This is a genomic window from Nicoliella spurrieriana (assembly GCF_023380205.1).
GTDB lineage: Bacteria > Bacillota > Bacilli > Lactobacillales > Lactobacillaceae > Nicoliella > Nicoliella spurrieriana.
This window is the reverse complement of sequence record NZ_CP093360.1, coordinates 57672-115342: the sequence shown is the minus strand read 5'-3', so window position 1 is coordinate 115342 and position 57671 is coordinate 57672. Positions and strand designations below refer to the sequence as shown.

Genomic DNA, 57671 nt, shown 5'->3' with positions numbered 1-57671 from the left:
TATTGTTCGAAAATAAAAAGCTATTGTTTGGATCATCGAATACTGACATCCCCCTATCAGCAATCAATGGAGTATCATACGACACTGGAATGATATTCGGTAAGGTTTCGTTCATGAATGGAATGGGTTCAATTACCATCAAGCAAATTCAAAAAACTAACACTGAACCTTTATCAAGTGCCATTAAGCAAGCTGTCAATGCTGCTAAGAATGGAATCACTAATGAAGTTCATTCTGAAATGAAACAAGCTGATGCCCCTATTTCTGCTAATAAGCTACGTGAAATGAAGCAATTAGCTGATGATGGGATCATTAGTAATGAAGAATTCGAAGCTGCTAAGAAGAAATATTTAGGGCTGTAATATGTAAAAAGAGGAAGTTGACTATTATGTTATCCTCCTCTTCTTAATTTGTATTTTATTTACTACTCAAATAATCATCGACTTCATGTCTATCGAAGTACATAATCGTGCCAAACACCATGTGCGTTTTTAGCCCGTCAGCAATCATCTTAGTGACGGTTGCATAACTAGGTTGCATAACTAGTACTTAGGTATTCAGCTAGTGCATTCTTACCCCTAATCCAACGGCTGTAAGCTTTACCATTTTGGTAAGCCTGTTCAACAACTTCTTGAATAATTTCATAGTCATGTCTTTTAATATCTTCTGCACTCTGTTTAGTCAACATTACTTCCATAGCAATATCATCTCCTATGAATTCAAATAATTAAAATAGATTGCTCCCCAGCAAATTTAATTTATATATACACAATATAATTGATTTGGAAGTAAAAGCACTTTAAAATAATAATTAAAGAACATAGGTTTGCATTTTATTTCTTTTTGTTGCTACCTGGCACAAAGGAGATAATTACTATGGAAAGCATTAAGCAGTATAGAACAAGTGATGGGAAGAAGAAGTATTATTTTAGAATTTATTTTGGTATTAAACCCCAAACTGGTAATAAGATGAATACCACAAGACGTGGCTTTAATACTAAAAAAGAGGCTAAAATAGCAATATGCACTGCACCCCTAAGTTTGTACAAAACTTAGGGGTGTTTTTGTATGTTTAAATATAGTTTAGAGGAAAAATTAACGATGATAACTCAATACCTTCACGGTATTGGTTCAACAACAATTGCTAAACAGTTTGGAGTAAAGGGCAGTGCTACAATTCTATATTGGGTCAAAAATTATAAGAAATATGGAATTGATGGCCTGAAAACATCAATAGATAAACAAATATACACTGTTAAAGACCGGATAAATATATTAAACTGGATGAAAATAACTAAATCATCCTATCCGGAAACAGATAATCATTTTAGCATAAGGTCCCCTTCTTTAATTTGGACTTGGCAAATAAATTTTGAGCTATATGGGATTGATGGTTTAGCGACCCGAAGGGACCGAGTGAAAATGGCCAAATGAAAAGTTAAAAAAATTAGAAGAAGAAAACTTAATGCTCAAGATCGAAAATGACTTCTTAAAAAAATTGAACGCCTTAGACGACGAAGAGAACCAAAAGAAACCATAACAATTATCGACGTACTAAGGCTAAAATACCATGCTAGTATGTCACACTAGTGCTTAAAACAATTAAGATTCCTAGAAGTACTTATTACTATCTAAAATCAAAGATAGGTAAACCCGATAAGCATAGTAAAATCACGAAAGTGATTGGAGACATCAAACGAGCCAATAAATCATATGGATATCGACGAGTATGTTTAGAATTAGCTAATCATGGATACCAAGTAAATCACAAGCTGGTTTTAAAAATCATGAAATCTAATCATTGGTTATCAACAGCTTACTCACGTAAGCTACGGAAGTATAATTCATACAAGGGGCAAGTGGGTAAAATCAGTAAGAACTTGATTAACCGTAAATTTAAAACTGATCGTCCTTACCAGAAATTAACCACTGATATTAGTGAATTTAGATATGGAAGTTTAGATACTGACCATCGAATTTATCTATCACCAATTATGGATTTGTATTCAGGAGAAATTATTTCTTTCAATATCAGCGATCACCCTACGGTTGAATGTGTTATGAAACCACTAGAAGATGTAATTGAACGAATTAAAGGACTTAAATACAGAACTACTATCCATAGTGATCAAGGAATTCAATATCAAAGTCATGTTTGGCAACATACTTTGACAACTAATAATATCTTCCAAAGTATGTCCCGAAAGGGAAACTGCTTAGATAATTCGCCAATGGAATCATTCTTTCATATTATGAAAGCAGAAGCAATTGAGACTGCATATGATTCTAAGGAAAATTTAGTATCAGCAATGAAGTTATGGATTGATTATTATAATAATCATCAGATTAAAATAAAACTAGGCGGAAAGTCTCCGATTCAATACCGGGAACTTTCCGCCTAAGAAAAACAATATATTAATGTACAAACTTTAGGGTGCACATCAATATCAAGATTAGAATTACAGCTTGAAAATGGCAATATAAAAAAAGAAAAGCCACTAACGTTTGAACAGGTGTACCGTTAATTTTTAGAATCTTATAAATTAACGGTTAGGCAAGCAACATCAAAAGCTTTTGAAGATAATATTAGAATTTGTGCTTTGAAAAAATTTGGTAATAAACGCATTAAAACGATTACTCTAATGGATCTTCAATCAATTATTAACAAGCTATCTACTAAATATGCTAGATATAAGATTAGAGCAAATAATATTGGAAAGGTGTTTGATCGCGCTTTTCGAAACGGCTATATTGAAGATAACCACTTTACTAGATTAACTTTTCCAAAAGGTAAAGTGAAGATTGATAAGCCAGAATATTTCTATACAAAAGATGAACTAAATGAATTTCTAAACACATCATATCTTAAAAACGAAAAACATTTGGTTTGTCTAACATTTTTTAGATTGCTAGGTTTTTCTGGAATGAGACGTGGTGAAGCATTAGCATTGAAATGAAGTGATATTGATTTTACAAAAAGTGAAGTCAATATCAATAAAACCATGTCGAGAGATGCCATGAATTACCCTACTATCAACCCGCCTAAATCTAAAAGTGGCAATCGAGTTGTGCAAATGAATCGTAGAACGATGCTTTTATTGAAAAAATGGCAACTGAAACAAAGAATCGCCTTATTGTCTGATGGACTTAATGCAAAGAGTAGTAATGCATTTGTATTTTCTACGAATGGTAAAAGTATGTATACTGCCAGAACCGTTAGGTACTGGCAGCAATCTATTTATAAACATAATCCATCTTTAAAACGTATAACGATCCACGGATTTAGACACACCCACGCATCTATGCTTTTTTCAGCAGGAATTTCCGTTAAGGAAGTACAAGTGAGATTGGGTCATGCTAATCCGCAAATCACATTAGGAGTTTATACTCATGTTACTAAGGAGTAAAATGTTAATGCAGTTAAAAAATTAACTAAATTTGCTGATTTCTAAGCAAGGATAGTCAACGTATCATCTGCACCCACAAAATGCCTTGTCATCACCGATATTAAAGCGTTTCTACAAATTAATGTATTCAATAATACACCATGGTGACATTACTACCCGGTTATTCAACTCTAGATTAGCAATCTTTACTGGTGATAATAATAAACTCAATCATATCAGTCCTTTCAAATCCTTACTAAAGTATAGCAAACACTTAAATTAATTCCTAATGATTGAGCTAGAATTTAATCCTTCCAATAGGATAATCCAGAAATCGAATTAATAATGTAGTAAATATATTTGCCAACGTTCGCAAAGTTTCCTTGAATGAGCGCTTTCAATAATTGAACAATGTTATAAAGCCCCCAAAATTGCCATTGCACCCTTAGCTTTAAGGCGTTAAACGCGTTTGCGATTAACGATAAGGCAAACACGAGGGTCGTTGTATAAAATAGCCAATCATGTTGGGTAAACGCAATCGCATTTGTAAAGTAACTAAACCCAAATGAACAAACAATTAATGAAGTAATAATCAAGCCACCCTTCATTCCAGTGGGGGCCTTCCGAGCTTTATATTGATCTGAATTCATCCACACCTTAATCGCCCAGGCCTGAATAATGAATGTCACCGGGTAGGTAAAAATGGCACCCTTATTGCCAAGCAGGTAATCAATGGTCCCGCTTAGAATGACACCGGCTAGCCCGATCCAATTGCCCAGATTATTCATCCGAGCGGTTAATCGATCTGAATATAACGATAGGACAGATGAGCCAACACTAATTAACCCGAATGGCACTAACGGACTGATGCCACCCCAATGGGTTACTTCATCCAGGGTTTCAAATAGGTACCCGGATAAAAACGCACTTAGCAATACAATAATGACCCCTACCAGGTCAAATACCCGCGATTTAGCAATCGCCTTTAACATAATCAACATCTCCTGTTGTTTTTTTAGAGCCGTATTCGGAAGCAACGCTCTTGATTGGTATTATAACGCGATTATTCCCCGTTTCAATCGTTTTGGATAAATAATTAATGGTGATAATTGTTGAAAAAGAAGCAATGACCGCGGGTTAAATCGGCAATTGACGCCATATTTTGCAAAAACGCAAAACACATATGTTTTAACACTTTAATTTAAAATATCGGTAGGTTAACTTAAAAAATTAGATTAAGATTAAAAATAAAGTACCAATTTGAAATTATTTAGTGTACAATTTAGTCAAGGCATGCGAAGGGGAATTTACATATGCCAAAGGGGACTAGTTATCAAACTAGTCCTTTTTTAATGTTAAATTGATAATCAAACATTAATCAAGATATAATGTAAGTAATAAATAATGATTAAAGAAGGTGGTTCAATGCGGAATAAAATTATATCACTAACTCTAATTACCATAATAATTAACCTTGGCTTGTTTGGGAATGAACTTTTCAATTCTAGACGAGCAATTATCGATGTTCATGCTATGATCAATAAAAATATCACCGAACCACAACGAAAACGGATTAATAATTATAATCAGATTTACAACCTCAATGCCAATTTAAGTAACGGTAATTATCAAAATGGCACCACGGTTATTTATGATCCTAGTAACACTAGCGTTCAACACAAACACTTCCCCACTAACGAGACCGATACCAAAAATTCCATTCACCGTATTAATCCCGGGGCTGTGGGTAAAATTATTCATCGCAAGGTTAGTAATTGGCGAGTAATCTATTACCGAGTCAAGTTCAGTGGCTATAAGCAGGCACTATGGATAATTGCAGGTAGCTTAAAGCTACCCAGCGAACTAAGCGCAAATAACCGCCCAGACATACTAATCGCCAATGACTCCATTAATAAATCCACTGGCCTACAATACATCAACTACATTCGATCAAGACATCATCTTAGGCCATTAAAATGGAACGTTCACCTAGCAACACTAGCTAAATTAAGGAATCAGCAGGGCTATACAGATCAAAAGCATTTTAACCACTTCACTGAAAATGGCAAGTGGAAGGTGGATTTACTGTGTAAACAGCTCCACTATAATAACCATGTGCTAGGTGAAAACATTGCTTTTGCTTACGCTATGAACGACACTAAGACCAACTTAATCAATGCCATCAACCTATTTACATACGATGATTCAGTTGGTGAACACTGGGGGCATCGATATAACATTTTGCGCAGCGATATTACGCAGATTGGAATTGCGGAATGTACCCATAAGTCAAGGGCATACACTGCAATGGAGATGGAATAAATTAGATGAAACTACAAATGAAAATAAATGGGCAGCTAGTTCCCAAAATCACCGAAGATTTCGATTTCAACATTCCGAATGAGAATCCAGCACTAACAATTATGACTTATAATTATTTAATTATCGTTGTGACTGAAGATGATGACTACGCAAACGATCTCATCTGCGACATTGTTCCGAACTTAATGAGCTTGAGCCCTACTTATCATTATCGTGATTTTTACACGTTAATGGACGTTGACCTAGTGGATGGTGTCATCTACTTTCAAAGCGATGGTGAAAATTTGATTGAATCGGATATTGAAAAACTAACTTCATTAACTGAGTCTTTTTTAGGATAATTGATTTCTTCCTAACCATTAGTAAATATTATAATTGTAATTAACCGTCGATAGCATTAAAATTAAACCACTAAATAATTATTGAGGTGTTACGATGAAATTAAATAAAATAGCAATGGTGGTTACAATTACCATTCCATTAGCCTTGTTTTCAGCTACTGCTAGCTCTACAAATGCGAGCGCTGCTAAGATCAATAATGCTAAGTACCAGAATTATGCATTAGCTAGCGTCAGAGAAATCAAAGCCGGAACCTATTTTAAGGCTAAAACTAACCAAATCACCGCCTATAAAGCCACCTTTATGGCTGACGAACCGGTTGCATCATTTGGCGGTGCTCAAACGGTTAAATTATCAAGTCGTAAGTTACCAGCTAACCAAAAAGTAGTCGTTAAAATTAGTAAGGAATCAGTTAACAGTTTGCTAAAGAGCAAGCGCAAGTATAAGGCCGCCAAGAACGCCACTTTCTATCATATTAAGAAGGTCGGTTGGGTCAAAGCATCATCATTAAGTAAATAATCTAAATAAAGTGGTTAGGTAATGTCATTTATCTAACCACTTTATTTTGATATCTTTATCGTTGCTTTTGGAATTAATTAGCGGTATATTCATAGTGTAAATATTATTTTACATATTGATTGGAGGCATTCATATGGCTGAAGACGTATTATTTAATCCTGGAAACGCAATTGCTTCAAACATCGATCCTGCTGAAATTATCAGGACTGCTCAATTAACATCTGACAAACGGACTACTAATGAAAAAGTGGTCATGGTAAAGGATGAAAATGGGAAGCACCTGTTGTTCGAAGTTGGCGATAAGGAAAGTGACCCTAAAAAGGGTAAACATTACAAAATTGAACAAGAATTTTAAAATAAGGGCTAGTAATTAAATTACTAGCCCTTATTTTCTCCAATAATCGTTTCAACAACGCGCTCAATCGATGGAATAATCGGTGAATCAGCTTTAATTCCAGTTTGGGCAAAGCGCTCTGCCCACCAATTCCGTCTAATCATTTGAACCTTGATCAATAACTGCTGTCCTGATTCGGTTAAACTAACCTCAAGTGCCTTCCCAGGACGTGGTTGTTTAACTACCCATCCATTTTGATCCAGTTTTTTAATCTGTCGAGCAACCATCCCCTTGTCCAAAACTAATTCACGCGCAATTTGACTCTGGTTAATATGTCGGTGGTCATTAATCGTTAGTAGAATACAAGCAGCAGTTGGATTTAAATCCAGTTGTTCGAATTGTTTTCCGGTATCTTTATAATATTGCCGATGCAAAATTGAAATATCTTGTGCTAAATATCCTAAATCTTTCATAAGAATCCGGTTCCTTCCATCAATCTTTTTCAATAGTGTTGACAATGCAACACATTAGTGACTATAATTGAGTCAATTTATCGGTGTTGCATTGTCAACACCCATTACCTTCAAGAGTAAGTATACCATAACATTGAAATGGGGTTTTTATAATGACAAAGGAATTAACGGGTTCAAAAGCGCTGATCCAAAGTATGGTCAATCAGGGAATTAAGTACGTATTCGGAATTCCAGGTGCTAAGGTGGATCAACTATTTGAGGACTTACAGCATAGTGATAATCCAAATGCACCTCAGTTAATCGTTACTAGACATGAACAAAATGCTGCTTTCATCGCTGCTGGCATTGGTCGTTTAACTGGCGAACCTGGGGTAGTTGCAGTTACTTCGGGCCCTGGGGTTTCCAACCTAGCCACCGCCCTCATTACCGCCACTGCCGAGGGAGATCCAGTAATCGCACTGGGGGGCCAAGTGCAACGGGATGATGTATTGCGTGCGACCCATCAAAGTATCGATAGTGCCCTACTATTGAATCAAGCAACCAAGATTAGCCAGGAGGTTGAAAATCCGAATAATCTCTCAGAAGCGTTTGCAAATGCTTATATGACTACTAAATCGCCTAAAAACGGCGCTGCATTTTTATCATTACCACAGGATATTTTAGGTGAAAAAGTGGATCGTCCCGTAATTAACCGCCTTCCACAAATTACCAATGGTAGTGCTGATCGCACCCGCATCAAACAAATTGCTGAAATGCTCTTAAACGCACAAAGACCGGTTATTCTAGCTGGGATGCGAGCATCAACCGAAGAGGTTAGCGATGCCATTCATAAATTACTGGATCTTTTTTCAATTCCCGTTGTGGAAACCTTCCAGGGCTCTGGGGTCATTTCTCGCGACTTAGAAAGTAACTACTACGGCCGCGTTGGACTATTCGATAACCAAATTGGTGATACCGTTTTAAAGCAGAGCGACTTAGTCCTTGCAATTGGCTATGATCCAATTGAATATGAGGCTCGCAATTGGCATAATGATGGGACTAAAATTATTAATGTCGATACCATTACTCCCGAAATTACTAATGATTACCAACCCCAAGTCATTGTGAATGCTGACGTTGCCCAAACCCTTTATGAATTAGCATCATTCATTCCTGAAGATTCAGTTTTACCAGATGCTGCGAGGGAAAAATTACTGCAATTAAAGGAACATTTTGATCAATCCACAGAAGTTCCTGAACAAAAAGAGGGTGAAGAACTCCATCCATTAGCAATCATTAATGCATTACAAGAATCGGTTAATGATGATACCACAATCACCGTTGATATCGGGAGCCACTATATTTGGATGGCTCGTTTCTTTAGGGTGTATAAACCCCGTCATTTATTATTCAGTAATGGAATGCAAACACTAGGAGTAGCATTACCATGGGCAATCGCTGCTGCTTTAACCCGCTCTGAACAACATGTCATTTCAATTTCAGGTGACGGTGGCTTCCTATTTTCTGGCCAGGAGTTAGAAACTGCTGTGCGTCTAAACCTACCAATCATTCAAATTATTTGGGTTGATGGATACTACGACATGGTGAAGTTCCAAGAAGTTGCTAAGTATGGCCACGATGCTGGGGTTAAGTTTGGTTATGTTGATAATGTTAAGTATGCTGAAAGCTTTGGCGCTAAGGGCTTTAGAGTCAAGACCGTTGAGGAATTTAGTGCTGCTCTGCATCAAGCAAAACAAACTGATGGTCCTTCCATCATCGAAGTTCCAGTTGATTATAAGGATAACATTAAGTTAAAAACCCAGTTAATTCCAAACGAACTAAACTAAGCTTCAAATATAAAAAAGGTAGTAGGTCAATTGGCAATGCCAATTAACCTACTACCTTTTAATTTAAGACTTAATTTTAAAGTTATCATCAGGATTAAAATTATGGATCAAACTGGGCCAAACCCACTTATCAGCATACTTAACCACAATTCCATTAGTGAAGAAAAAGTAAATCGTTGCAAAGTTAACTGCATATAGTTCTCCTGTTAATAAGCTAGTAATAATAATAACGATTACTGGAAACGATAAATCAAGGAATTGAGCCTTGATCGCACTTCCATTCAAAAATTTAAATCGTAAAATATTACTAGTATCATCATTTGGATGCATGAAGATGTTTGCTCGTTGATAAACGGAAACGGAAATCCCAATCATCGTTACCCCAATGATTGAAAAAAGCGAGCGCACAAGGAAGGATTGTTTCCCAATGCCAAGGGATTCAAACATTTGGATAAAGACTTGAATGCCATAACTAAAGAAGACAACGTAAGCAATTTCCTCTATGAATCTAACGATGTTTAACTTCATAACTAGAAATTGATTTAACACCGCATTGAAAACACCAAATGCAAAGATAAACACTGTGGATGCAATCTTAAACTCATTTCCCAAATTAACTGCAGCTGCGGTCCATAATGCTGAACCAGTATTTGAAGCAATCGTTAATCCATTCCCAAGGGCGTTTATGAAGAGTCCTAATAATAATGCTATAATCCTTACCTTCATTGAATTCGTGGGTTGTTTATCGTTCAAGAAATTCCTCCTATGTTTAATTTATATACTTACATTATATATATAATCCATTCATAAAACAAAAGATAAATGGGGATGTTTATAAAATGCTATAATTAAACTAATTTAACTTTAACTAGGAAGTGATTATTATCTCATTTGGCACAATTGCATTTTTAATCTTCATTGGTGTCATTTCAGGGATCATCAACAGTATCATTGGAATGGCATCGTTAATTTCGTATCCAGCTTTAATTTCAGTGGGCATCCCGCCAGTTCTAGCAAATGCTTCTAACACCGTTGCACTAATTTGTAGTGGGATTAGCTCCATTTTAGCTTCATTAAAAGAACTGCGAGGACATTTAAAAGAGGTCCTTCCAATTACTGCAATGACCGCAGTTGGTGGGCTTATCGGATCAATCTTCCTTTTGAATAGTTCAAATGCAGCGTTTTCAAAAATCGTTCCATTTTTAATTTTCTTCGCTGCATGTTCGATTTTAATTCCCAAAAGGCAACCCCGAAATGGCCAAAAAGCTAGTTCCAAAAATACATTATTCTGGGAATACTTAATCTTAGGACTAGTTGGAATCTACGTTGGGTACTTCGGCGCTGGCGCTGGAGTCATCATGATTGCGGTCCTATCTAAAATCAGTGATAGTCCCTATCATGTTTACAACGCTACTCGAAACGCTGCTACACTAGCCGCTAATTTAATCGCTTCAATCATCTTTATTTTTGTCGCTCACGTATATTGGAGTGCGATTATTCCACTAGGGATTGGATTGTTCATCGGTGGATTTATCGGCCCATCAATTGTCCGTTTTATCCCCACTAACGTCATGAGGGTTGGGGTCGGGATTTTTGCATTTTTACTATCATTTTACCTATTTATCAAAGCATTCTTCTAGCATAATTGTTCAAAAGCGCTTTTATTAGGACTAAAATGTTGTAAAATGGTACTTAATTAATTATTAAAGGAAGTGATTCGATTGGATCATCCATTTATTAGAGCTATCTTTAATTTCGTAAACATTCAAGGACTACTACTATTAATTTTTCTATTCATTAATATTGGATTTGAATCCAGAAGTAAGCACCAAGAAGTTCAATCAGATGGATTAAGTAACTTCATTTTAATCTTGGCCCTATGTGAAAGTTTAAACTTCTTGGGAAATGCCATCTTAAGGGATTTCTTCATCGGAACTAAGCAAATTACAATTGTAATTGGGGTTTCAGTTATTGTTATATCATGGATTACAGCAATTTCATTTACAATTTGGAACTTTTTTTACTTACGTAAATTGAGTAAACACGTTAACAATTAAAAAAACAGCGATGATTTTAAAAAATCATCGCTGTTTTTTGCTGTAAAATTATTTAGTTGCTTCTAATGCTTCTTTTAATGCAGTTCCTAATCGCTTCATCCCAACTTCGATGGTTTCATCATCAACATTTGAGAAGTTCAATCTGAAGGTCCCCATCTTAGGCTTATTAGGATAGAATGCATCACCCGGAACAAAGGCAACGTTATGTTCAACACAGGTCTTAAATAATTCCATCGTGTCAACTTCACCAGGTAATTCAATCCAAATGAACATTCCACCTTCTGGGTGACTGTGCTTAGCATCAGCAGGAAATTCCTTCTTAATGTAATCTAACATTAATTCGAAACGGTGCCGGTACAAATCACTAATCTTTTTAATGTGTTCATAGACATCATTTTGTTTAAGGAAGGTTGCAATAATGTGTTGACTGAGGTTATCTGAATGTAAATCAGCACTTTGCTTCATTACAACGAAGTTACTTAAAACATCAACGTTACATACAATCCAACCTAACCGCATTCCAGGAGCTAAGATCTTAGAGAAAGTACTCATATAAACCACCCGGTCTTGAGTATCAAATTTCTTTAATGGTGGTAATTCTTCCCCTTCGTATCTGATGGCTCCGTAAGGGTCATCTTCCATTACTAATAAATCATATTTATTAGCTAATTCAACGAATTTCTTCCGTCGATCAACTGACATTGTTCGACCAGTTGGGTTTTGGAACGTAGGAATGGTGTAAACTAACTTCGCTTCTGGATGAGCTTTTAGCGCTTCTTCGAACTTATCCATTCTCATTCCATTTTCATCCATTTCGACACCAACAATATTTGCCCCGTAACTACGGAACACGTCTAATGTACATAAATATGTAGGTTCTTCGACGATAACGGTATCTCCAGGGTTAACAAACATTTTTGCTAATAAATCAATTGATTGTTCAGAACCAGTAGTGACCCCGACGTGTTCAACTGAAGTATCAACACCACGATCTGTCATTAACTTCACAATTTCTTCTCTTAATACCGTTTCACCGACAGCGTTACTATATTGTAAGGCGGTCTGACCTTCGTTATCGAAGACTGTGTCAGCCGCCTTCTTCATTCCTTCAACTGGGAATAGTTCAGGTGCAGGTAAACCACCGGCAAATGAAATAACTGCTGGATTAGCTGCAGCTTCCAAAATTTCACCAACCACGTCGTTATCGTTATGTGGTACTCGCTTTGAATATTCAAATGTCATAAAAAATCAACTCCTCAAATAAAATTAACTGCTTGAATGTATTATAACAACGACTTAATGAAAATGCCATAGTTTTTTAATGATTATGTTTAATAATTTACATTTAAACTGAAATTACTTGAACAAAATAAAATTAAAATGTGCTTCATTAAGCGTAACTGGCCCTCATGACACCATAGAAAAGGAACATTAAAATAACTAGGTCATTTTTAACTTAGATCAAAAACGTCTTGAATGGCATCGATTCAGTGGAATCCTTGTTAGCACCGCAAGTGAATCGCCATTCGATTGTTATAATAATTTAAAATAAATTATTAATTTTTAATTATTTATTTTAAATTATTCATTCCAACGACGGTGAAGCTTGTTTTCACTATCATCCATTAAACTAGCCGGGTTAATCCCATACTTACTACATATAATTAACAATTGATCAAAAACATCTGCTAACTCTTCATGTAAATTATCATCCTTCTGGGATTTACTTTGCGGGGCCTCGCCGGGATGGTCACGACCGATTTCTTCTGCCCGAATTGCCCTCGCTAATTCACCAACTTCTTCAATTAAAAAATTCATTCTAATTTCAGGCGATAAATCATACCATTTGCGCTTCTTATAAAAATCAACTAACCACTTTGTGTGTTCATTTAGATCAATTATTAACTCCCTCCCATCTAAAGTAGATCTTATCACAAAAATGGAGTCCCTCCGTTAGATGGACTCCATTCACTTAATTTTATTTATCTTGAATTAATCGATTCCAAGCTGGGTTATCAACCGGAAATGCAATAATACGCTTATTAATTAGGTCATAATCAGTCACATTATGATCGATTGAATTAGCACCCCATGAACCAGTTCCCAATGTTAATGAAGGAAGCAATCCATTATTAACTCCACCGATTCCACCAGTAGCACATGGAGTATTCACTAAGATTCGACACGCTTTCATTGCAATCCCATATGCCATTGCAACATCATTATTAGTTGTCCGAATTGCAGCAGTATGGCCCATTCCACCATAATGCAATAGTTGATCGGCAATTTTAAAACCGTCAGCATGATTTTGGGCCCGATAAACTGAAACAACTGGTGAAAGCTTTTCGCCAGATAGTAAGTATTTACTTCCGACCCCAGCTAGTTCAGCTGCAAGCACCTTTGTGTTCTCAGGGACTTCAATTCCAGCTTGCTCAGCAATCTTAATTGCACTTTGTCCCGGAATCGGACCGTTCACCCCACCAGTCTTAGGATTAAACATAGTTTCTTCTAAGCGGGGTTGGTCTTCTTTTTTTACAAAGAAGACTCCAGCAGCCGCAAGTTTGGCCTTAAATTGGTCGTAGATTGCATCATCAATAATGATACTGTTTTCAGTTGCACAGATCATTCCATTATCAAATGTCTTAGAAAAGAGAATGGCTTTTACTGCACTTTCCTGATCAGCACTAGCTTCAACGTAGAGGGGCCCATTGCCTGGACCGACTCCTAATGCTGGCTTCCCAGTTGAGTATGCTGCCTTGACCATTGCAGGACCACCAGTAGCAAGTGTACTAGCGATCCCCGGATGATTAATTAACTTATCAGTAGCTGCAATGCTTGGCTTTTCAATCCATTGAATTGCATTCTTTGGAGCACCGGCACTCACTGCTGCATCAAGCATTACCCTTGCAGCAGCTTCAGAGGACTTCATCGCTTGGGGATGGAAACTAAATACAATCGGATTTTTGGTCTTCATTGCAATGATTGCTTTGAACATGGTTGTAGAAGTTGGGTTCGTAACCGGTGTAATTCCAGCCAATACGCCTAGCGGTTCCGCAACGGTAATTGTTTTCCGCTGATCATCCTTGTCAATGACTCCAACCGTTTGATGTTCCTTAATTTCAGCCCAGATCCGGCCAGTTGCAAATAAATTTTTTGTCCATTTATCTTCAGCAACGCCCCGCTTAGTCTCAGCGTATGCTTGCTCAGCCAAATCACGACTGTGTTTCATTCCAGCATTAACCATCGCTTCAACAATTTGATTTACCTTAAATTGATTAAAACCATCCATTTGGTTAAGCGCGGTCTGTCCATTCTCAACTAAATCATTAATCATTAGGTCTACAGAATCAATCATTAACTTCACTCCCTATTCAAATTCCTACTTACGTTAAATTGTTATCACTTTCACAATTTAACATAAAAAAGAGATTGGTTCAATTATTTTGAGCCAATCTCTTTAGTTTATAAGTGTTGATAATTCAACACTTTATAGGGTGTTAGACGCCAATTGATTTCAATTTGAAACACATTGTGATTAATTGTTCAATTAATAGATAATAAAAAATAAATTATTGATTATTTATTTTTTATTATCTATTATTTATTTTTCATCTTCACTAAATTTTCCAGAATCAATTGCATACCTAAGCATGTCATCAATTACATCCACCATTTTTTGATCATTTAAGAATGCTATTTTTTTAATTTCACGGTAATAACTCTCACGAACCTGAATCGGCTTGCTAGTTTCTTTTTGTCTAGCAAACGGACTATTATGTTGATCATCATTATCCAATTGTGAATTAGCTTGTTTCGCTAATTTATTTAAAAAATCATTACTCATTATTAAAATCTCCAATTCGCTTTAATTCTTCATCCAATGTTGCTTGATACATTTTTAGAGCTCGCTTATCCCAATGGTCCTTGTCGCGAATCCCCTCATCACCAAATACCTTAATGCGTTCTTGTTGATAAATATGATTATGAAAAACTGCATCACTAAATGATTTCTTTGCCTCATTCGAAATTTCAGTGTCAGTCTTAGCATTATTTTTCACTAGGTACAATATTACTCCTATCACATCATACTTAGCATCGTAATCTGCCCGCAATTGTGACATATACTGAGCGGTTTTTAAAATCGACGTGTACGATTGACGTTGCGTCTGTAGTACCAGTGTAATGTAATCACTAGCTAGAATTGCATTATTGGTAAACGTCGAAAGGGTTGGTGGAACATCAAATAAAATGTAGTCATAATGATCACGGAACGGTTCAATTAAATCTCTTAAAATTAATGCCCGGTCATGGCGGTTACGCTTTTCAACTTTCCCAGGCCAAGCACTTAGTGCCCAATCAGATGGAATCATATCCAGATGCTCTGTGATATGAACAATACTTCCCGAAAGATCAAATTTCATTAAACCATCATAAAACGAAGTTTTGGGTCTTTCATGATTATCAAAAGTAGCGTTAATAATTTCAGTCGCATTTGATTGGGGATCCATATCAATTAAGAGTACCTTTTTACCCATTCGACTTAACAGATATGTATCCAGAACCGTCATCGTGGTCTTCCCCACGCCTCCCTTAAAGTTAAAATGAAGCAATACCTTTGCCATTCCAATCCCTCCAATATAAAATTAATTATAAAATATTTATTTTAAATTGTAAATATTTTATTTTTAATAATAAGTTATAAACAGCCTAAAAACAAGTCCCTAACTGAATTAATCAGCTAGGGACTTGTTAAACCCTTACTCTTTATGAAGCTAATTAGTGCACTAATCGATCCCAAATCACAACGCGATTTTGGGCTAGTGATTTAGGAACATCAATGATCCGTTGGTTTGCACTGCCCCTAAATTGCAGCGTCAAGTCCTTTTGTGATTCTAAAAAACGACCATCTACTAAAATATCAATCAAGGACAGTAGCCTTAATTTATCATAGGATTCCTGCATTAATTCTTCCCATGTATAACCACTCCAAGACCAAATATCCTTATGATCCCCAAATTCCTTGCGAATCCGTTTACAAAGTTTTAGACAAACTTGTGTATTTAAAAATGGTTCACCGCCTAGTAATGTTAACCCCTGGACGTACGGTTTACGCATATCTTCAATAATCTGATTTTCCAATTCCTGCGTATATGGTTGACCATAATGAAAGTTTTGCGCTGCTACATTATAACAGCCTGGACAATTAAATAGGCACCCACTCACGTATAAACTACACCGAATACCCTCACCATCTACAAAATTAAATGGTTTGTAATCAGCAATATATTCTAGACTAACTTTATTCGCGAGCCATTCTTTGGGAGTCGGATTGTTTGGCTTTCTCATGTTCTGCGGCATTTCTGATCATTCCTCCTGTCATATTCTTTACACGGGCTGATATTTCTTGGTGTCTTCCGTGAACCATTGGGCGCGCTTGCGGATTTCCTAGGTATCCACAGGTTCTTTTAACTACATCACAGTACTTCGGATCATGATTACCACATTGTGGGCAAACAAACCCCCGGGCAGTTGCATTAAAGTCACCCCTAAACCCACACTTAAAGCACTGGTCAATCGAAGTATTCGTCCCTAGGTAGCCAACGTGATCATATGCCCAATCCCAAACTGCTTCTAAGGCCTTAGGATTTTGTTTTAGATTCGGATATTCGCAGTAATGAATAAATCCTGCCGATGCATAGTGTGGATATGCCTCTTCGAACGTCAATTTATCAAATGGAGTCGGGCTTTTTCTAACATCGTAGTGAAAGCTATTTGTATAGTATTCCTTATCCGTTATTGCAGCCACTTTGCCAAATTTTTTGATATCATCCTGGCAGAAAGTGTCAGTTAATGATTCAGCAGGGGTCGAGTATAAACTATAGTGATAGCCACTTTGCTTTGACCACTTCTGGCAGAGCAGGTTCAGTTGTTTTACAATTTCAACCGTAAATAAATGCGCCTGCTGATTTCGCTCCCAATCAGGACCAAAGAAACTGGCTCCCACCTCATATAGTCCAATGTAGCCAACTGAGACCGTTGCTCGTTCATGGTTAAATAATTCGTCAACACTATCGTCATCACTAAGTTGCTTCCCAAATGCTCCGTATTTATAAAGTAATGGCGCATTCGCTGGTTTAGCTTCCGTACACCGCTTAATTCGATACGCTAATGCTTGGTGAACAATTCGCATTTTATCCTTAAAAATGGTCCAAAATTGTTCTTGATCTCCATTAGCATATAAAGCAATGCGTGGTAGGTTAACGGTAACTACCCCTAGATTCATCCGGCCAGCGTTAACTTCATTTCCATCATCATCCACCCATTTAGGTAGAAACGAGCGGCACCCCATCGGGGCTTTAAAGTTTCCGGTAATCTCTGTCAATTTATCATAATTTAAAATATCGGGATACATCCGCTTAGTCGAGCAATCCACTGCTAATTGCTTAATATCATAATTCGGGTCACCCGGATTTAAATTTAATCCCCGTTTTAAAGCAAATGTCAGTTTAGGGAAAATGGCTGTTCGTTTTTCAACCCCTAAGCCCTTAATCCGAATTCGAAAAATATCTTTTTGAATCTCGCGCTCGAACCAATTCGTCCCTAAGCCAAAACTAACGGTTGTAAACGGCGTTTGCCCCTGGGATGAATATAGCGTATTAATTTCATATTCTAATGCCTGCATTGCATCATAAATATCCTTTTGAGTTCGCTCCCTTGCATACTCAGCATGCTTTTCAGGAGTAACCCATTTCTGAGCTTCTCGGATATGTTTTTGATAGTTTAATTTTGCAAATGGTGCCAACACTTCATCAGCTCGGTCGAAAGAAATGCCACCATACTGTAATGAGGCAACATTAGCGATAATTTGAGCCACTTGGGCGGTAGCAGTCTGAATTGACTTTGGGGATGCGACCTTCGCATTCCCAATTTTAAAGCCGTGATTCAACATTGTTTTAAAGTCAACTAAACAACAATTAGTTTCAGGAGTCGCCGGAGAATAATCTAAATCGTGCCAATGAATATCACCACGAAGATGGGCTTTAGCAACTAACGGCGGTAACATCCTTAAGCCAATTGCCTTGCTAGAGCGGCCAGCTTGTAAATCACGTTGGGTATTAAAAACATTACTGTCCTTATTTGCATTCTCATGAATTACTCTTGAATTTTTATTAAATAGCTTTTTAATATTACGATCAATATCAATTGATTTTTCCCACATCAACTGGTCTTGTTCATAATAACTTTGATATTTTCGTTGTGCATCAATTAAGTGGTTATTGTTCATAATATTGTTAAATGTTTCACGAATAACTGAAGATTTTAATTCATTTTGATTATTAACGTGCTTAAATAACTCTTGATAGAACTGATTTTGTAAATCAGCATTGAGTGACAATTGACCAAATAGATAGTCTAATTTGTATCTAAAAAATGGTGTTTTGTCACCACTATTTTTAATGATCGTAATTTGATTTAAATTTTTAGAATGCATTGCATAACAGGTCCCTTCTGTAAATTACACTATATATAGCACCTTATATAAAGATAAACCATAGATATGGTGTTATCAAGGGCAGCTTTTGTAAAATAAAATAACTCGTTTGCAACCAATTGGCGCTAAAGATTGATATCATTACATTTCAAATTAAAAATCAAATTTTAAAAAAAATCAGAAGCATTATATCACTTACATTAACTAATCTCACAAGTTTGATATTTATTTCACAATTAATTGATTTTTGTCTCATTTCGGTCATAAAAAAACACCCCAAAGTTTTAGATAAACTTTAGGGTGCAGTGGAACTAATGTGTTTATTTTAGATTTAATTCATCGGATTCCTCTAATTTAGGAATTTTAATATGCCGCTTTCTCGCTTCTTCATTTAATGCATTTAGACGAGTTTGTAAATTACGCTGTAACCTAACTGATTTTTCAATTGATCTTTGCGTGTTATGGGTTAATTCAATTAACTCTTCATCTGAATACCCAGATAAATGCTGTTCAACGAAATTGGTTTGTTGGTAAGCATGGACCACCATGCTATAACCCATTTTACCAACACCAGCAATTCCTGAACTAGCGTTTTTGATCGTTGGTTCAGCACTAAAGTGATCAATATGATAAACCATTTGTTGACTAAAGTGTTCGTTCCAATAGTTGATAAGGGGACCAGCAAAGAAGGCAACGACTAACGTCAAAATACCAACCGCACCATGGGCAAAAAACGCAATTACCATAAATGTAATATCCTGAATGTTTCTAACTAATTGATATTTAATATGCAATCGACTAGAAAAAATGGGCGCAATTGCATCATATGGGGCAGCCCCTAATGATGGGGAGGTGTAAATGGATGTTCCAAGTGTAAATAGAAGCAATCCAGCAATCACATCGACAATGACAACGTAAATTCCTGAACCATGTGGAAAAATAAGGCCGTACAAAGAAGAGAACCATTGAATTTCATATCCAACTAACACCATGTTTAAAATGGTTCCAATCCCAATTTGCTTTCGACCAAAAATTAACACCAGAATGAACATTCCAATATTAACCATTAATTGAAATGAACCCAACTCCATGTGTAATGTATTGGAAAATCCAATATTCATCGCAGTGAATGGATCCATCCCTAAATTAGCCTGTTTTAAGAACGCAGCCCCCATTGAAAGAATTGCAATTCCAACAAACGACATTAATGATTTTAAAATAATATTGATAAATTTATTTTTGAGTTGTTTTACGTTGTTATCCTCCAATTGGTTGCTGGCAGCATTAGTATCTGCCAATTAAATCAACTCCTTTAATGTAAGTACAATGTTATTATATAACATTTTAAAATCTTTTTTAAAAAAAGCGCTTTCAAAATTTTTTTATTTTTTAATCTGGTGGGCTAAAACGCTTTCATGAATACGTTTTCATTGTTGTTTCATAGGGTTTTTTAAGCGTTTTTTAGCATTGCATATATTTACCTCAGTACAAAAAAGGTATACAATTAACACTATCAAATAAGAAGTATGTTTTAAAAAGGAGTTTAAAAAATGAATATTCTAGTCGGATTAGTCCCAGCTGCACTCTGGGGATTAATGCCTTTAATTGCTGGTAAAACTGGTGGTCGACCAATTAACCAATTAGTTGGAAATACCTATGGGGCCCTAATTGTTGCAATTGTAATTGCACTGTTCAAACACCCACAACTATCAGGAAGTGCGTTCTTTTGGTGTTTGCTTTCTGGTGCATGTTGGGCATGTGGTCAGCTATCGCAATACTGGTCATTCCCAGAGATCGGAGTATCGAGAGCAATGCCAATTTCTACTGGGGCTCAATTAGTTGGAACATCAGTTGTTGGTGTTTTATTCTTTGGTGAATGGGCAACCGGATTTGATAAGACATTTGGATTCTTTGCATTAATTTTGATCATCATTGGAATCCTATTGACTACTAAAACGGACAAGCAAGATGCCCAACAAGGATTAGATCCAGCCGTATTACGGAGAGGTACATCAGTGCTACTACTTGGTACGATCGGATATGTTGGATTCTCAGCACTACCCCAAATCCCAGTGGTTGATGGATGGAGTGCCTTCTTCCCACAAGCAATTGGAATGGTTTTAGCATCAATTGTTATTTCATTCTTCTATCGTGACAAGAACGAACCTAACCCATTAGTTGATCGTAAATCATTTGCTAACATCTTAGTTGGAATCGACTTTGGGATCGCCACTGCAGTTTACATGTACTCAACAAAAGTTAATGGGATTGCCACTGGATTTACACTTTCACAAATGAGCGTAATTGTTTCAACGCTAAGTGGAATTTTACTATTAGGTGAAAAGAAGAGTAAGAAGGGCCTAATCTACGTTACATTAGGCTTGATTATTGTAGTTATTGGTGGAATCATTACCGGATCACTTGGTAAATAGGCAAATAACATTTTCACATCAGGAAGGATTGAATCAATTCAATCCTTCTTTTTTATGCTTATAACCATATTTAATGTAGTATGATTAATACAGTATTAAAAACATAAATTGGAGGAAATTAAAATGAAAATTGGTGTTTTAGGCGCAGGCAACATGGGTGGCGCAATTTTACAAGGATTGGTCAATAAGGTTGATCCAAGTTCATTGTTCGTTCTAAATCCGGTTAATCCACGAGTGAGCGAACTACAAAAGAAACTAGGATTTCAATTATTTAATGAACCAACTGCATTTAAGAGCCAACAATTAGATGTGGTCATTGCAACCGTTCCTGCTCCAGTGACCGTAACAGTTTTAAAGCAACTAAATGGAATTAACCCAGAAACAGTCATTATTTCAGCTGCGGGCGGGATTAGAATCAAAGAGGTTAAAACCGCCCTTCCAAACAATCCGGTCGTAGCAATTATTCCAAATACACCAGTCGCAATTAACCAAGGAACTATTGCTACTACGTTCGAGCAACAAATTAATGAACAAAGTAAGCAAACTGCTAATCAAGTGTTGTCACTATTAGGAGACGTCATCATTGCTTCCGAACCCAAATTAGGGATCATGGGGACCGTTGGTGGCTGTGGCCCAGCATTTGTTGATGTTTTTATGGATGCAATGGCAGATGCTGCGGTTGAAGAGGGATTGGATCGTAAAACGGCATACCAAGTTATTGCCAGTATGGTAGCAGGATCTGGTAAGTTAGCATTTAATACCGGTAAAACACCTGCAGATCTAAAGGATCAGGTAACATCACCAGGCGGTACCACCATTAAGGGCGTTACGGAATTAGAAGCTAATGGCTTTAGAAATGCCATTATTAAGGCCATTAAGAGCTCTAATGGATCAATGTAATTTATTATTAATTATAAAATTTTTATTATAAATTTTTAATTATTAACAAATCAGTTAAAATCACCAGCCAATTATAAACTTAATTTTTATAATTGGCTTTTTTAGATGATTTAAGCAATTTTAAGGCTAATTGGATATATTTATCGATTTAAGGATTGAGCGTCTATTTAAGCCCTTAATTTGACTCAAAATTAATTGCGAATCAATTATTCGCTTGCCGTTCAATTTGTCATGTTAATTTTTGTAAAAATCAGCCAATCGTTTTTTTAACGCTTGTTCTTCTTCCTCAGTAATTTCACTGTCATTAGATTTATAATCTGATCTCATCCAGTCAGGAAGCGGAAAATCCCTCCCCGATTCATTATTGGCTACTTCTGGTGTAACCATTTTGTCCTTACTAATGCCAAATGCTTCTAGGAAGAATGTTTTCATTGAAGCCATCAAATATCTCTGTTGTTCATTTAGATTTGCCGGGAAGTAGCTAAAAACGTGCTTTAATTTAACAGCCAATTTGGTGCCTAGATTACTGTTGTTTTCGAATCTAGAGATGGGACTGTTTAACAGTCCATTCTTTTTAGCAATGTTTGCCTTTGCATTTAAAATGATCCCCATAATTTTATGGGCTTGCTTTAAATTTTGATGGGTATACTGCAGAATCTGATCAATTACTAGTTCGTGGACTTTTAATTTTCCACAAACAGATTGTTTCCATTTGGCAATTGGAGAATAATTTGTGTTCGCTTGGTTGGTTGTATTAACTGTATTAAATTCTGATTGATTTTTCTGATTCTCTTGACTATGATTAGTTTGCAATTTTTGCGTTTGTGGACTTGCAGATTTTGCATCTACGGCCTGCAAATCCTGCCGGTTAGCGGGATCAATGTTATTGAATTTAGGTAAAAATAATTTATCGGCTCTGCTAAATTGTTTTTTCTTAGTCAAAAAGCCGTTTTGAACCAGCTTATTAAAAATTTGGCCCACTTTTCTAACTGATACTTTTAAATCCTTAGCCATTTGATCTAGGGTGTAAATAACGTAAAAATCATTTAATTTAGAATCATAAAATTGCTGGTTCGTACGTGAAGATTTCATTCGATCGCATAGTAATGAGTATGCAATGATTTCATCATTTGATAAATCAGGATTGTTTATTAAATCGACATCGAGCATAATAAATTGCATTGGCCATTCCTCCAGGAATAGAAAAAGGGTGGACAAGTACTTTCCTGTCCACCCTCTAAAATATGTATTTTAGGTCTAACTAAATAGGCTATTAATGTTGCAATAACAATGTAATTAAGCTATAATAAAGGTAATCGTTGGAAGTAATTTCAATTACTCAGTTTTTATAGTTAGTTACTAAATGTAGCTGCTGTTAATTTAATAGTTTTTTTAATTAGAGTGTTGGGTGATCAGGTAGTTTGGTACTTGTGATCTGTTGACTGGAAAATCTGCTGTGAACATTTTTTCTAGAGACACTCTTTTTCTATATTCTTTTTTATTTTTAATAATTGTTTATTTAAACATCTAGGTATACATTCTTTTTTTATAATTTATAATTTAGCAACCAACCAATTTGGTTGCTTTTTTGATTACAAGAAAAGAATAACCGTAATAATAATAATAGTCAATAGCATATTTTTGTGTATGCGTGCATACATGCATACTAAAATACATGTATATAAAAATACATGTATATAAAAATACATGTATCCAGGTATGCAATAATACACATTGTTTGAAAAATCATTGATATAAGGACATTCAGAAGGATTTTCTTTGCATACATTCATACAAGTATTATATAATACTTGTATGAATGTATATAAAACTACATTCATACAATAATACACGTTAAAAAATTTTTTTAAAAAAATTTCAAGGAGCAGACTTTATGGCAAAAATCGTTACTTTTGGTAATTTTAAGGGTGGAACTGGGAAGACTACAAATAGTTGCATGATCGCATACCACCTTTCAAAAAAGGGCTATAGAACCTTAGTCGTGGATTTAGATCCACAAGCAAATGCAACTGCGCTATATTTGGCCACCAAACAAGCACAAACAAAGGAAGTAGTAAAATTTGATACTACTTTAATGACTGCAATTAGTGATAGTAATATTGAAAGCATCGTAACTAAGATTCGAGATGATTTATATCTATTACCTAGCTTTGCGGATTTTACATCTTATCCCCTATACTTGGAAAAATTATATCCAGGTGCTGATAATCAATATTTACGTGCAGTGCATTTTTCTAAATTATTAGAACCATTAGAAGATCAATTTGATTATATTATTATTGATACGCCACCAACCGTTAGTTTGTATACTGATTCTGCATTGATGGCATCACAATATGTAATTGTGGTTTTACAAACTCAAGAACGATCATATACTGGAGCGGAAGCATATATCGAGTACCTACAGGAATTAATTGATAATTATAAAGCTGATTATGATATTTCAGGAATTCTACCAGTACTATTGAAGAAAAAGTCACAGGTTGATCAATTAATTCTTGATCAAGCGAAGAAACAGTTTGGTAGTGATAATGTTTTTGAAACGATTGTTAAAAACATGGAACGGCTTAAAAGATATGATATTATCGGAATTGTTGATCCAGATAATCCATCTCAAAAACATGATATTCACGATCAAAAGGTTCATTATTTATATGACAAAATTACTGACGAATTTATTAAGCGGGTGAAATAATAATGAGTGATCTACTGAGAAAAAATTTAGAAAATCAAAGTCGGAATAAGATGCCTAAAAATGTTTTTTCCAGAAATGAATTGGGCAGTGATTTTGATAATAAAATTAAAAAAATCGAGAAGACCAGAAAACAAAGGGAAAAATCAACTAGTATTCGGGTGTCAGTGGACACTGCTAATCAACTTAATTCATTGGTAAGCGTCTTGGGGTTAGATAGTGTTACTGAATTGTTAGGGCAATTATCTGAATCCGCAGTTGATAATCTGACTGATGATGAAAAAATTGAATATAAGACGATGAAAAAGATTCTAGATAAGAAGCGGAAATAGTTTTTAATAATGGTAGTTTGTAATTAATTACGATCGCTTTTTATTTTTAACAATTAATAATTAATAATAAATTTTTTATTATTAATTATCCAATTCAATCAATTAATTTATATTTTTTTGATTGAAAATAAGTTACAATGTAAGGTATACGAACTAAAAAGGGGTATTTAGAATGAAACGCTGGATTAAAATACTGATTATTCCGGTTATTTTGGTATTAGTTTTAATCTTTGGAATCATCTGGCGATTGAACCAAAATGGTGAAGAACGAGATCATACTAAAAATTATGGAATTATTACTGGATTGAACTTAGATGCTGCGCGAACTTACTACAAGCCACAAACAATTAAAAAGTTTATCAATACGGTAAGTGATAATCATGGTCGATACTTAATGTTGCATTTGACCGATAATGAAAATTTTGGAATTGAGAATCAATTTTTAGGACAAACCCTTAAAAATGCTAAATATGTTGATGGGGAATACATTAGTAAAAAGACGAATAAACCATTCTTGTCTAAACAACAGTTAACAGATTTAATTGCTTATGGTAAAAAGAAGCACGTATCGGTTTATCCTGAAATTGAATTCCCTGGTCATAGTAAGGCTACAATTGATTTATTAAAGGCGAAAAAGTATCCACACTTGAAGTCGATGATGTCTTATAGTAACGAATTTGATTTCGGTGCTGATGGAGTCACTAAACTATATAAGAGCATCATTGCTGAGTACTTACCATTACTACCTAAGAATAGTTACTTTGGTACTGGTGGGGATGAATTCTCAATTGACGGTCATGATGACGAGGTATCAATCAGGGAATTCGATAATAATATTAATCGCTACTTGAGAGCGCATGGAAAACGGATGATGGTCTGGAACGATAGTATTATGAAATCACAAGTTAATAAATATGATAAGGATATTGTTGTGAACTTCTGGAGTCAATCAAGTGCTGTGTCTGACCCGGCTAACCGTAGATCATTATTAAAGATGAACGCAAGTCTGCCTGAAATAAACCGTGCGGGAATTAAGACGTTCAATGATAATCAAGAATTTACCTATGTAGTTGCTGATAAGGATAGTTTTACCAAATCGAATTTTGATAGTTTTAAACAGGAGCTATCAGGATTTAATCCTGGAATGTGGGATGATTTGGATTCTACCCAACAAGCACCAAATGGGAATAATTTAGGAAGCTTTGTTTCAATTTGGTCAGATGAAAATAACGGGTATACTGGTGAACAAATTCAAGTGAAGTCTAAGCCATGGCTAGAAGCCTACTTTAAACGGGTTAATGAATTTAATTAATAATGAAGGGTAACGCTATTTTGGGGTTACCCTTTTTATTTTGGTAATTAATTTATTATTAAAGAGCTACTGGATTTAACTGATTATTTCATTTTTGGACCAGAAGTCTGTTATAATGAAGTAAATATAATTTTTGTGAGGGATATAATATAATGACACTGAAGTATAATACGGCAATCGTTCACTTTATTCAATTTAGTAAAAATAAGCCCTTGTTTCCAAAGGCATACAAGTTTTTTATTCCTGCTAAATTAAAATCATCTTTATCAATCGGAAGTGTTGCGCTTGTTCAAAATCATTTACAAGATAAGAAATTTTTATCTCCCGTAGTGATTACCGGAAACGTTACTAAGATGAATTCCAGAAAGGAATTTAAATCGCTTTCTAAAAATACTGGTGAAACCCTAAAGTCATTTCTTGAAAATCACCTAGAACAAACGACCATGGATTTTAATAAGTATGTAGAAGAAGATAAGGCCAAATAGTGGTTTGTTAACGATATTACAAACAAGTTAAAAAAACTGATGAATTTGTTTTTTATGGTTTTGTAATGATATAATGTGTTCATATACTTAATAAGGGAGTTTTGATTATGAAAAAACAAATTTTTGCGACAGTCTTAGTTGCTGGAATTTTATCACCATTATTTGCTTTTGGTAATGTTGCTAATGCCAGCACTAAGCCCACTTTGAAACCTAGTGTTTCATATAATTCAGGTAAGATCAGTTTTAAGGGTTCAGCTTCTAATGCTAACGTTAAAAAAGTTGTTATTAAGAAGGGCAGCTCTAAATTTGCTACTGCGACCTTAAAGAGCAAGAAATTTACGGTTTCAAAGACTTACTCTGGTAAAAACAATTTTACTGTTTATGGAACTAGTAAAGCTGGCAAGAAGTTAACTAAGAGCTACACGATTAAAAGCTCCCAATACGTAACTGCTACTCCTACTTATTACAGCATTGACCGTTCACAATCTGGTAAGACCATTGTTAAGTTATATGCTGAAAATGAAAAGAACGTTACTTTCTACACTAAGTTTAATGGCTATGACTACAGTGGATTTGCCGAAAGTGGTCTAGGAACCATTACTTATAACTACCCAGCTAATGATTACACTCTATCTGCTTATGCTGTTGCTAAGAATAAGGAAGCTAGTGCGACCGTTGACCTTCCAGAAGTTACAAATGGTCAGGGTCAAACTAACCCAGAGATCCTTCCATTCTAATAAACTGAATTAGAATTTAAAAAGAACGATTTTTAATCGTTCTTTTTTTGTATCAATAAATTTAAATGGGGTTGATAAAAAGGAAAAATAGATTAAAGATAAAGCCGGCTGTAAAGTGAATCCTTGGATTATTAAAAATCCCGTTATGATTATGCGCCTGAGCAACGCTAGCAGCTAAAATCATTAGGATGTAGAGGAGCGTCAATGATACAATTCCCCAAAAGTATTCACCATCAGTTACAATTAAGCTAATTATAATTCCAAATATGATTAAGGTATCAATTAAACCGACTATAAAATATAATGGTTTTGGTTTATGATTGAACGTAATCATCACTTCCTGACATTCAGTATTCATTGATGTTAGTATATCATAATAATTAAAGGGGTCTTTTTATGGATAAGAATAAACAGTATTTTAAGATGGGACTTGGGACCTTAATGGTCGGAACCGCTTTAATAACCGGTGGCATTTGTGCAACTGATTCCCCCACCGTTTATGGAGCCACCCAAAGTAAGGTCATTACGACCAAAACGGTTGTGAATTTAAAAAAGCAGCTTAAACAAAAGCAAGCGAAACTGGCTAAGGCCACTACAAAGGCGACTAAAGTCAAGTTACGTAAACAAATTAGCACTTTAAAAAAGCGGATTCAAGCAGCTAGTAAGGTTAAAACAACCACCAGTAAAACGACAAAGGCCAAGAAGCAGCAGAAACCAGTTGCCCAAAGTCAAGCGAGTTCACAAGCCAGCTCAACCGTAGCTAGTGCAAGTGTCCAAGCGACTTCAAGTGCGCAAGCTAGCGCTAGTGTTGAATCTAGTGCCTCATCGCAAGCGACCCCTCAGCAACCTGATTATGGATTTCAGTTTGTTAATAGTGATTCAATTAGCCCCCAAGCAACGTTCACTCCTGATAATCCAGACAACTTAAAAGTGGGTGATGGAGCAATTCTGTTAAGCGATAATAACTTAGCGATTTATAATTCATTACCAAGTAGTGATCAACCAGATGCAAGTACCGCCATTAGTAATCCCAAGGTTTATAACGGGACATTAATGTTAATTGATGACATTGAAACTAATCAGGCCGGAATTACGTATGCTAAGGTCACTAGTGTGGCTGATCCCAATAATAAAACGGTTGTCGGCTGGGTGATTATGAGTCAACTAAGGGTGGCAATTTCAGATGCCCAGGATTTAATGCGTGCACCTCAGAATACAGATGCAAGCAGCATTGATGATGTTAAGAGTGGGGCCCTTGCTGCATTAAATGCAATTCGTGCTAAAAATGGCCTCTCTACATTGAGTGAGGATTCTTTGTTAACCACAATTGCAAAAACTAGATCCCAGGACATCGTTACGGACTTTAGCCACGATGATGCCCAGGGCAATTCAATTGCAGAGAAATATTTAACTGCTGCCGGGATCTATGGTGGGGCTGCCGAGTATGATCGTTATGGTGAAAACCTAAGTGCAGATTTAAACACTAGGGACTTTTCTTACTATATGATTGGATACCAATCTGTTTATTCGATGACGTATGCTGATGCTAGTGATTCCAATTGGGGGCACCGGGAAAATATTTTAAACCCTAATTTCACTAATATTGGAATTGGTGTTACCTATGATTCAAATAAAAATTGTTTTTACATTGCATATGAATTTACCGGCGTGAACTAATTCCGCATTAGAATAATATTTTACATTATTTTTACATCGAACATACATTAAATATACAATGTTAGTTTAAGATGGGGTTGTAAAATAAAAAATGATGAGGCGGGATATGCAAATGCGAAAACGAATCCTAAGTTCCAGCGTATTAATTGGTTTAACCCTGTTAGGAATCAGTAGTTCCATTAATGTGAAAGCTGCTAAGACTAGTAATAAAGCAACGTTAGCAATTGATTCTGATCATAAGTCAGATGCCGGTCGTTACTTTATTCAAGACTATCAAACTAACACTAGCACCAATACGACTCCTGAAACGAATGCTTCAATTGATTTATTATCACAAATGAATCAATTATGGCAGCCCGGTTCCGATTGGAACGATGGAAAGCGTTTGAATACTAAAATTTTAGATGAAAATATCGGGTTGGCTGATAAAATTGCTAAGGATCGGACAAAGGCAGAAGCAGATCAATCATGGTTAGATGATAAAAACGACATGGATTATTCAGTACAGGAGGGGCTCGGTAATTTAACTGATTACTTTAGAAAAGTAGCTAATATTACCGGTGGTTATAAACAAGTGCCAACTGATGCTGAGACAAAGGATTATGATACTAATTGGAGTAAGCCGGAGGTAACCGGTGACACTAGTTCTAAATTAGGGAGCGTTGTTAAATTAGCCGATACATTAAAGGATGGTAACTATTCATCCAGTAGTAGTGCCAAGAAGTATTTCAAGTATCCCCGACCGTTTAGATGGGATGGAACCACTGTTACCAATGCACAGGACAATGGGGTTATTATTCCAACCCTAAAGTTATCTGCTAAAGCGGATCCAGTTAATGACTATGGATTTCCCAGTGGTCACACTAATAGTTCATACTTAACCGCATTTGCCCTTGCATATGCATACCCCCAAAAGTTTCAATCATTACTAACCCGGGCATCCGAAGTGGGCAATAACCGAATCGTGGCTGGTCGGCATTCACCACTAGACGTTATTGGTGGGCGGGTGCTTGGGACCGCCCTAGCAGCAGCCATTTTAAATGATCCTGCTAATGCTCAATTGAAGGCTGATGCTTTTAAACAGGCCCAAAGTGTTTTGAAGGATTCTAAGGGGGACAGTAATAGCTATGGAATGGATAATTCAAAGAAGAATTCCACCCAATACAACTATCGATTAACCTATGGATTTTCAAAGATTGCTAATTCAAAGCATTCCTATGTAGTGCCCAAGGGAGCCGAAGTGCTATTAGCCACTCGGTTACCATACTTAAATGCAAACCAAAGAAGAGCGGTCCTAGCAACGACCGAGCTGCCTACTGGGTACCCAATCTTGGATGATGGTGAAGGCTGGGGCCGGTTAAATCTATATAATGCTGCTAATGGTTATGGACAATTAGTAGCAAACACCCGCGTGAACATGGATGCAGCTAAGGGTGGCTTTAATGCTAATGATACCTGGAGCAACGACATTAGTGGAGTTGGAAAATTAACCAAGTTAGGAACCGGTTCACTACAATTAACTGGTCGAAATACTTTCAAGGGTGGCGTTGATTTAAACGCAGGTGCACTAATTGCTGGAAATGCGTCAGCATTGGGTTCTGGCAACGTAACAATTAATGGTGGAACACTTAAGCTAGCATCTAAACGGATAATTGTTAAGGGTAGCTATAAACAAACTAAGAATGCAACTACTACGCTTGCCAAACAGGGCCGCTTGATCGTGAAGCAGGGAGCTACCCTGGGCGGAACCCTTAAATTGAACGGTGGCGAATTTAAGAATGGCCAGAAAATCATTAGCTACGGTCATCATACTGGACAATTTAGTAAGGTTACTGGCCTGAGCCATGGGCTCCACATTGTTTATAATAATCATGATATAAGCATTGCTAAAAAATAATTGGCTCCATTTCTCGTTGCTGTTTATGATAAATTAGCTTAAAATAGTAACAATAATATTAAGTTAATTTGAAGGGATGGTTCTATGAGAAATGGTTTAAAGGATTTAGAATCTAACCAACGATACACATTTGTCGGGAAGTTCACTAGATTGGGGTACGCTGAAGAGTACAATGATGAAGATGGTTATTATTACCAACCAACAATCCTGTTTTTAGATGTTCATGATGATCAGGGTCACTTTATTACTGATCACGCTTGGGTCCATTACACCGAACCGTTCGTTCAACTCAATGAGTTAAAAGACGGAGATCTGGTAGGATTTAGCGCCCAGGTTCGCGCATATAAAAAGGGTGCCGGAATTAATAAAGTGACTGATTACGAGTTGATTGAAATTCAAGATGTGGTTCGAAAGAATAATGTTGATGCTCAGCGAGCTGGCGTGCCAAGTGAGAACAAACCATTAGTGGGTTACGTAATGGAACGGAATCGGGCATTTTATGAAAAGGCACAACGGAATATCGATGAGGAATATGCTCAGGCATATGACCAATGGTTACATCCAGATGACTATAGCAATGCGACTTCATACTCTGATGATGGTGATGACGATCAATCGGGGCTGGATCCGGAATTATTAGCTAAGTTAAAGCAATTTTCAGACGATAATTTAAAGTAAAAAAATAGTACGTCCAATAATCTGGACGTGCTATTTTAATTTGAACTATTTTTTAGGAGCCCTTTTGAATAATTGAACGATAAAGATAATGACCATCATAATCCCGATCAAGGCACCAAACAATCCAATTCCAGGTTGGGCACCCGAAAATGGTGAAATCGGATTTAAGAAGCCCATTACAATTGGTGAAATGGCCGTTCCAACGTTACAGCCCACTAGTAATACTGAATTAGCTAGTGCATTTGAGTTCTTAGGAGCAAGTTTATCAATGATATCGAAAATGTAGGTACCGGCAAGTGGAAAAGCGCCACCAACAATAATTTCACCAATTAATAACATCACCAGGCTTTGGGAGAAGTTCATGATTAACAGGCCTACTGTAAAGAACAATAACCCAATTGGCAATACAAATCGATGGAAGAGCTTAAAGAATTGACCGAATAAAAAGCCCATTGCCATGCTGACCAACGTGAATACTGTAATTACAAAACTCGCATCGGTAGCACTCCCTAGCTTGCCGTCAACAACGATGGCGGGAGTCATAACACTTACGGTTGCAAGCCCCATGGTCATAATTGCACAGAAGACTCCAGCCATGATGACAGGAAAGTTAACCTTTTCAGCTTGTTGCTTACCGTTTTTATCCACTGGATTATCCCATTTGATGGTGGGAACGACCCTCCAGAATAATACTAGAATTATCAGGATAAAGAAGTAGGCAAGAAACGATACCTGCCAACTGAGGTTTAGGAGTTGACCGACTAAGATGTTAACGATACACAGACCAATGGTTTCGAATGAAGTCCGGTTTCCCATCATTTGAGCCTTATCATTACCACTATAGAAAATATTAACGATGGTAATTGCAAGTGAGTTAATTAAACCAATTCCAATTCCAAAAATAATTCTAGTCCCTAGAATGAACCATAGGTTAGGGACAAATGCTGGTAGAATTCCGGAAATTCCCATTAATAAAATTCCGAGACCGATCATTTGCTTCAATCCAAATTTTCTGGCTAGTGGAGCCGACATCAATAGGACAATGAAGGCGGGAATTTGTTGAATTGTTGCTACCATATTCACAAGGGTAGCAGGGTAGTTAGAAAATGCTTTTTGCATTGCGGGTAATGCGGGTGAAATTGCAGTTCCAGTAGTAATGACTAGTGAAACCGCTAGAATAGCAAATCGATGGAGCCATGTTTTTTCATTCCAATTATTTTGATCAGCTGGCATTTATATCACTCCAATTATTTTAATTAGCTTGTTTTTTTATTCACGATTATTATAGCACCATTTAAAGCAAAAGAAAACGCTTACATTAATTATTTGTGATTTTTTTCATTTGTTGCATGCTATAATAATTTTAAAATTATTTGATTAGTGGAGGTGGAATTATGCGAACGAATGATGATGAGATTGCTAATTTTTGCTGTCGACTGGGATTAACCCTTTTAGAAAGTGGAGCTGAAATTAACCGGGTGGAAACCACCGTTGAATTTATTGGGCACAAAGCAGGATTAGCAGATTTACAATGTTATGCTGAATTAGGGGTTATTTTTGTTTATTATGAACGTGGAATTAAAAATCAAATTATGAAGATTAAGGGGCACGATTTTAATTTTCAGAAAGTAGATGAAATTAATAACCTATCTAGGCAGTTCGTCGAAAATAAGATTACATATTCATACTTGCAGCGTGAATACTATCGAATTAGAAGTAAGGTGATTGATTTTACCTTACGTAAAAAAATTTTTGCTGCTGGATTAGTTTCAGTAGCACCGTTATTATTGTTTCACACAAATTGGTTAAACCTCTTCTTTTCCTTTTTTGTGGGGATTTTAGGGTATTTAGCAACGATGGTCATGACAGGACGAACTAAAACTCCCTATCTGAATGTTGCAGTGGGTGGGTTTGTAATTGGACTATTAGCAATGACAATTAATCTATTAGTTAGTGGTACTAATGATGATATGATTATTTTTAGCTCATTAATGCCGATCGTTCCAGGAATTGCATTAACGAATTCGTTTCGAGAAATAATGGCTAAAAACATCTTGTCAGGATTGATTTTAGGAATGGATGCCACGATGGTAGCAATATCAATTAGTGGTGGGGTAATCATTGGTAAGTTAGTGGTTAAAATGTTGATTGGTGGGATATAAGATGGTAATTGGTGTTGAATTTTTGTTTGGATTCTTGTCAACGTGGGGCTTCGGGGTCATTACAAACGTCCCCCGCAGGACATTGATTGCTTCTGGGATCGTTGGAGCACTGGCGTGGTTGGTGTATATCTTTGCAGACGGATGGGGAGCCAACGTGATCGTTGCTAACCTTCTTCCTGGAATCACAGTCGGGTTATTTGCAAACGTTGAATCGATGCTAATTAAGACCCCCGTTAACCTTATTTTTGTGCCAGCCGTGATTTCGTTAGTACCAGGTGCATTATTTTATAAAAGCATGGAACAGTTAACCCTTGGATTGAATATGCTTGCAATGCATGGGTTGTTAAAAACATTGCTGATTGCTTTTTCATTGGGAATCGGGTTTATTATTGGCGAAGTTTGTTTTAGGATTTTAAAGCCATTGATTAGAAGGTTGATTCATTTTAGATTTAATTATAAAAAATAAATTACAAATTATATTAGTTTTTGATTAAAATTATCATTTACTTTTAATTATAGATATTGTAGAATGTTACCAGGTTGAATAATTAATTGGTTTAACAAGCAGACTCCTTTAATAACTTTTAAGTATAAATTCTGTTGTTATTACATAATTATTTAATCTAACTAGGTACATCATTAATTTTCCTCGAATAATGCCACTATCTTTTGGTAGTGGTATTTTAGTGTAGTGAGATCGTGATGATTCGATTTTAAATTAAACAATAAAAATAAGAATTGCAATTCATTAATTGCAATTCTTATTTTTAGTTAATTATTTAACGTAGGCCTTTGAAAAGTCCCAAGCGGTGCTAGCTGAAGGGTTGTAACTTAATCCCTTGATGTTAGTCTTCATTACTACCGGAGCAGTATTTTGGTAGAATGGGATGTTTCCTTGGTCGTTTGCATATACCTTTTCAGCTTGAACCAGGTCGTTCCAACGTTTGTCTGGGTTGTTAGCGTCTTGGTTTTCTGATTTATCAAGGTAAGCATCGAACTTGCTGTTCTTCCATTTACTAAAGTTCAATGAACTATCTGATTTCTTGATACTAAGGGCAGCAACTGGATCAGGGAAGCTAGGATCCCAACCGGAAACACACATATCGAACTTACCGGAGAAGAGTCGAGCAATTCTTTGTTGACGTGGTAAGTTAACGTTAGTTACCTTTAAGCCTGGTAATTTCTGGAAGTTACTTTGTAAGAATTCAGTGGTCGACTTAGCACTATCGGTATCATCGTACGTTAAGGTTAGGTTCAATGACTTCAAGCCCAGTTCTTTCATGCCCGCTTTCCACAACTTCTTAGCTTCTGCTAAGTTGTATTCAGTAGCTGATTTAACGTATGCAACATCAGCGAAGTCCTTACCATTGTGGTACGCAAGGTCATTACCAACAAAGCCCTTAGTAGGAGTTGATCCATCGCCTAAGACATCCTTAACGAATTGTTCACGATTAACGGCCATTGATAGTGCCTTTCTAATCTTAAGGTTCTTAAATGCTGGGACCTTATCTTGATTTAATTCGATAAAGTTTGAGTAAACGGTCTTGTTTTCACGGTAGCCAGGGTCGTTCTTGAAGTGTTCCACTTGTTGCTTACCATTTAAACTAAGTTCGTCTAACTTCCCAGTCTGGAATTCATTCAATCCGGTTTGGTCATCCTTAACAACGTGCATATTAACCCGTTGTAATTTAACTGATGATTTATCCCAGTATTTATCATTTTTAACTAGGCTCCAAGTATCGTTGGTGCCAGTCCAGCCAGTGGCTTTGAATGGTCCGTTGTATACTTGACTAGCACTGTTGGTCCCATATTTCTTTCCATATTTATTAACAACTTTTTCGTTTTGTGGCAAGAAAGCAGGGGCTGTAACTAAGTATTTAAAGTAGCTTTGTGGTTTGGATAGCTTAACCACTAATGTATAGTTGTTTGGTGCTGATACCCCTAATTTAGTAGGTGCCATCTTCTTACTTTGGATGGCTGCATAGTTTTCAACGTGATCATAAAGATATGCATCTTGGGAAGCAGTTTTAGGATTAACGGTTCTTTGGAATCCATAAACAAAGTCCCTGGCAGTAACCGGATCACCATTGCTCCACTTGGAGTGGCGTAACTTAAATGTATAGGTCTTTCCATCCTTAGAAACGCTGTAGCTTTTTGCGACCGCTGGGACAACGCCCTTCCCATCAGGATCCTTTAGCAATCCCTGGTCGACGTTTCCAAGGGCGGTTGCGCTATTAACATCGATACATTTGGATGGGTCTAACGTGATTAAGTTGGCGCTTTGCATCCAGTTGATCGTTTGATTTTTGGCGGTATCACCACCATTTGAAGATTGACTTGAGGATGAGCCACAACCGGCTAACCCAAGGGCCACTAGTAGGGTGGCTGCTCCTGTTTCTAATAGTTGTTTTTTCATAGTAAAATCCTCCTAATATTCTTTATGACCGTGTTTATACACGTTTTTATCTAGTTGTTGAACGGCTTTAACATCCGCTAGCGGATCATGATCTAAGACCAAGAAATCGGCATACTTACCGGGTTCGAGGGTCCCATAATCATCTAATTGCATTAATTCTGCAGAGTGCCTAGAAGTACTGAGTGCATCGAAGTTTGAGAAGCCCTCCTTTTCAACCAGGAGTTCAAATTCCTTTGGCGTTTTGGCAAAATCATTGTAAGGAGTACCAGCATCGGTACCTAAAGTGACGTGAACACCCTTAGCATAAGCATTATGAACGTTATGATATAGATCGGATAAGGCGTTGTTCAATTTATCGAGTTCCCATTTGGGGAGGGTGTTTTGACCATATTCAGCGATACACCATGCTGAAACGATTGTTGGAGTAAGGTATGTATGATGTTTAAGCATCATTTCGACTTCTTCATCATTGACATAGAAGCCGTGCTCAATTGAATCCACTCCAGCTAACAAGGCGTTCATAATCCCGGGATTACCTTCTGCATGGGCAGCAACTACCGCATGCTTGTGATGGGTTTCTTCAACGGCGACCCTTAATTCTTCGACCGTTAATTGGGGCTCATCCATGTAATCACCAGGCGACATTACTCCACCGGTAGCCATTACCTTAGTCGATTGGGCACCATTTTTAAAGTTTTCCCGCACCGCCTTACGCATTTCATCAGGGGAGTCCACCGTTTTACCACCGTCTGGATAGTCCCCATGACCACCAGTCATCGTCATTGCCCGACCAGCTGCCATTACTTCTGGCACCTTTTTCAACTTGCCTTCACGCTGCATCCTAGCGAGCGTCGTATCTAGTCCGTACGTGCTCCCGCATTCTCGAACGTATGTAACACCAGACTTTAACAGGGTCTTCAAATTTTCCACCGCCCGAACGGCAGTTTCAGTTTGATCAGCCTGGGGAGCCCCATCAAATGCGTTTGAATCTAGCGTAACGTGGGTGTGGCAATTAACTAATCCAGGCATTACGTATTGTTGATGTAAATCCATGGTCGTATCGGCATTAGGATGTTTCTGGCCAGTCCCCATGTCCACGAATTTGCCCGTTTCTTCATCCACGAGCATCCATGAATCAGCCGTTACTTTGTTATCCTTACCATTAAATAGGTTAACGTTAACAAAGAGGGTTTTGCTCATATAAAATCAAACCTTTCTAAGAGTAATATTTAAATCACATTCGAATCAAAAAAGCGTCCTTTATTTTCATAATTGAAAATAAAGGACGCTTTTCAAGCGCGGTACCACCTTTTGTTATGTCGAACGAACAAAGTCGTGACGACATCACTCTAACAAACCCGTTGATTTGCAGATTCGATAATGGGAATTCCCAGCGCGGATTACATTGTCACCCGGCAGCTCATAGATGATTTTCATACTCAAAGTTAATAATTCCTTTCACCATTATGGAATCTCTCTTTGATTACTTTTGAGTACTACTGGTTCTAATTAACGCTTTTATTTAATTGATTCGGTCATGTGATTTAATAAATATTATTTTAATTCATTTTTAATAATTGTCAACGTTTATTTTGAAATAAATTAAATATTTTTTAGATAACATTTTTAAATGCTGATTTAACAGTGTTTAAATAAGAATTTTTGATTCAAAAAATTTAATTCAAAAGTAATGCAAATATTTTCTAATTCATTTATAATTATCATTAAAAATAAATTAGAAAATGAGAGGAGCGGTGGTCCAATGACTGAACACACCTTCTATGAATACGTTAAAGCGCACACAACTGACTTTTTTGATTACATACGATTTCGAAGTATTTCGGCACAAAATCAGGAAATTCCTGAAACTGCCGACTGGCTAGTCCAGCAATTTAATGCACTGAATGCACAACAAGCGACTAAATGGAATGATCAGGGGGGCAACCCCGTCGTCTTTGCGGAGTTCAAGGGCCATTCTGATAAAACAATCTTATTTTATAACCATTACGATGTTCAACCCCCAGAACCATTAGCTGAGTGGCGGAGTGATCCGTTTGAACCAACAGTCAATGATGGCAAAATTTATGCCCGTGGAATTTGTGATGATAAGGGTGAATTAATGTCTCGACTGACGGCGATTCAATACTTTCAGACTCACGGTGGCCTGCCGGTAAACGTTAAATTCTTTGTAGAAGGGGGCGAAGAAGTGGGCAGTCCCCACATTGAAGACTACGTTGCTGCCCATCGAGAAGCATTAAGTTCTGATGTTTGTATTTGGGAAGGTGGCGGTAAGGACGAAAATGATCACTTTCAAATTACCTGTGGCCTTAAGGGGATTGTTGATTTCGACTTATCAGTCACCACTGCTGATAAGGATATTCATTCATCGCTGGCTGCTTATGCACCTAACGCTGCTTGGCGATTAGTCCAGGCCCTTGCTTCATTACGTAGCCCTGATGGGAAGGTATTAGTGAAGGGTTTTTATGATGATATTGAACCGTTAGATGATACGACCAGAGCTTTTATATCTAAAATGCAATTCAATGCGGAGAAAGCCGCTAATAACGTGGGCCTAAAGCGGAGCTTAATTACTGATGATCCAGCATATCAACTGGTGAATGGTGCTACCATGACGATTAACGGGATCTCATCTGGTTACGAGGGGGATGGAATTAAGACCATCATCCCGAAGGCGGCTTCTGCTAAGGCGGATTGCAGATTGGCACCGGGGCAGGATCCGGAAAAGGTGTTCGATTTAATTAGCAAGCAATTGGTAGCTAATGGCTTTACTGATGTAAAGCTGCACTATAATATCGGCGAGAAACCCTTCCGGACCAACATGAATGATCCGTTTGTAAAGTTAAATGAACGGGTTGCTAAGTCCGTTTATGGCAATAACGTGGCAGTGATTCCAAATACCCCTGGCGGTGGGCCTGCATATCCATTTTATGACGTATTACACGATCCAATTTTGATGGTTGGCATTCACTATGCCGGTAGTGGTCCCCATGCGCCAAATGAACACATTCGGGTTACTGATTATCAACAAGGAACTGTCTTTATGATGGAATTATTGGATGCCTATGGTAAGGAAGGGGAGGCCGATGCGAAATGAAAATTTTAGTAACCGGTTTTACCCCGTTCGATAATCACGAACGGAACCCATCATTGGATATTTTACACTCACTACCTGATGTTTTAGATGTGGCCGAGATTATTAAACAGCCACTGCCAACTGAGTTTGAACGAGGGGCCCAGTTAGTCACTAGTGCAATCGATAAACACCAACCAGAGTTTGTTTTAAATATTGGCCAATCCGATGGACGAAGTGGCATCACCCCGGAATTAGTGGCAGTTAATTTGGATGATGCTAGAATGCCTGATAACATTGGGGCACAACCTAAAAATCAGGTGATTCATGCTGATGGCGAGACCGAATACTTTAGTAACCTCCCAATTAAAACGATCGTAAGGAATATTCGGGACTTAGGGTTGGCTAGTTTTATTTCTACTTCTGCTGGCAGTTATGTTTGTAACCATGTAATGTATGAGGTTCAGTATCTGATGCATAAAAAATATCCTAATATGAAGTCGGGATTCATTCATGTGCCATCTAACTACTCTGATAATGATAGTACTCCTACAATGGCGCTGGATGATGAAGTGGATGGAATTAAAATTGCCTTGTTAACAATGCTTTACCACTTAGATGACAATATTACATTAGATCATCCTTATGATTAATTATTATCACAGTTGTTCGGAATAACTGCTATAATTAATAAAAGGCCAATTTTAAGGAGGTAATTAAAATGATTAAAAAAACGGCTCGCCATTTGGTTACTGGGATGATCATAACTGCTGGTGCGTTTACCTTATTTGGTGGTTTTAATCATGTAAGTGCGGCAGTATCAAATCGAGTTAGCCAGACTAATTCAGTGCATAGTGGACATCATATTAATCGCCCACCACAAAATAATGGTTACCATGCTGGTAACAATGCCAATAATGAATTTGATAAATTTAGAGTGATTCGAATTGCACGGGCTAAACGAGCAGTGAACCGTGCTAAGTGGTATGCTAATCATGCTAGAAGTAAGCAGAGTATTCGACGTGCTAATCAAAATTTAGTTAAAGCGGAGCAACAATTGAATAATGCTAATCGCTTTTAACGTCAGTTAGGAACTAAAATGAATTATCAATATGTTTATGAGACCCAAATTGGTCCAGTGACCATGTTAAGTGATGATCGATATTTATTGGGCCTTTGGCTTAAGAATCAACGATATTTTGGGGCTGATTATAATTTAGATGCAGCTTTAACCAAATTAACGGTTCCAATTGAGGCTGCAATTAATTGGTTGGATGATTACTTTGCTGGCAATCATCCTGATGTTAAAATGGTGCCACTAAATCCTGTCACGACTAGTTTTCGCAAGCAGGTCTTTAACGAATTACTAATGGTGCCGTATGGACAAACCATTACCTACGCTGCCATTGCTGAAGCGATTCAAAATGATGCATCAAAATCTAAAAATTTGGCTAGGGCGGTCGGTGGAGCTGTTGGACATAATCCAATTGCGCTTATCATCCCTTGTCATCGGGTTATTGGTAGCGATGGCCAAATGACTGGATATGCCGGTGGAATTCCCAATAAACGTTTTCTGCTAAATTTTGAACAAAGCACTTAACCGAAATTAAAAAACATCGTGCCTGATTTTCAAGCACGATGTTTTTTATTAACGCTGATTAATGGAACGATAACTAATCGGTTCTCCAAATAACGCTTTGGCAGTTCCAGTTCGATTGGCAATTAGTACGTATGTTAGTAGGAAGAAGAGTCCATAAATTGCTAAATATAAAAAACTACCGAATCTAGTAACTGGTTGGAACCATTGTTGAATGGTAAAAAAGAAGATGCTCATGATAATGATCAAGAACGAGTTCGTGTATAAAATAGGAACTAATGAACCCAACTTGACTCCATAGAGGGTGTTTATTTTAATGTAACCTAGCAATAAAATTATCAAAAATGCAAAGTCAGTAGCGATAATGGCACCACTAGCACCAAAGAGCTTAAGCATTGGTAGTTGTAAGATTAACTTGACCATGATGCCAGCGGTCATATAAATAACCGCCTTTTTGCTTGCATGGAGCGATTGCAGTAATGTTAATACATTAATTGCTAGCCCTAAGAAGATGCTTTGAATGATATTTTGAACTAAATAATAGGTCCCAACCGAATCATGGGTAAATAGAATCGTATAAATGGGTCCAGAAGCAAAACCGGCAATAATTACAATCGGTAACATAAAGAATAACAGTAGCTTATAGTTTTCTAATAACAGCTTGTTAATCTGAGTCCACTGCTTTTTAGCATGTAATTCTGAAAATAGCGGTAAACTAGTTTCAGAGACGGACGTTACTAATGAAATGATAATGGTAGTGATTTTACTAGGGTTAGCAGATGAGACAGTGTACAGGTAGTTGACGTAGTCAGCTGCAAGATGATTAGCGTTTACTAGTACCTGTTTAAAGAAGACTTGATCAATCAATTGGCTAATTGTAATACATGAACCCACTAGCACGAATGGAATTGATGCATACCACAATCCCAAAATAGTTGAGGTGAAGTTATTTAACTGCCGGGGTTCACTTTTAGCGAGCTGGCGTTGATATTCCCCTCTTTGATGATGACCATAGAAGAAGAGGTATAAATAACTAATTAATGAACCAACAAATGCCCCAAACACACTAAAGTAGACTGCGATAATGTAGTGATAATGAAGGACTTTGATGATAACAAAGGTCGAAATAATAATAAACAAGACCCTAGACAGCTGTTCCCAAAGCTGTGAAATTCCGTATGGCTTCATGTCACTATGGCCCTGAAACCAGCCACGAATCATACTCATTGACGGTAGGATGATGATGGCTGGCACTAACATGCGGATGGATATCACTGCCTGGTGGACTGACTGAACGGGACTATTCCGGGCAATCACCGGTGCTAAAATGTATAGGGCGATTCCACAGATCAGTCCCGCAAGGACCATAATGATAAATGCGAGTTTAGTAACGTAAACTCCGTCTAAATAACGATTCCTGGAGTTCAGTGATGCTACCTGCCTGGCAATTACCGATGGTAATCCTGCAGTTCCAACCGCAATTAACAGTGCATATGGGGTATATGAGGCGTTAAAGACCGCCTGGGCGTTTAATTGATTGCTATAGCTTCCAATCATTATCAACCAGGGAATTAGATAAACGATGCCTAAGACCCTGGAGATAATGCTACCAAAGGAGAGCCAAAACGATCCTGATAACATTTTCTTATTCAAAAAAATCCCTCGACTTCTAATAATTAATTCTTTTTATTATTACACAAAAATTAGTTGTGTAAAAGTTAGTTTTCTTTAATCACGATGATGACTTATTCAGAACAATTAAAACTATTCTAAAACTACATTATATAATAAAATGGTTATAGGTGGTTAGCTAATTTTAAATACTGAAGGGAGCAATCAATAATGAAACGAACTATAATTACCATGGTCTTGAGTGGGTTATTAATGGGTTGGATGTCAATGATTAATCCGGTTATAAAAGCAGATCGTGGGAACGTAGTCAAAACACTACATAAAATCAACATTTATAGTAGTCCTAAATTTAGCAATGCTAAGGTTTTAGGTAGTTACGCTAAACATAAACGGGTTATGTTTAGCAAATTGGTATCAGTTGGTGGGATGACTAGATTTCAATTGGAGAATGGTCACTACATTACTGCCAATAAGCGCTATGTTGAGTTACTTAAATGATTAAATTAAAAATCCTGACCATAGTTCAATGCTATGGCCAGGATTTTTAAGATTGAGGTTAGTAAGTAATTGCTCTCATTTTATCATGACGACGATGAATGTTGATGGCCGAAATCGACATGCTGGTTCTAGTGCCTAACCACGGATCGTTATAATAGATTCGATCCTTGGTGAAACCAGTGACGGTTAAAGCATGGTTAGGAAATCCGTCAACATTAGCAACGTAAATTACAATTGGATGACTATGTTTTTGAAGGTAGTGTTTGAGGTAGTTAGTTGACTTACCAGTAAGATTGACACTAGTTCCAATATAATGGCGAACCAACTTCATAAGGGCGGGTGGATAGATGTACCAACCCGATTTTGAATACGGACTCCCAATGAAGCCCTTATCAGGATTAGAACTACGCGGCATTTTATTAGCCATGAATGTCTTACGATATTTTTTACCGGTGGCATAATTGATCATCATGGTAACGGCGGTAATTTCACACCCGGTTGGTAGTTGTGGGCGTTGCTTAATTAATGGCACGTTATTTAACTTAAATGCCGAATTGGCGAAGGCAGCTTGGTTAATCCAGCCCCTGTCGTTACCGTTATGGAAAATATGGGCATAAGTACCAGTTTTAGTCTTTTCAATAGCACTTACCTGGACCCATTTGCCACGTAAATTGCTAGTATTTGAAAAGGCCTTGATTGATGCTTTTTGGGTATTATAAGCGCCACTTCGATAAGTATTCGTTTTTCGTTGAACGATTTTAGAATAATTTACCCGTTGGGATTTAATGATCTGATTGTACTTATGTCTGATGGGTTTAGGGTGTTTACTAGGTGGATTCCCATTATTGGTTGGCGTTTGCTGGTTAGCTTGCGAGCTAGCATTGTTCTGGTTGGAACTTGCGGTACTTTCAGCTGAACTACTGGGAACATTTGAACTAGCACTACTTGCTGCACTTTGTGACGAGTTCGTTGCGGCTGAACTACCACTATCTTGCGCCGAAGATTGGGTAAGGTTAATCTTACTTTGGTTATTGATAACGGTAGGACTATCAGCATGCGCCACCTTAGCCTGATTAGGGTAGTTAATGGAAATAACTGCTAACGGGGCAATTAAAGCAGTTACTAATAAACTTTTGTTCATATTCATAAAAGATACTTCCCTCTGATTATTAATTAATTACAGATTGAAACAATTATTTTAAATTGTATTAAAACATTAAGAAAATGTAAAGGGTTTGGTAAAATATAATATTTTTATATTAAAAAATTATGGGTAGTGTTAATATGTTAATGAATTCTTAAATTTTACATAACGGAAGAAGGAAATTTAAATGGTAAAGTGGAGAAGGGTTTTGGCTGCATTAGGAGCAGTTTCTATTTTAGCATCATTGGGAATTGGTCTGAATAGTTCCAACTCCGTAAAGGCCAAACAAAGGGTTTATCAAAACCCAAAGCGCTATTATCAAATCGCAAGTAAACAAATTCAACCAGTTGGGAAGGTCGGCTATACCGTCAAACTGGGTTATGAAGGTATTAAAACTGAAATGGTAATGCGTAAAGTTGGCGTTAATATGGGCCCCTTAGGAACTGGTCACTATGAATATAATTATGCAGCTAAAAATGCAGTCAAAAACTTCCAAAAGAAACACCATTTAAAAGCAACTGGCAATGTTGACGTGAACACATGGGTAAAGTTGGGCTTTAAGCGTTCGCAATTTTACAGCATTGATAGATATGTAGCCCCATTGGGTGCTAAGATCACCCAGGGACGGAAAGCACATATTGAAGCCGCAATTAAGCAGGCTTATAAATACTTGGGACGTCCTTATATTTACGGGGCTTCATCGAGTCCTGCCTATGGGAATGATTGTTCAGGATTGGTGGTTCAAGCGCTTTATGCCGGTGGAATTAACCCCGCCCCCGTTAGTGCAATTCAACACGCCCACCCAGGTAACGAATGGAACTCCCGTCGACTATGGGCTTCTAAGAAATTTAAGTTTGTTCCGTTCAATCAACGGAAGCGTGGCGACTTAATCTTCTACTACCAACCAGGAACTAAAACCATTTGGCACGTTGCGCTTTACTTAGGGAAGGATAAGATGATTGAAAGTTGGCCACCACGGGTTCAGGTTTCAAGTATCTATGCTAGATCCACTCACACGGGCTATGTTGCACGGCCATGGGTTGAAAATGAAAAATAAAGCAAAGGGAACTAAATCATGAAAAATTGTAAAATTATTATCATCTATATTTTTAAATAGGATGAATCTAATCATTGTAAACTAAAAAGTCCCAGCCTAGTAAATAACTAGGTTGGGACTTTTTAATTAATTAGTCGTTTTTAACTGCTAAAAAGGACTTGATTCTGTTCATTGACTCCGTTAGATCATCAAAACTAGCTGCGTAACTGATTCTGAAGTATCCTTCACCACCAGGGCCGAATGCTGAACCAGGAACCACACCAACGTGAGCATCTCGCGCCAGTGCCAGGCAAAAATCAACGCTAGTGCCATCAAAGTTATCCGGAACCTTTGCAAAAATGTAAAATGCCCCTTCCGGATTAACAACGCTGATGCCTACCGATGCTAACGCACTAGTTACTAAGTCACGGCGTTGTTTATAAACATCCCTCATTGGAGCTGCATCGTTAATCCCGTTGGTGAATGCCTCGATGGCAGCGGCCTGAATAAATGCTGAAATGTTATAGGTATTAAATAAATGGACTTTTTTAAGTTGCTTCATAAGTGGAGCTGGGGCAAAGATAACCCCTAATCGCCACCCGGTCATTGCATGTGATTTTGATAGTCCGTTAAAGACGATTGTTTGATCGCGCAGGTACTTAGCGAACGAATGGTGTTGACCACCATAGGTAATTTCACTATAGATTTCATCACTAATGACGATGGTGTCATAATTTTTAACGACATCCGCAATGGCCTTTAATTCAGCTTCACTATACGTCCGGCCCGTTGGATTATTGGGACATGTAAGAATTAATCCCTTTGCATTTGGATGGTGTTGCAACGTTTCGGCTAGTTTATCAGCGGTAAGCTTGAAGCCGTCATTGGAAGTATCAATGAAAACGACCTTACCACCAGCCACTTGAACTGCTCCGGCGTACACCGGAAAGGCTGGGGCTGGTATCAAGATTTCATCGCCAGGGTTCAACAGTGCTAGATAAACATCTAAGATGGCCTCGCTAACCCCGATTGTGATAACGATCTCTGACTCAGGTTCATAATGGACATCGTATTTCTTAGCTAGAAAATCAGATGCAGCCCGTCTGGTTTCAATTGCACCTTCTGGGGCTGTGTAGTGGGTTTGATCGGTATTGATGGCTTTAATAGCAGCTGCTTTAATGTGTTCAGGGGTCTTAAAGTCTGGTTCCCCGACCGTTAATTTGATTAAATCGGGGGTGCCAGCAATCTGTTGACTAAATGTAGAAATTCCCTCTGGCTCGATTCCAGCAATATTACTGTTGATAATTTTTGATAAATCCATATGAAGATCACCTCTTGATTAGATTAAATGGGACATTTTATTACAATTTGCATCCAAAATCATCATTAATTAATGAAATTGAACTAGCTAACAACGTTAAAATATAAAAGTTATTTATATATATGCATTATATTACACTTTAAAAAATAATATGCAATTATTTTTAAGCTTAAATTAATTTAAAATTAGAAAATAACATTGATTAAATGCTTATTTCGCTAATTATTAGAATTTATTATTAGAAAAAGATTAAAAATGACATTGACGTCTCTTATTTAAAATTGTATAATTATCCCAATTTAATTGATGTTATCAAAAATAACATTCAAACGCTAAGGGAGTGCGTGTTTATGAAGGTAAAGTTATTTAAGAACGTGAACGTATTTGTAGGAACGAAGGATGAAACCCTAGCCGATGCTTGGGTCCTAGTGGATGAAGCTACTGGTAAGATTACTGAAGTGGGGCAGGGGAAAGCACCACAAGCTGATTCAGAAGTTGATCTAGCTGGGCAATACTTAATGCCAGGGATGGTAAATGCTCATACCCATGTAACCTTAGATCCATTTAGCCATGATGGTGATGGTTTTGCGGACATCGTAACTGTTACGACACGGGCCATTCAGCATTTACGTTCACTCCTTAAATCGGGGGTTACATATGTCCGTGGTTGTGGAAGCTCATATGGAATCGATCGGGACCTTGCCAGATTACAGCGGACTGGTAAATTACCGCAGGTGCCGAGAATTATGCCATCAGGGGCGCCAATGACGATGACTGGTGGGCATGGCATTTTATTTCACGGTGGGAACGAAGTCGATTCTCCCGATGAAATGCGGAAGGGCGTGCGGACCAACTTTGCTGAGGGAGCCGAATGCATTAAGGTTATGGCAACTGGTGGAATCATGTCGATCAATGATAATATGTTACAACCACAATTGAAGGTGCCAGAAATTAAAGTTGCCGTTGAAGAGACTCATAGTAAAGGATCAATCGTTGCCGCCCATGCTGAAGCTAATCCTGGCATTATGAATGCGATCGAAGCGGGGGTGGATTCGATTGAACATGGTGACTATGTAACAGATGAAGAAATTCAATTGATGATTAAGAAACACATTTACTTAGTGCCAACCATTTCGGTCGTTAAGAGCGTTGATGATCATAGTGATGAACTTCCTGATTGGGAAGTTGCTAAAAACCGACAATGTATGGAGGTCGGGTTTAAAAACTTTAAGAATGCTTATCAAGCAGGGGTGAAGATTGCGTTAGGAACCGATGCGGGTTGTCCATATGCATACTTCAATGCGACCCCAGTTGAATTTGAATTAATGGTCAATAAATTGGGAATGTCTAATTTTGATGCCCTTTCTACTTCGCGCCACTCAGCTGAGTTAATGAAGCTATCCGAGTATGGCACAATCGAAGCCGGTAAATACGCTGACTTTTTAGTTCTAAAGACGAATCCGTTGGAAGATATTAAGGCGGTTCAACAGCCAGACAAACAGGTTTATCAACACGGACAACGTCAATTTTAGCTTAATCGAGAAGGTACCGAATTGATTGGAGTGGTGTATAATGAGTATTGTGGTTGCGTTAACAATTGTAATGATGTTTCTATTTATTGGTGAATGGGTATCAACGTTAAGTAAGGCTTATATCCCGTCGGTATTTGTCACCGCGGTGCTATTTTTGATTGGATATTGGACGATTATTCCTAAAAATATCACGGAAATTGCTTCATTTACCCCTAATTTTGTGGAAGTCATCCAAGCAGCCCTTTTAATCCATATGGGAACCCTAATGGACCTAAAGGTATTGGTTGATCAATGGCGTTCCGTTGTGGTTGCACTCTCTGGGGTACTTGGGACCGTGATTTTAGCCATGGGTGGTGGATTACTACTATTTAATTGGCACACGGTAATTGCTAGTGTGCCACCATTGACTGGTGGAATCGTTGCTGCTTTCTTAATGAGTAATGGTCTAAAAGCCCAACATATTACGGAATTAATTTCATTTCCGGTTTCAATGTTTGTTGTACACAGTATCATTGGTTATCCACTGACTGCCTTTTTGTTAAAGAAGGAGGGCAAACGGCTCCTTGGGGTTTATCGCTCCGGTAATAAGGGCGAGGTCAAGGAATCTGTTGATGCCCATGAAGTCGTTAAAAGTTTAACTACCAATCAGAGATTTTCAGCTTATAAAACCCCCGCTTTTCAAATTTTCTTGGTAATGTTATTATCTGCATTGTCACTTTGGATCGGTGGGACGCTTTTGAACAACGTCATTAATAAATTCATCGTTTGTTTGGTCGTTGGGGTGGTTGCTCACCAGTTTGGAATCTTAGATGATCACGTTTTGGAAAAAGCCGGGGTCTTCAACTGGTTTATGTATGGATTATTGCTATACATTTTCTCCTTCTTGGCGGCCGTTACGCCACAAAACCTGACTAGCATTTTAGTTCCAATTATTACGATGATCATTTTGGGAATCTTTGGGATGTTCTTAGCCTCATTCCTATTAGCCAAGCCACTGGGGATGTCAAAATCGATGGCATTTGCGAGTGCGTTAACTGCATTGTTTGGTTTTCCTGCTGATTACATTGTGACACACGAATCAGCTAAAAACATTGCTAAGACTAAGGATGAAGAAACGTTTGTCTTGAACCATACCCTACCTAAAATGTTAGTGGGTGGGTTTGCCACCGTTTCAGTTGCTTCCGTAATCATTGCTTCAATTTTTCTCAAATTACTATAAAATTCTTTTGAAAAGAGTGAATAAGATGGCAGATGTTTTCTACAGTAACTTTAATTTATTTAATGGAAAAGATAATCAGGTCGTTAACGATAGTTGGTTCTCGGTTGATTCCACAACGGGTAAGATTACCCAGGTCGGGACTGGGACTGCTCCTGAAGAGGCAATTGATCTAAACGGCCAATATGTAATGCCGGGGATGATTAATGCCCATACGCATACTTCATTAGATCCATCCAGTCATGATGGGGACGGAAGTGCTGATATTGTGACGGTCGTGACCCGTTCGATTCAACACCTCCACGAACTCATGAAGTCTGGGGTGACCTACGTTCGTGAATGTGGAAGCTCATATGGGGTGGACCGGACTCTTGCAAAGCTACAAGCAACCGGGAAATTAGATCAGGTGCCAGCCATCATGCCAGCAGGGGAACCAATGACAATGACTGGTGGCCATGGGGTCTTGTTCCATGGTGGGAATGCCGTTGATTCTCCCGATGAAATGCGGAAGGGCGTGCGGAAAAACTTCGCCGAAGGAGCACAATGTATTAAGGTCATGGCTACTGGCGGGGTAATGTCGATTAATGACAACATGGTCCAACCCCAATTAAAGGTTCCAGAAATGAAGGTCGCGGTTGAAGAAACCCACAGTAAGGGTTCCATTGTTGCTGCCCATGCTGAAGCAAATCCCGGAATTTTAAATGCAATCGAAGCCGGTGTCGATTCAATTGAACATGGCTACTACATTAATGATGAAGAAATTCAAATGTTAGTTGATCATGGAATCTATTTAACCCCTACTTTGACCGTTGCACAGAGTATTGTGGACCATAGTGACGAACTGCCTGACTGGGAAGTGGCTAAGAACACCGCATGTACCGAGGCCGGTTATCGGAACTTTAAGAAGGCTTATAAGGCCGGCGTTAAGTTAGTGCTTGGAACTGATGCTGGGTGTCCTTACACTTACTTTGGTTCAACGCCACGTGAGTTTGACTTGATGGTTAATAAATTAGGGATGAGTAACTTTGACGCATTGACTGCGTCAACTCGCTCAGCTGAACTAATGAAGTTAACTGATTATGGGACGTTAGAAGTGGGTAAGTTTGCTGATTTCTTGGTTCTTAAGGGAAATCCACTAGCAGACGTTCAAGCGGTTGCGCAGGAAGATAAACAGGTTTATCAACACGGAAAGCGTAAGTATTAATAACTAAAGGCGAATCGATGTTCATATCGGTTCGCCTTTTTGTATTTTTTAAACTTTTTTATCTAAAAATTATGATTTATTTTATTAATCGTTAAAATTTAGCTAGTAATCTATTCATAATTCATTATGTTTAGGAGTTATTTGAAATGATGAAAAAACTGAGCGTATTATTAATTTCAATTGCGGTCTTGCTGGCCGTAATAATTGAAGGGTATACCGTTTTCTTTGATCGAAAGCAGCAAACGGTAACGACTAGTCCCCAGTCACAAACCGCAAGTCAAACCAGCAGTAGCGGGAGTAGTGATGGGAATAATAAAAAACAATTAAAAAACGGGACATACACCGGGGCTGCTACTGAGACACGCCATGGCGACGTTCAGGTTAAAATGGTAGTTAAAAATAATAAAATTAGTAACATTACGGTATTAAAGCATCCCGAAGGTGGCAAGTCAGACGAAATTAACGAGCAGGCATTGCCAATTTATACTAAGGAAGCCCTGCAAAAGCAAAGTGCAAAGATTAATCAAGTCTCTGGAGCCACCGAAACTTATGGTGGGTTTACCGGTTCATTACAGGATGCCATCACCAAAGCGGAGAGTTAAAATATGGACACAATTATTAAATCAACGGTAGTGGAATCAATGACGATTCCGTTTACAATTAGCGTTGCGGGTCAGGACAGCGAGCAAGTTCAATCAACGGTTCAGTCATTGATTAAGCCCGTTTTGTATCGATTAGAGCAAATTAACCAACGTTATTCAACATTTTTAGACCATAGTCTGGTTAGCGAATTCAACCGTGGCAATCAACAGATTTTAAACACCGATGCTGAATTCCGGTTCATTTATGATCAATGCCAAGTGATGAAGCACAATAGTGACGGGTATTTTAACGCCACTGATGAATTTAATCATTACGATCCATTAGGGTATGTGAAGGGCTGGGCAATTGAAACAATTTTTGATCAGTTAATGCGACCATTGTTGCGAAATCAATTTATTGATGGTGTCAGCCTAAACGGTGGTGGCGATCTTCAATTTGCTAGTCAAAATGGCTTTCAATGGCAGATTGGGATTGAAAGCCCCATTGATCGTTTACAACTAGTGGCTAGTTATCAATTCAAAAATGGCGCGGTGGCAACATCTGGATTCAGTAAGCGTGGAGCCCACATTCGGATTAGTGGTTCAAATGATTTACTTCAGGTAACGATGTATGCTAGTGACCTTACGAATGCTGATTGCTGGGCAACGGCTGGCATTGCAGCTGGTGAATTAGAGCTACGGCGTTTAATTGAACAGCACCATTTGACCGGGTGCTTTGTGAATCAAAACCAACGACTAAGTTATTTTATTAGGGGGACAATTACTGATGCTGAATAGTAATCGATATTTACTGGGGCTTACTTGGCTAGTTGCCATCTTTTTGGTTCCATTTCCATTCGTTCAAACCCTTAGTGCCGGGTTGCCAGCAATTTACAATCAGGATAAAACAATGATTTTATTCGGAACGATTGCGTACTCATGGATGTTACTTGCGATGTATATTTCAACCCGTCCGAAATGGTTAGATCGTTTAATCGGCCTTCCGAATGCCTACATGATTCATGGAATTCTTAGTTTAGCAGCAATTGTTTTAGCATACCTGCATAAAAGTAACCTCCGCTCTGATGGGTGGATTAAACTAACTGGGAATTGGGCACTATACTTATTCATTGGGTTAGGACTATACTCGATGATTTTTATGGCGGGTTGGTTAACGAATCGAGTCCCGGCGTTAAGATGGATTAAGCAATCACTGGAGCGGGTGTTTAAGCATGAGGTATCAATTTTAATCCACCGTTTAAACGTAGTCGCAACGGGATTGATCTTTATTCACGTGTTATTGATTCCGTATATTCGCCAAATCGTTCCATTTACGGTGCTATTTGTTGCAGCTTCTTTATTCGTATTCGGAGCGTATGCAATGACGTTTGTCCACCGCCGGTTAATTACTGCCAAACTAATCAATAATGTAGAAATCAAACCAAACGTTAGACAGTTAACCTTAAAATTGCATAAACATTTGGATATTTATCCTGGTGATTTTGTGTTTTTATCCTTTCCGAAAGTTAAATTGATGAAGGAACCACACCCCTTTTCGATTGTGAATGCCCCTAGCGACAGTAATGAATTAGTATTAGCGATTAGGGGTGACGGTGATTTCACCAGGCAGTTGGCTACCATCCAGGTGAATGAAAGTGTGGTAATTAATGGTGGTTTTGGAATGTATCAGTCGGTAATTAATGAAAACCATCCCGATAATTTAATGATCATCGCCGGTGGGATTGGCATCGTACCACTGCTTTCAATTGTTGATGGCAATCCCGATCTAAAGACGACCATTTTTTATAGTGTCAGTAATGAAAATAACTTATTGTATCAAGATAAATTTGACCAGTGGGAACAGCGCGACAACTTTCGGGTGTTTCGACAAATTGGCCGCTTTAATCAAGAAGCAATTGCGAACCGCTTGCCAAAGAATACCCAAAAAACAGTAGTGTTGATTGGTGGTCCTGATAAAATGGGGACCCAGTGGATTAAGAACTTAAGGCGATTGGGTGTGAGACGCTCCCAGATTTATTACGAACGATTTTCATGGTAACAAAAAAGCAACGCCCTGCACACCACTTTAATGTTAGGGGGGTTGCTTTTTAATTTAGAGCTTGAATAATCCACACATTGTGACCGCATTATCTGAAATGTAGAATGCGACTGCCGCATAGTTGGCCCATTTATTTAATAGGGTGTCTCGGTGAAGGGCATCCTCAGTCAAGAGGGTGCGAGCAGCATTTTGCCCAGTGGCTTTGTAGTTTAAACTTTTACCGGGACCGGAGTAAATTAAGGTCGGGCTTAACATTACTTCTCCGTATCCGCTATTTTTTGTATTATAAGAAGTACCATTTGGTCGAGTGTGGTCGAACTTAGTTTGCAATTCCCTTGCCCGAACTTGAGCGCGTTGATTCAAATTAGGAGCAGTCTTGAAACTTTTAAGTCCCATTTTACGACGATAGGTATTCAGGTATTTAAGATATGCCTGATTCATTTGCTTGACGGGAACCGTATTCTTAACGTATTTCACTGTCATTGATGTTGGTAGGCTATCATAAGAAATGCTATCTGGATAATAATAGTAGTTAATGTAGCCCTTAATTGATTTAGCAAAGCCGTAAATTGGATCACCATTCGTTGAAACGGTTTGATCATTGCTGATTTGCTTGCCATCGATCGACTGGTAGTGGATGACCATGGTCTTTGTGGGCTGTGCTTGTTGATCGTTATCAGACGAGTCACCATCATCAGTCTGATTAGAGGATGAATTATTGTTATCGTCTGAAACTTGATTTTGGGATGCATCGCTTCCATTGTCAGCAGTAGCTGTACTCGTGATTTGATTACCATCATCTTGATTAGGCCCATCAGCGTTTACAACCGCAGGTGATTTTGTAAAAAAGATTAATGTCAATAATAATATCGAAAATAAAATTAATTTTTTCATTAATTGAAACTCCCATCAATAAATTAGATAAAACAACCTTAATTTTAGTTGAAATTGGTTAGAAGTCAAATTGAAAAAGATTATTTGGCAATCAGCGTTATAATTAAATCATTATAATTATGAGGGAGATAATGATGAAAATTTTGATTAGTTGGTTAGGGTTTATTGGTGATTGGTTGTTATTCATCTTTCCGTTATTTCAGGGGATTTTGGATGTGACCGAAGGAAGTGAATTACTGCGTGGTGCAAAGGGCACTAAAAATACTGACAGCAAAAAGCATCGCCGGTACGGGAGTCTATTATGGCTATTGCCACCACTTAAAATCATGATTGAACGTAGGAAGGTAATGAAAATTTCTAAGTATGCTTTAAATCGAAAGATTGATTTTGATAAGGTGTACCGCAAATTAAACGTCGCGACAGCGTGGGTATACGTTTCAGTGGCAGGGGTGTTAAATGGAATTGTCTCCACTGAAGATTTGCTTGAAAGCTATGGTTATGGTGATAACTGGTGGTTGTTGATTGGTTCATGCTTAATTATTATTTTAATCAGCATTCAAGTAATCAGGTACTTTGCTAGTTCTGATCGTAAAAAACATATTTTTAATGAACTTAGTTAGGCTAGGGGGAATTAATTTGTTACATCTTTCTGAATTGGAAGCTGATTTAATTAGTCGAGCTTGTCTAGCATTTAAAAACACAATGCGTCCTGATAATATTCGTGGTCGCAAAGAATTGGCGCAAATCAGTAATCAGGCGAAAACTCAAAACCGGTTAAATGAATTCGGAACGGATTTTACACTGTTAAAATCAGCGTTACAAAATTACCGTCAATTTGTAAAATCAGACGCTGAATTAGCAGAATTAGAAGCACTTATAGTTAACTATAAAGGCCGCTGTTAAGCGGTTTATCCAATGCAAGATGTTTGACATGTTTCTAGATAGCTTATATTATGTAAGCACAAATTATATTTCTAGAATTTAAGGAGCGTGCTAATTTATGAAACAAACCCGATTCGTAAAAGCAGGAAAAGTGGAAGTCAAAGACGTCCCCAAACCAACCATTGAGAAACCAGATGATGTAATCTTACACGTGGTTCAAGCGTGTGTCTGTGGATCTGATCTTTGGTCGTACCGGGGACTGGATGATAAGGAACCCAATTCATTAAATAATGGTCACGAAGCAATTGGTGTGGTGGAATCAGTGGGCTCAGAGATTACCACCGTTCAACCCGGTGATTTTGTAATTGCCCCATTTACCCATGGCTGTGGTCATTGTGCCGCTTGTCGAGCTGGATTTGATGGCAATTGTCAAAATCATGATGATAACTTTAGTAGTGGTTACCAATCAGAATACGTTCGTTATCAACATGCTAACTGGGCCCTAGTTAAGGTCCCAGGGAAGCCCGAAGACTACAGTCAAGGAATGTTAAACTCGTTTTTAACATTATCAGATGTAATGGCAACTGGCTTTCATGCTGCTAAGACGGCTAACGTCCAAACGGGTGATACCGCAGTAGTCATTGGTGATGGTGCCGTGGGCCTATGTGGAGTAATTTCTGCTCAATTGTTGGGTGCTAAGCGGATTATTGCGATGAGTCGGCATGCAGATCGGCAAGCCATGGCGAAGGAATTCGGGGCCACCGATGTCATTGCTGAACGCGGTGATGACGCAGTTGCAAAGGTAATGGAACTGACCAATGGCGCTGGTGCTGATGCAGTGCTTGAATGTGTGGGAAGTGATCTATCAACGAATACCGCACTGAAGATTGCCCGTCCTGGGGCCCACATTGGCCGGGTCGGATTGCCACATGGTGACGTTGACTATTCATTGACGTTTGGCAAAAACATTGCTCTATCAGGTGGGATTGCTTCCGTTACTACTTATGATAAGGGACGCTTACTTAAAGCGGTTTTGGATGGTCAAATTAATCCTGGGAAGGTCTTTACCAAGAGCTTTAACATTGATAATGTTGATGCTGCCTACCAAGCAATGGCTAATCGTGAAACCATTAAATCCGTAGTTACAACTGAATAATTAATTGATTTGATCAAAAAGAGAATGCCGATTGGCATTCTCTTTTTGATTATTCATTTAAATCTAAAATGCTATTAAAAACTGATTGCGGAAGCTCGACATCACTTTTGACGGCTTGGCGTTTATTGATACTTTGGCGCCTTAGTAGTGCCTGCTTTTTGGAAACGCTGTATTGATTTCCATTCACTGCGGCGTTTTTACGTAATGGCGGGATGTCCACCCTGGCAATCACGCGCCCCTCAACCACTGCTTGGGCTGGCATTGGATATAATCGTCTGGGAATCGTGTATTTTAGCTTATGAACTAGCTGTTTGGTTTGCTCCGGAGCATCGGTTCGGTGGGTTACAAAGGTTAATGCATCCACTCGAGCATAGTTGATTTGCACATCGACCCTCACGACATCTGCTAGTTTGTAACCATCTAAGGTGGTGCTAAGTGAAGCATACCCATGCGAAACTGATTTTAACTTATTGAAAAAGTCGTACGCAATTTCAGATAGTGGCATTTGGTAAGTAAGCTCCACCAAGCTACCCTGATTTCCCATATCAACGAAGATGCCCTTATGTTGATCTGCCAACTTCATTACTGCGCTTAACTCAGCGTCATTGGTGGTAATAATGGCCTTCACCATTGGTTCTTCTACCATTTCAATTTGTTCAAAGTCTGGAAATTGAATTGGGTTATCAACCGTTAATACGTTAGGTTGGTTCTTTAAGTGAACTCGATAGGTAACGTTTGGTGCAGTCGTTAATACCTCAATCCCAAATTCATCCTTCAGGCGTTCCCTGATAATTTGAAGATGGAAAATTCCTAAAAAGCCACCTCTAAATCCAGGGCCGAGTGCATCTGACACTTCTGGAACTAACTGAAGTGATGAGTCGTTTAGCGCTAGCTTGTTTAAAGCGTCCTTCATTTCATTGTAATCGCCCTGGGGGTAGATTCCGGCGTACACCATTGGCTGGGCAGGTTCATACCCGGGAAGGGGCTCATCCGTTGGGGTGTTTTGATTGGTGATCGTATCACCAATTCTAACTAGGTGCGGATCCTTAATTCCAGTTACAATGTAACCAACATCACCAGCAGCTAGTTGTTTAGTAGCTGCTTTAGCAGGGGTAAAAATACCCACTTCCTTATTGGTAAAAGCTGCTGAATTTGCCATTAGCAATAATTCCTGATCTGCTTTCACTTGACCGTCAATGATCCGCACTGATGCGATGACCCCCTTGAAACTATCATATTCTGAATCGAATACTAACGCCTTGAGGGGCTTATTAATATCACCATTGGGCGCAGGTAGGGAGTTAACAATGGCTTCTAACACTGCATGAACGCCCTGACC

The 57671-nt window shown here is 37.8% G+C and carries 62 protein-coding genes, 1 pseudogene and 1 other annotated feature (2 of these 64 cut by a window edge); of the genes and pseudogenes, 40 read left to right on the top strand and 23 right to left on the bottom strand.

Annotated elements, in window-relative coordinates; translation table 11 throughout:
* On the top strand, nt 1-362 hold the 3' portion of the coding sequence (locus MOO44_RS00595; protein ID WP_260115980.1) for a PH domain-containing protein. 232 nt of this gene lie to the left of the window's left edge; the window shows 362 of its 594 coding nt (coding positions 233-594); its start codon lies off the left edge, out of view; it ends in the stop codon at nt 360-362.
* 55 nt (nt 363-417) lie between these two features.
* On the opposite strand, the gene MOO44_RS00590 is transcribed toward MOO44_RS00595, so the two are convergent.
* Both MOO44_RS00590 and MOO44_RS00585 read right to left on the bottom strand, forming a co-directional pair.
* Nucleotides 418-540 carry a hypothetical protein gene (locus MOO44_RS00590; protein ID WP_260115979.1) on the bottom strand — a complete coding sequence of 41 codons (123 nt, stop codon included), beginning with the start codon at nt 538-540 and terminating at the stop codon, nt 418-420.
* Entirely contained in the window at nt 530-697 is a 168-nt protein-coding gene (locus MOO44_RS00585) for a hypothetical protein (protein ID WP_260115978.1), read from the bottom strand. Before MOO44_RS00585 ends, MOO44_RS00590 begins: the two co-directional genes overlap by 11 nt.
* 179 nt (nt 698-876) lie before the next feature.
* On the opposite strand from MOO44_RS00585, the gene MOO44_RS00580 reads away from it, so the two are divergent.
* The 5 genes from MOO44_RS00580 (at nt 877) to MOO44_RS00560 (ending at nt 3407) form a co-directional block, all read left to right on the top strand.
* Nucleotides 877-1056, top strand: coding sequence for an Arm DNA-binding domain-containing protein (locus tag MOO44_RS00580; protein ID WP_260115977.1), 180 nt, complete (start codon nt 877-879; stop codon nt 1054-1056).
* A 12-nt stretch (nt 1057-1068) separates the two neighbouring features.
* A complete protein-coding gene (locus MOO44_RS00575) occupies nt 1069-1434 on the top strand; it encodes a helix-turn-helix domain-containing protein (protein WP_260115976.1) in 366 nt (121 codons plus the stop codon).
* Nucleotides 1435-1589: 155 nt separating this feature from the next.
* Complete coding sequence (locus MOO44_RS00570; protein WP_260115975.1) at nt 1590-2402, top strand: IS3 family transposase; 813 nt, start codon at nt 1590-1592, stop codon at nt 2400-2402.
* A gap of 183 nt (nt 2403-2585) precedes the next feature.
* Nucleotides 2586-2957, top strand: a complete 372-nt coding sequence (locus tag MOO44_RS00565; protein ID WP_260116039.1) for a site-specific integrase — start codon at nt 2586-2588, stop codon at nt 2955-2957.
* Between the two features lie 45 nt (nt 2958-3002).
* Nucleotides 3003-3407 carry a site-specific integrase gene (locus tag MOO44_RS00560; RefSeq protein ID WP_341482918.1) on the top strand — a complete coding sequence of 135 codons (405 nt, stop codon included), beginning with the start codon at nt 3003-3005 and terminating at the stop codon, nt 3405-3407.
* A gap of 284 nt (nt 3408-3691) precedes the next feature.
* On the opposite strand, the gene MOO44_RS00555 is transcribed toward MOO44_RS00560, so the two are convergent.
* Nucleotides 3692-4378, bottom strand: coding sequence for a nicotinamide mononucleotide transporter (locus tag MOO44_RS00555; RefSeq protein WP_341482917.1), 687 nt, complete (start codon nt 4376-4378; stop codon nt 3692-3694).
* A gap of 541 nt (nt 4379-4919) precedes the next feature.
* On the opposite strand from MOO44_RS00555, the gene MOO44_RS00550 reads away from it, so the two are divergent.
* The 4 genes from MOO44_RS00550 (at nt 4920) to MOO44_RS00535 (ending at nt 6921) form a co-directional block, all read left to right on the top strand.
* The gene (locus MOO44_RS00550) at nt 4920-5708 is read left to right on the top strand and encodes a CAP domain-containing protein (RefSeq protein ID WP_260115973.1); all 789 of its coding nucleotides are present in this window, start codon (nt 4920-4922) and stop codon (nt 5706-5708) included.
* A gap of 5 nt (nt 5709-5713) precedes the next feature.
* Nucleotides 5714-6049: a hypothetical protein gene (locus tag MOO44_RS00545; RefSeq protein WP_260115972.1), complete on the top strand. Its 336-nt coding sequence runs from the start codon at nt 5714-5716 to the stop codon at nt 6047-6049.
* A gap of 94 nt (nt 6050-6143) precedes the next feature.
* Nucleotides 6144-6566, top strand: a complete 423-nt coding sequence (locus MOO44_RS00540) for a hypothetical protein (RefSeq protein ID WP_260115971.1) — start codon at nt 6144-6146, stop codon at nt 6564-6566.
* A gap of 133 nt (nt 6567-6699) precedes the next feature.
* The gene (locus MOO44_RS00535) at nt 6700-6921 is read left to right on the top strand and encodes a hypothetical protein (RefSeq protein ID WP_260115970.1); all 222 of its coding nucleotides are present in this window, start codon (nt 6700-6702) and stop codon (nt 6919-6921) included.
* Between the two features lie 23 nt (nt 6922-6944).
* Here the strand turns inward: MOO44_RS00535 and MOO44_RS00530 are convergent, their stop codons facing one another.
* Nucleotides 6945-7373: a MarR family winged helix-turn-helix transcriptional regulator gene (locus MOO44_RS00530; protein WP_260115969.1), complete on the bottom strand. Its 429-nt coding sequence runs from the start codon at nt 7371-7373 to the stop codon at nt 6945-6947.
* Nucleotides 7374-7525: 152 nt separating this feature from the next.
* Here MOO44_RS00530 and alsS point away from each other — a divergent pair, with 152 nt between their 5' ends.
* Nucleotides 7526-9199 carry an acetolactate synthase AlsS gene (alsS, locus tag MOO44_RS00525; RefSeq protein ID WP_260115968.1) on the top strand — a complete coding sequence of 558 codons (1674 nt, stop codon included), beginning with the start codon at nt 7526-7528 and terminating at the stop codon, nt 9197-9199.
* Between the two features lie 63 nt (nt 9200-9262).
* Here alsS and MOO44_RS00520 read toward each other — a convergent pair whose 3' ends face one another.
* Nucleotides 9263-9952, bottom strand: coding sequence for a DUF6198 family protein (locus tag MOO44_RS00520; protein WP_260115967.1), 690 nt, complete (start codon nt 9950-9952; stop codon nt 9263-9265).
* Nucleotides 9953-10155: 203 nt separating this feature from the next.
* Here MOO44_RS00520 and MOO44_RS00515 point away from each other — a divergent pair, with 203 nt between their 5' ends.
* Together MOO44_RS00515 and MOO44_RS00510 are read left to right on the top strand one after the other, a co-directional pair.
* The gene (locus MOO44_RS00515; RefSeq protein WP_260115966.1) at nt 10156-10839 is read left to right on the top strand and encodes a sulfite exporter TauE/SafE family protein; all 684 of its coding nucleotides are present in this window, start codon (nt 10156-10158) and stop codon (nt 10837-10839) included.
* A gap of 81 nt (nt 10840-10920) precedes the next feature.
* A complete protein-coding gene (locus MOO44_RS00510) occupies nt 10921-11256 on the top strand; it encodes a hypothetical protein (RefSeq protein WP_260115965.1) in 336 nt (111 codons plus the stop codon).
* A 48-nt stretch (nt 11257-11304) separates the two neighbouring features.
* Here the strand turns inward: MOO44_RS00510 and MOO44_RS00505 are convergent, their stop codons facing one another.
* The 8 genes from MOO44_RS00505 to MOO44_RS00470 all read right to left on the bottom strand — a co-directional run bounded on the left by MOO44_RS00505 (nt 11305) and on the right by MOO44_RS00470 (nt 20046).
* Nucleotides 11305-12498, bottom strand: coding sequence for an aminotransferase-like domain-containing protein (locus MOO44_RS00505; RefSeq protein ID WP_260115964.1), 1194 nt, complete (start codon nt 12496-12498; stop codon nt 11305-11307).
* Between the two features lie 339 nt (nt 12499-12837).
* Nucleotides 12838-13155, bottom strand: coding sequence for a MazG-like family protein (locus MOO44_RS00500; protein ID WP_260116037.1), 318 nt, complete (start codon nt 13153-13155; stop codon nt 12838-12840).
* A 79-nt stretch (nt 13156-13234) separates the two neighbouring features.
* The gene (locus tag MOO44_RS00495) at nt 13235-14611 is read right to left on the bottom strand and encodes an aldehyde dehydrogenase family protein (RefSeq protein WP_423802894.1); all 1377 of its coding nucleotides are present in this window, start codon (nt 14609-14611) and stop codon (nt 13235-13237) included.
* A 246-nt stretch (nt 14612-14857) separates the two neighbouring features.
* Entirely contained in the window at nt 14858-15100 is a 243-nt protein-coding gene (locus MOO44_RS00490) for a hypothetical protein (protein ID WP_260115963.1), read from the bottom strand.
* On the bottom strand, nt 15093-15878 hold the full coding sequence (locus tag MOO44_RS00485; protein WP_260115962.1) for a ParA family protein: 786 nt from the start codon (nt 15876-15878) through the stop codon (nt 15093-15095). The genes MOO44_RS00490 and MOO44_RS00485 overlap by 8 nt, the downstream gene beginning before the upstream one ends.
* Nucleotides 15879-16032: 154 nt before the next feature.
* Nucleotides 16033-16614: an anaerobic ribonucleoside-triphosphate reductase activating protein gene (gene nrdG / locus MOO44_RS00480; protein WP_260115961.1), complete on the bottom strand. Its 582-nt coding sequence runs from the start codon at nt 16612-16614 to the stop codon at nt 16033-16035.
* The gene (nrdD, locus tag MOO44_RS00475) at nt 16556-18748 is read right to left on the bottom strand and encodes an anaerobic ribonucleoside-triphosphate reductase (protein ID WP_260115960.1); all 2193 of its coding nucleotides are present in this window, start codon (nt 18746-18748) and stop codon (nt 16556-16558) included. Before nrdD ends, nrdG begins: the two co-directional genes overlap by 59 nt.
* Before the next feature lie 320 nt (nt 18749-19068).
* Nucleotides 19069-20046 carry a YczE/YyaS/YitT family protein gene (locus MOO44_RS00470; protein ID WP_260115959.1) on the bottom strand — a complete coding sequence of 326 codons (978 nt, stop codon included), beginning with the start codon at nt 20044-20046 and terminating at the stop codon, nt 19069-19071.
* Nucleotides 20047-20298: 252 nt separating this feature from the next.
* Here MOO44_RS00470 and MOO44_RS00465 point away from each other — a divergent pair, with 252 nt between their 5' ends.
* Nucleotides 20299-21180, top strand: a complete 882-nt coding sequence (locus tag MOO44_RS00465; protein WP_260115958.1) for a GRP family sugar transporter — start codon at nt 20299-20301, stop codon at nt 21178-21180.
* Between the two features lie 123 nt (nt 21181-21303).
* Nucleotides 21304-22080, top strand: coding sequence for a pyrroline-5-carboxylate reductase (proC, locus tag MOO44_RS00460; protein ID WP_260115957.1), 777 nt, complete (start codon nt 21304-21306; stop codon nt 22078-22080).
* Between the two features lie 234 nt (nt 22081-22314).
* Here proC and MOO44_RS00455 read toward each other — a convergent pair whose 3' ends face one another.
* Complete coding sequence (locus MOO44_RS00455) at nt 22315-23262, bottom strand: replication initiator protein A (protein WP_260115956.1); 948 nt, start codon at nt 23260-23262, stop codon at nt 22315-22317.
* A gap of 712 nt (nt 23263-23974) precedes the next feature.
* Here MOO44_RS00455 and MOO44_RS00450 point away from each other — a divergent pair.
* The 5 genes from MOO44_RS00450 to MOO44_RS00430 all read left to right on the top strand — a co-directional run bounded on the left by MOO44_RS00450 (nt 23975) and on the right by MOO44_RS00430 (nt 27659).
* Nucleotides 23975-24796 (top strand): ParA family protein, encoded by an 822-nt coding sequence (locus MOO44_RS00450; RefSeq protein WP_260115955.1) that lies wholly within the window; start codon nt 23975-23977, stop codon nt 24794-24796.
* A 2-nt stretch (nt 24797-24798) separates the two neighbouring features.
* Nucleotides 24799-25125 (top strand): hypothetical protein, encoded by a 327-nt coding sequence (locus tag MOO44_RS00445; protein WP_260115954.1) that lies wholly within the window; start codon nt 24799-24801, stop codon nt 25123-25125.
* 172 nt (nt 25126-25297) lie between these two features.
* Nucleotides 25298-26437 (top strand): family 20 glycosylhydrolase, encoded by a 1140-nt coding sequence (locus MOO44_RS00440; protein WP_260115953.1) that lies wholly within the window; start codon nt 25298-25300, stop codon nt 26435-26437.
* A 152-nt stretch (nt 26438-26589) separates the two neighbouring features.
* Nucleotides 26590-26922, top strand: a complete 333-nt coding sequence (locus MOO44_RS00435; protein WP_260115952.1) for a hypothetical protein — start codon at nt 26590-26592, stop codon at nt 26920-26922.
* 107 nt (nt 26923-27029) lie between these two features.
* Nucleotides 27030-27659, top strand: coding sequence for a hypothetical protein (locus MOO44_RS00430; RefSeq protein WP_260115951.1), 630 nt, complete (start codon nt 27030-27032; stop codon nt 27657-27659).
* Nucleotides 27660-27720: 61 nt separating this feature from the next.
* Here the strand turns inward: MOO44_RS00430 and MOO44_RS00425 are convergent, their stop codons facing one another.
* On the bottom strand, nt 27721-27993 hold the full coding sequence (locus tag MOO44_RS00425; RefSeq protein WP_260115950.1) for a hypothetical protein: 273 nt from the start codon (nt 27991-27993) through the stop codon (nt 27721-27723).
* A gap of 62 nt (nt 27994-28055) precedes the next feature.
* Between MOO44_RS00425 and MOO44_RS00420 the strand changes: the two genes are divergently transcribed.
* The 3 genes from MOO44_RS00420 to MOO44_RS00410 all read left to right on the top strand — a co-directional run bounded on the left by MOO44_RS00420 (nt 28056) and on the right by MOO44_RS00410 (nt 31911).
* Complete coding sequence (locus MOO44_RS00420) at nt 28056-29336, top strand: CAP domain-containing protein (protein WP_260115949.1); 1281 nt, start codon at nt 28056-28058, stop codon at nt 29334-29336.
* A gap of 112 nt (nt 29337-29448) precedes the next feature.
* Nucleotides 29449-31233 (top strand): acid phosphatase, encoded by a 1785-nt coding sequence (locus MOO44_RS00415; protein ID WP_260115948.1) that lies wholly within the window; start codon nt 29449-29451, stop codon nt 31231-31233.
* Between the two features lie 84 nt (nt 31234-31317).
* Nucleotides 31318-31911 (top strand): hypothetical protein, encoded by a 594-nt coding sequence (locus MOO44_RS00410; RefSeq protein WP_260115947.1) that lies wholly within the window; start codon nt 31318-31320, stop codon nt 31909-31911.
* Between the two features lie 45 nt (nt 31912-31956).
* On the opposite strand, the gene MOO44_RS00405 is transcribed toward MOO44_RS00410, so the two are convergent.
* Complete coding sequence (locus tag MOO44_RS00405) at nt 31957-33144, bottom strand: MFS transporter (protein WP_260115946.1); 1188 nt, start codon at nt 33142-33144, stop codon at nt 31957-31959.
* 161 nt (nt 33145-33305) lie between these two features.
* On the opposite strand from MOO44_RS00405, the gene MOO44_RS00400 reads away from it, so the two are divergent.
* Both MOO44_RS00400 and MOO44_RS00395 read left to right on the top strand, forming a co-directional pair.
* Nucleotides 33306-34073, top strand: a complete 768-nt coding sequence (locus MOO44_RS00400) for a threonine/serine exporter family protein (protein ID WP_260115945.1) — start codon at nt 33306-33308, stop codon at nt 34071-34073.
* Nucleotide 34074: 1 nt separating this feature from the next.
* Nucleotides 34075-34539, top strand: coding sequence for a threonine/serine exporter family protein (locus tag MOO44_RS00395; protein ID WP_260115944.1), 465 nt, complete (start codon nt 34075-34077; stop codon nt 34537-34539).
* Between the two features lie 309 nt (nt 34540-34848).
* Here MOO44_RS00395 and MOO44_RS00390 read toward each other — a convergent pair whose 3' ends face one another.
* Together MOO44_RS00390 and MOO44_RS00385 are read right to left on the bottom strand one after the other, a co-directional pair.
* The gene (locus MOO44_RS00390) at nt 34849-36489 is read right to left on the bottom strand and encodes a peptide ABC transporter substrate-binding protein (RefSeq protein WP_260115943.1); all 1641 of its coding nucleotides are present in this window, start codon (nt 36487-36489) and stop codon (nt 34849-34851) included.
* Nucleotides 36490-36501: 12 nt separating this feature from the next.
* Entirely contained in the window at nt 36502-37689 is a 1188-nt protein-coding gene (locus MOO44_RS00385; RefSeq protein WP_260115942.1) for a metal-dependent hydrolase family protein, read from the bottom strand.
* 78 nt (nt 37690-37767) lie between these two features.
* Nucleotides 37768-38011: a binding site (T-box leader), on the bottom strand.
* 240 nt (nt 38012-38251) lie between these two features.
* Here MOO44_RS00385 and MOO44_RS00380 point away from each other — a divergent pair.
* The 4 genes from MOO44_RS00380 (at nt 38252) to MOO44_RS00365 (ending at nt 41180) form a co-directional block, all read left to right on the top strand.
* Nucleotides 38252-39604, top strand: coding sequence for a M20/M25/M40 family metallo-hydrolase (locus MOO44_RS00380; protein WP_260115941.1), 1353 nt, complete (start codon nt 38252-38254; stop codon nt 39602-39604).
* Entirely contained in the window at nt 39601-40233 is a 633-nt protein-coding gene (locus MOO44_RS00375) for a pyroglutamyl-peptidase I (RefSeq protein WP_260115940.1), read from the top strand. Before MOO44_RS00380 ends, MOO44_RS00375 begins: the two co-directional genes overlap by 4 nt.
* Nucleotides 40234-40301: 68 nt before the next feature.
* Nucleotides 40302-40661, top strand: coding sequence for a hypothetical protein (locus MOO44_RS00370; RefSeq protein ID WP_260115939.1), 360 nt, complete (start codon nt 40302-40304; stop codon nt 40659-40661).
* Between the two features lie 18 nt (nt 40662-40679).
* The gene (locus tag MOO44_RS00365; protein WP_260115938.1) at nt 40680-41180 is read left to right on the top strand and encodes a methylated-DNA--[protein]-cysteine S-methyltransferase; all 501 of its coding nucleotides are present in this window, start codon (nt 40680-40682) and stop codon (nt 41178-41180) included.
* A gap of 48 nt (nt 41181-41228) precedes the next feature.
* Here the strand turns inward: MOO44_RS00365 and MOO44_RS00360 are convergent, their stop codons facing one another.
* On the bottom strand, nt 41229-42830 hold the full coding sequence (locus tag MOO44_RS00360; protein WP_260115937.1) for a putative polysaccharide biosynthesis protein: 1602 nt from the start codon (nt 42828-42830) through the stop codon (nt 41229-41231).
* 189 nt (nt 42831-43019) lie between these two features.
* On the opposite strand from MOO44_RS00360, the gene MOO44_RS00355 reads away from it, so the two are divergent.
* Nucleotides 43020-43307 carry a DUF5776 domain-containing protein gene (locus tag MOO44_RS00355; RefSeq protein WP_260115936.1) on the top strand — a complete coding sequence of 96 codons (288 nt, stop codon included), beginning with the start codon at nt 43020-43022 and terminating at the stop codon, nt 43305-43307.
* A gap of 58 nt (nt 43308-43365) precedes the next feature.
* Here MOO44_RS00355 and MOO44_RS00350 read toward each other — a convergent pair whose 3' ends face one another.
* Nucleotides 43366-44454 carry a C39 family peptidase gene (locus MOO44_RS00350; RefSeq protein WP_260115935.1) on the bottom strand — a complete coding sequence of 363 codons (1089 nt, stop codon included), beginning with the start codon at nt 44452-44454 and terminating at the stop codon, nt 43366-43368.
* Nucleotides 44455-44653: 199 nt separating this feature from the next.
* On the opposite strand from MOO44_RS00350, the pseudogene MOO44_RS00345 reads away from it, so the two are divergent.
* Nucleotides 44654-45508 (top strand): annotated as a pseudogene (locus MOO44_RS00345) (C40 family peptidase); the annotation flags it as partial.
* Nucleotides 45509-45638: 130 nt separating this feature from the next.
* Here the strand turns inward: MOO44_RS00345 and MOO44_RS00340 are convergent.
* On the bottom strand, nt 45639-46808 hold the full coding sequence (locus tag MOO44_RS00340; RefSeq protein WP_260115934.1) for an aminotransferase class I/II-fold pyridoxal phosphate-dependent enzyme: 1170 nt from the start codon (nt 46806-46808) through the stop codon (nt 45639-45641).
* A 350-nt stretch (nt 46809-47158) separates the two neighbouring features.
* On the opposite strand from MOO44_RS00340, the gene MOO44_RS00335 reads away from it, so the two are divergent.
* The 6 genes from MOO44_RS00335 (at nt 47159) to MOO44_RS00310 (ending at nt 53400) form a co-directional block, all read left to right on the top strand.
* Nucleotides 47159-48340 (top strand): metal-dependent hydrolase family protein, encoded by a 1182-nt coding sequence (locus MOO44_RS00335; protein ID WP_260115933.1) that lies wholly within the window; start codon nt 47159-47161, stop codon nt 48338-48340.
* Nucleotides 48341-48380: 40 nt separating this feature from the next.
* Entirely contained in the window at nt 48381-49559 is a 1179-nt protein-coding gene (locus MOO44_RS00330) for a hypothetical protein (RefSeq protein ID WP_260115932.1), read from the top strand.
* Nucleotides 49560-49584: 25 nt separating this feature from the next.
* Complete coding sequence (locus MOO44_RS00325; protein WP_260115931.1) at nt 49585-50760, top strand: metal-dependent hydrolase family protein; 1176 nt, start codon at nt 49585-49587, stop codon at nt 50758-50760.
* A 146-nt stretch (nt 50761-50906) separates the two neighbouring features.
* Complete coding sequence (locus MOO44_RS00320; RefSeq protein WP_260115930.1) at nt 50907-51362, top strand: FMN-binding protein; 456 nt, start codon at nt 50907-50909, stop codon at nt 51360-51362.
* Between the two features lie 3 nt (nt 51363-51365).
* Nucleotides 51366-52139, top strand: a complete 774-nt coding sequence (locus tag MOO44_RS00315) for an FAD:protein FMN transferase (RefSeq protein WP_260115929.1) — start codon at nt 51366-51368, stop codon at nt 52137-52139.
* A complete protein-coding gene (locus MOO44_RS00310) occupies nt 52129-53400 on the top strand; it encodes an FAD-binding oxidoreductase (protein WP_260115928.1) in 1272 nt (423 codons plus the stop codon). The genes MOO44_RS00315 and MOO44_RS00310 overlap by 11 nt, the downstream gene beginning before the upstream one ends.
* A 54-nt stretch (nt 53401-53454) precedes the next feature.
* Here the strand turns inward: MOO44_RS00310 and MOO44_RS00305 are convergent, their stop codons facing one another.
* Complete coding sequence (locus tag MOO44_RS00305; RefSeq protein WP_260115927.1) at nt 53455-54294, bottom strand: CAP domain-containing protein; 840 nt, start codon at nt 54292-54294, stop codon at nt 53455-53457.
* A gap of 134 nt (nt 54295-54428) precedes the next feature.
* Here MOO44_RS00305 and MOO44_RS00300 point away from each other — a divergent pair, with 134 nt between their 5' ends.
* The 3 genes from MOO44_RS00300 (at nt 54429) to MOO44_RS00290 (ending at nt 56332) form a co-directional block, all read left to right on the top strand.
* Nucleotides 54429-54914, top strand: a complete 486-nt coding sequence (locus MOO44_RS00300) for a hypothetical protein (RefSeq protein WP_260115926.1) — start codon at nt 54429-54431, stop codon at nt 54912-54914.
* 16 nt (nt 54915-54930) lie between these two features.
* Nucleotides 54931-55197, top strand: coding sequence for a hypothetical protein (locus tag MOO44_RS00295; protein ID WP_260115925.1), 267 nt, complete (start codon nt 54931-54933; stop codon nt 55195-55197).
* Between the two features lie 97 nt (nt 55198-55294).
* Complete coding sequence (locus MOO44_RS00290; protein ID WP_260115924.1) at nt 55295-56332, top strand: zinc-dependent alcohol dehydrogenase family protein; 1038 nt, start codon at nt 55295-55297, stop codon at nt 56330-56332.
* Between the two features lie 49 nt (nt 56333-56381).
* On the opposite strand, the gene lepA is transcribed toward MOO44_RS00290, so the two are convergent.
* A protein-coding gene (gene lepA, locus MOO44_RS00285) for a translation elongation factor 4 (protein WP_260115923.1) crosses the window boundary here: on the bottom strand, nt 56382-57671 show its 3' portion. It continues 504 nt past the right edge of the window; the window shows 1290 of its 1794 coding nt (coding positions 505-1794); the start codon falls outside the window, past its right edge — the gene reads right to left on this strand; it ends in the stop codon at nt 56382-56384.

Coding starts and splice junctions, on each gene's coding strand:
- MOO44_RS00395 (WP_260115944.1), top strand. CDS start 34,075: ATGGTAATTGGTGTTGAATTTTTGTTTGGATTCTTGTCAACGTGGGGC.
- MOO44_RS00545 (WP_260115972.1), top strand. CDS start 5,714: ATGAAACTACAAATGAAAATAAATGGGCAGCTAGTTCCCAAAATCACC.
- MOO44_RS00375 (WP_260115940.1), top strand. CDS start 39,601: ATGAAAATTTTAGTAACCGGTTTTACCCCGTTCGATAATCACGAACGG.
- MOO44_RS00465 (WP_260115958.1), top strand. CDS start 20,299: ATGAATATTCTAGTCGGATTAGTCCCAGCTGCACTCTGGGGATTAATG.
- MOO44_RS00320 (WP_260115930.1), top strand. CDS start 50,907: ATGATGAAAAAACTGAGCGTATTATTAATTTCAATTGCGGTCTTGCTG.
- MOO44_RS00350 (WP_260115935.1), bottom strand. CDS start 44,454: ATGAATATGAACAAAAGTTTATTAGTAACTGCTTTAATTGCCCCGTTA.
- MOO44_RS00370 (WP_260115939.1), top strand. CDS start 40,302: ATGATTAAAAAAACGGCTCGCCATTTGGTTACTGGGATGATCATAACT.
- MOO44_RS00330 (WP_260115932.1), top strand. CDS start 48,381: ATGAGTATTGTGGTTGCGTTAACAATTGTAATGATGTTTCTATTTATT.
- MOO44_RS00390 (WP_260115943.1), bottom strand. CDS start 36,489: ATGAAAAAACAACTATTAGAAACAGGAGCAGCCACCCTACTAGTGGCC.
- MOO44_RS00445 (WP_260115954.1), top strand. CDS start 24,799: ATGAGTGATCTACTGAGAAAAAATTTAGAAAATCAAAGTCGGAATAAG.
- MOO44_RS00455 (WP_260115956.1), bottom strand. CDS start 23,262: ATGCAATTTATTATGCTCGATGTCGATTTAATAAACAATCCTGATTTA.
- MOO44_RS00450 (WP_260115955.1), top strand. CDS start 23,975: ATGGCAAAAATCGTTACTTTTGGTAATTTTAAGGGTGGAACTGGGAAG.
- MOO44_RS00535 (WP_260115970.1), top strand. CDS start 6,700: ATGGCTGAAGACGTATTATTTAATCCTGGAAACGCAATTGCTTCAAAC.
- MOO44_RS00550 (WP_260115973.1), top strand. CDS start 4,920: ATGATCAATAAAAATATCACCGAACCACAACGAAAACGGATTAATAAT.
- MOO44_RS00540 (WP_260115971.1), top strand. CDS start 6,144: ATGAAATTAAATAAAATAGCAATGGTGGTTACAATTACCATTCCATTA.
- MOO44_RS00305 (WP_260115927.1), bottom strand. CDS start 54,294: ATGAAAAAATTAATTTTATTTTCGATATTATTATTGACATTAATCTTT.
- MOO44_RS00400 (WP_260115945.1), top strand. CDS start 33,306: ATGCGAACGAATGATGATGAGATTGCTAATTTTTGCTGTCGACTGGGA.
- MOO44_RS00555 (WP_341482917.1), bottom strand. CDS start 4,378: ATGTTAAAGGCGATTGCTAAATCGCGGGTATTTGACCTGGTAGGGGTC.
- MOO44_RS00590 (WP_260115979.1), bottom strand. CDS start 540: ATGCAACCTAGTTATGCAACCGTCACTAAGATGATTGCTGACGGGCTA.
- nrdD (WP_260115960.1), bottom strand. CDS start 18,748: ATGCATTCTAAAAATTTAAATCAAATTACGATCATTAAAAATAGTGGT.
- MOO44_RS00300 (WP_260115926.1), top strand. CDS start 54,429: ATGAAAATTTTGATTAGTTGGTTAGGGTTTATTGGTGATTGGTTGTTA.
- MOO44_RS00315 (WP_260115929.1), top strand. CDS start 51,366: ATGGACACAATTATTAAATCAACGGTAGTGGAATCAATGACGATTCCG.
- MOO44_RS00585 (WP_260115978.1), bottom strand. CDS start 697: ATGGAAGTAATGTTGACTAAACAGAGTGCAGAAGATATTAAAAGACAT.
- MOO44_RS00430 (WP_260115951.1), top strand. CDS start 27,030: ATGAAAAAACAAATTTTTGCGACAGTCTTAGTTGCTGGAATTTTATCA.
- MOO44_RS00580 (WP_260115977.1), top strand. CDS start 877: ATGGAAAGCATTAAGCAGTATAGAACAAGTGATGGGAAGAAGAAGTAT.
- MOO44_RS00575 (WP_260115976.1), top strand. CDS start 1,069: ATGTTTAAATATAGTTTAGAGGAAAAATTAACGATGATAACTCAATAC.
- MOO44_RS00420 (WP_260115949.1), top strand. CDS start 28,056: ATGGATAAGAATAAACAGTATTTTAAGATGGGACTTGGGACCTTAATG.
- MOO44_RS00340 (WP_260115934.1), bottom strand. CDS start 46,808: ATGGATTTATCAAAAATTATCAACAGTAATATTGCTGGAATCGAGCCA.
- MOO44_RS00490 (WP_260115963.1), bottom strand. CDS start 15,100: ATGAGTAATGATTTTTTAAATAAATTAGCGAAACAAGCTAATTCACAA.
- MOO44_RS00385 (WP_260115942.1), bottom strand. CDS start 37,689: ATGAGCAAAACCCTCTTTGTTAACGTTAACCTATTTAATGGTAAGGAT.
- MOO44_RS00415 (WP_260115948.1), top strand. CDS start 29,449: ATGCGAAAACGAATCCTAAGTTCCAGCGTATTAATTGGTTTAACCCTG.
- MOO44_RS00435 (WP_260115952.1), top strand. CDS start 26,590: ATGACACTGAAGTATAATACGGCAATCGTTCACTTTATTCAATTTAGT.
- MOO44_RS00505 (WP_260115964.1), bottom strand. CDS start 12,498: ATGACATTTGAATATTCAAAGCGAGTACCACATAACGATAACGACGTG.
- MOO44_RS00290 (WP_260115924.1), top strand. CDS start 55,295: ATGAAACAAACCCGATTCGTAAAAGCAGGAAAAGTGGAAGTCAAAGAC.
- MOO44_RS00530 (WP_260115969.1), bottom strand. CDS start 7,373: ATGAAAGATTTAGGATATTTAGCACAAGATATTTCAATTTTGCATCGG.
- MOO44_RS00485 (WP_260115962.1), bottom strand. CDS start 15,878: ATGGCAAAGGTATTGCTTCATTTTAACTTTAAGGGAGGCGTGGGGAAG.
- MOO44_RS00380 (WP_260115941.1), top strand. CDS start 38,252: ATGACTGAACACACCTTCTATGAATACGTTAAAGCGCACACAACTGAC.
- MOO44_RS00355 (WP_260115936.1), top strand. CDS start 43,020: ATGAAACGAACTATAATTACCATGGTCTTGAGTGGGTTATTAATGGGT.
- MOO44_RS00405 (WP_260115946.1), bottom strand. CDS start 33,144: ATGCCAGCTGATCAAAATAATTGGAATGAAAAAACATGGCTCCATCGA.
- proC (WP_260115957.1), top strand. CDS start 21,304: ATGAAAATTGGTGTTTTAGGCGCAGGCAACATGGGTGGCGCAATTTTA.
- MOO44_RS00515 (WP_260115966.1), top strand. CDS start 10,156: ATGGCATCGTTAATTTCGTATCCAGCTTTAATTTCAGTGGGCATCCCG.
- alsS (WP_260115968.1), top strand. CDS start 7,526: ATGACAAAGGAATTAACGGGTTCAAAAGCGCTGATCCAAAGTATGGTC.
- MOO44_RS00335 (WP_260115933.1), top strand. CDS start 47,159: ATGAAGGTAAAGTTATTTAAGAACGTGAACGTATTTGTAGGAACGAAG.
- MOO44_RS00325 (WP_260115931.1), top strand. CDS start 49,585: ATGGCAGATGTTTTCTACAGTAACTTTAATTTATTTAATGGAAAAGAT.
- MOO44_RS00560 (WP_341482918.1), top strand. CDS start 3,003: ATGTCGAGAGATGCCATGAATTACCCTACTATCAACCCGCCTAAATCT.
- MOO44_RS00425 (WP_260115950.1), bottom strand. CDS start 27,993: ATGATTACGTTCAATCATAAACCAAAACCATTATATTTTATAGTCGGT.
- nrdG (WP_260115961.1), bottom strand. CDS start 16,614: ATGCCGCAGAACATGAGAAAGCCAAACAATCCGACTCCCAAAGAATGG.
- MOO44_RS00310 (WP_260115928.1), top strand. CDS start 52,129: ATGCTGAATAGTAATCGATATTTACTGGGGCTTACTTGGCTAGTTGCC.
- MOO44_RS00410 (WP_260115947.1), top strand. CDS start 31,318: ATGAGAAATGGTTTAAAGGATTTAGAATCTAACCAACGATACACATTT.
- MOO44_RS00495 (WP_423802894.1), bottom strand. CDS start 14,611: ATGATTGATTCTGTAGACCTAATGATTAATGATTTAGTTGAGAATGGA.
- MOO44_RS00365 (WP_260115938.1), top strand. CDS start 40,680: ATGAATTATCAATATGTTTATGAGACCCAAATTGGTCCAGTGACCATG.
- MOO44_RS00440 (WP_260115953.1), top strand. CDS start 25,298: ATGAAACGCTGGATTAAAATACTGATTATTCCGGTTATTTTGGTATTA.